The sequence below is a fragment of the Mesorhizobium sp. B2-1-3 genome (assembly GCF_006442495.1).
Classification (GTDB): Bacteria; Pseudomonadota; Alphaproteobacteria; order Rhizobiales; family Rhizobiaceae; genus Mesorhizobium.
On the sequence record NZ_VFWL01000005.1, the window covers coordinates 222,760 to 280,430 of the forward strand.

Consider the following 57,671-nt stretch of genomic DNA (forward strand, 5'->3'; position numbering starts at 1 on the left):
GATATCCCTTCGTCGACGCCAGCAAGCTGACTTATCAGGCCAATGACAGCACGGCGGACGGCAATCAGTTCGTGGTGTCGATCCAGTACGATGCCCGAAACCTGCCGATCTGGAATCTCTTTCCGGGCATAGCCATGCCGGGTACAACGATCAAACGCCAATCAACGATCAGGGTCGGGGGCATCTGAATGCTGCTCTGCGCGCACTTGAAGGTCGGCAGGCTTGCACGCCTGATGCTTGGTGACCGGCGAGCGAATTTCACGGTGATGACGGCGTTGAGCGCGCCGGTCGCGCTGGCGCTGGCAGCGGTGGCGATCGACGAGGCCTCCATTTACACCGAGCGCCGAGAAGCACAGGCGATGGTCGACCTGGCAGCGATCCCCGCGGCTTCGAACATCAACAACGCCCAGACCGCGGTCTTGACCACGCTCACCGACAACGGGATGCCAGGTGTCGTCGTTCAGGGCTCGGGTCAAACCATTCCCGCGGCGGTGGGCAAAACCGTCGTGACGGTCACGCGGGGCCGATATGCAGGGGCATCCTCGGTCAATGTGGATCAACGCTTCCAAGCAGGCGTAACCCCTTACAACGCGGTTCATGTGACCCTAAACAAGATCCCCAACCGCTATTTCGCAAGCTCGCTGATCCCAACGCCCATCATTGGCACAGAAGCCACCGCCAGCATGACGCCACAGGCCACTTTCTCGGTCGGATCGAGGTTGCTCAGCGTCAATACCAGCAACAGCCCCATCCTCAACGCGCTTCTCGGCGGCCTCCTAGGCGGCAACATCTCACTCAGCGTCATGGACTACAACGGATTGATCTCCGCCGATGTCAGCGTGCTTTCCTTCGTCGATGCCCTGGCGGTGCAATTGAACCTGACGGGCGTGACCTATTCGGACGTTCTGGCCTCAAAGGCTACAGTCGGCCAGATCGCCACCGCCATGGCCAATGTTCCCGGGCTCGGCAACACGGCCAAGGTCGCCTTGCAAACCATGGCAAGCAAATCGACCAACACGGTCAAGATTCCGCTCAGCCATCTCATCGACCTCGGCCCCCTCGGCAGACTTGGCCTCGGGCAGAGGCCAGCCGGCCTTGGCGTTGACGCCAGCGCGATGGGAATGCTGATGGCCGCCGCCGAACTGGCAAACGGTTCGAAGCAGATCGACCTCGGTCTCAGCACCGGCATACCGGGGTGCTGTCGAGCACGCTCGCCATCGCCGTCGGCGAACCGCCGCAATCCTCGCCATGGCTGCAGGTTGGCGAAGTCGGCACCATTGTGCGGACGGCCCAGACCCGCATCAAGCTGGTGGTGAAGATCGGAGCCGGCAACAGCAATGTCGGAGGCGGTATCACCCTGGTGTCGGTCAGTCTGCCTCTGCATGTCGAAGTCGCCTATGCCGAGGCCAAGCTCACCGACATAAGTTGTCCGACAGGCCCCAGCAGCATCAAGGTGACCATCGCCACTCGTCCCGGTATCGTCGAAGGGCATCTCGGCGACAGCAGCAGCGCCGGCTTTGCCGATGTCACCAACAAGGAGACGTTTTCCAACACGGAAATCGCGAGCGTGAAACTTCTGATCATCCCGGTGCTGTCGGTGGTGGGCTCAGCGGCGTTCGACATGGCCAACAACACGCCAACGACGTTGACTTTCAACAAGGCCGATATCGATGCCAAGACGATAAGGACCGCTTACACCCAAAATTTTACCCAGTCGTTGACTACGTCGCTGGTCAGCGATTTGTCGCTGACGGCGAATTTACTCGGTCTGCCGCTGCTGAATCTGAACACGCTGATCGCAACCGTAAGCCCGCCAGTGGTGGCACTTCTGAACAGCGTAACAGCTCCGGTCGACACGTTGCTTACCAATCTGCTCGGAGCTCTTGGCGTGCGTCTCGGTGAAGCCGACGTCCGGGTCACCGGCGCAACGTGCGGACGTGCCGTGCTTGTCCAGTAAGATGGCCGGCACGCGCTGATCTAGGCAAGGTGTCCAAGAAAGCATCCGAGTGTCGGCAGCAAAAGCACGGCTTCTCCGGCCAGCGAGGCATCGCCGCCAAGTTTCGCAACCGCTCCTAAGTCTTGCGGCAGCGGCCAATTGGCCGGTTCCCCGGCGAAATTGAAGGCACAAAGCAGCCTTTCATCGCCATGCTCGCGGACAAAGGCCAGCACGTCGCCTTCGGCGTCGAGAAAGCGGATCGAACCGCCGACCAGCGCCGGATGCCGCTTGCGCAAAGCGAGTGCCGAACGGTAGGCGGAAAGTACCGATTGCTCATCGCCGCTCTGTACATCGACCGCGCGAGCGCGATGGCTTTCCGGCACCGGCAGCCAGGGTTTACCGGTGGAGAAGCCCGCATTATCGGCGCCGGACTCCCAGACCATGGGCGTGCGGCAGCCATCCCTTCCTTTCACACCGGGCCAGAAGCGGATGCCTACCGGATCGCGCAGGTCCTCATAGGCAAGTTCCGCCTCCTGCAAACCGAGCTCCTCGCCCTGGTAGAGGCAGATCGAGCCACGCAGGCAAGAGAGCAACATGATCGAGAATTTGGCCACCACGTCAGGATCGCCGCCCGGCCGCGTCCAGCGGCTGACGTGGCGCACGACGTCATGGTTGGAAAACGCCCAGCAGACCCAGCCATCTACGACAGCGTTTTCGAAAGCCTCGACACAGCCGCGCACATGCGCCGCCGAAAATTGCGGGCCAAGCAGATCGAAGGTGTAGCACATCTGCAGCTTGTCGCCGCCGGAGGTGTAGGCGGCCAGCGTCTGTAGGGAGCGCCCCTCATCACCGATTTCGCCGACGGCGGCGCGATCCCCGTACTCGTCGAGCAGCGCCCGAAAGCGCCGCAGGAACGCTAGATTTTCCGGCTGCGTCTTGTCGAACAGGTGCTCCTGGTAGAGGTAGGTGTTGGTCTCGGTGTTGGTGCCTGCAACGCTCGACGCCAAGGGCGGGTTGCTGCGCAGCCAGCGGTCGTGGACGTAGTAGTTGACGGTGTCCAGCCGGAAGCCGTCGACGCCGCGCTCCAACCAGAACCGCACTGTATCCAGAAGCGCGTCCTGGACCTCCGGGTTGTGAAAGTTGAGATCCGGCTGCGAAGCGAGGAAATTGTGCAGATAGTACTGCCGGCGGGTCGCATCCCATTCCCACGAGGGGCCGCCGAAGACCGACAGCCAGTTGTTGGGCACACCACCATCCGGTCTGGCGTCGGCCCACACGTACCAATCGGCCTTTGGATTGTCGCGGCTGGCGCGGCTTTCGACGAACCATTCGTGCCTGTCGGAGGAGTGCGACAGCACCTGGTCGATGATGATTTTCAGGCCAAGCCGGTGCGCTTCGGCAACCAGTGTATCGAAATCCTCCAACGTGCCGAACATCGGATCGACGTCGCAATAATCCGACACGTCGTAGCCCATATCGGCCATCGGCGACTTGAAGAAAGGCGACAGCCAGACGGCATCGGCGCCGAGCGAGGCAATGTGGGCGAGCCTTGATGTGATGCCGGCGAGATCGCCGCTGCCGTCGCCGGTCGTGTCCTGGAAGGAACGCGGGTAGACCTGGTAAATGACGCAACCGCGCCACCAGTCGGCCGCTCGCTCGGCATTGTCGTCAGTCATCACGACCCTTTCCCTGTCTGGGCCCTTCCGTCCTGCGCTCGATCATGAAATTCACGCTGCGGCCCGGCAGCGCGCGAGAAAGATCAACTGCTTGCGCTTCGATGGCGGGATGCCATCGGAATCCGTCTCGCGCGGGCAATGTGAAGATGCATTGGCGGCGATCGCCATTGACCATGACGGCAAGCCGGCCATCCACGCCGCCGAGCAGCATGACGAGGCGATGCCGGGCGGGATCGTTCCACTCCGCCTCGCCGAGCAGCGCCCCCGTCTCGGTGAGCCAGGCGGCGTCGGCAGTGTCCGACCCGGCCAGCGGCTGGCCGGTGAGGAAATCTGTATTAGAGAGCGCCGGCACCGCGCGGCGCAAGGCGGCCAGTGCACGCGCGTAGCCTTCCAGCGCCTGGTCACGCCCCTTCCAGTCGAGCCAGGTGATGTTGTTGTCCTGCGCATAAGCGTTGTTATTGCCTTGCTGGCTGCGGCTGAATTCGTCGCCGGCCGTCAGCATGATCGTGCCGCGCGAGGCGAACAGCGTGGCGAGCAGCGCACACTGGTCGCTGAAGCGCGCCTTCGCGATTGCCGCGTCGTCCGTCGCGCCCTCGACGCCGTTGTTCCAGGACAGGTTCTCGTTGTGGCCATCGCGATTTTGCTCACCATTGGCCTCGTTATGCTTCTCCTCATAAGCAACGATGTCGGCCAGCGTCATGCCGTCATGGGCCGCGATGAAATTCACCGTGCGGCTGGCGGGCTGGCCGCCCCTGCCGAAAATATCGGACGAACCGGCAAGTCGTGTCGCCAGCGTACCAACCATGCCGGCATCGCCGCGCCAGAAGCGCCTGGCATCGTCGCGATAACGATCGTTCCATTCCAGGAAGCGGGAGGGGAAGTTGCCGAGCTGATAGCCATCGAGACCGATGTCCCAGGGCTCGGCGATCAACACACGGCCGGCCAACAGCGCATCCTCGCGCATCGCCTCCAGCAACGGCGCTTGCGCTTCGAATGTGCCGTTGACGCGCCCCAGCACCGGTGCCAGGTCGAAACGAAAACCGTCGACGCCGGTATGGCGGACAAAATGGCGAAGCGTGTCGAGCACCATTTCCCGCACCGCCGGGTGATCGCAGGCAATCGTGTTGCCGGTACCGGTGTCATTGACCAGCCTGCCATCCGGCTGATGCCGGTAATAAGCCTGATTGTCTAGGCCGCGCAGCGACAATGTCGGACCGAGCCTGTCACTTTCGCCCGTGTGGTTGAAGACGAGGTCGAGAATGGTGCCGATGCCGGCCGCACGCAGCGCGGCAACGGTAACGCGCAATTCGGCCAGGCCGCCAGGGGCCAGGCGCGGGTCTAGTGCCATGAAGGTGACAGGGTTATAACCCCAGGCGTTGCTCAACCCGAGCGGCGGCAGATGCCGCTCGTCGATCGATGCCGTCACCGGCATCAGCTCGACGGCGGAGACGCCGAGCCTTCGCAGGTGCTCGACGATAGCCGGATGAGCAAGCGCGGCGGTCGTGCCGCGCTGTTTTTCCGGCACATCCGGATGCAGCTTGGTGAAGGCGCGCACCGGCACTTCGTAGATCAGGCCGCCCGGACGGAACAGCGGCGGCGGCACAGGCACAGCCGTGAGCAAGGCTTTCGCCACGGCCTTCGGCATCAGCGGCGCGGTATCGGCACCTTCGTTGCGCCGCGCGGCGAGACGCCAGTGATAGGCATAGGGCCGATCGATCTCGACGGCGTAGGGATCGGTCAGCAGCTTGTCGGGGTCGAACCAAAATCCGCGCTCGGGCGCGTAGTCGCCATCGGCGCGGAAACCGTAGCGGGTGCCCTCGGCAAGGCCGGAGACGAAGAGTGCATGCACCCCCTCTCCTTCCGCTTTCAGCTCCAGCCGGTCGAGTTCGCGGTTTCCCTGTTCGTCGAAGATCGAGACCCAGAGGCGGCGCGCCGACGAGGACCAGGCGGCAAAGCGGATGCCGTCGGGGGTGATGGTGGCGCCTAGTGAGGTCATCGGCGCGTCCTCCACCCTCCCCCTTGTGGGAAGGGTCGCGAACGAAGTGAGCGGGGTGGGGGGTGACGCCGGCAAAGCCCTCTACGAGCACCCCCACCCCGACCCGCTACGCGGATCGACCCTCCCCACAAGGGGGAGGGTGAAGCCACCGCCACGCTCAAGTAATCACGCTCGGCTTGTCGCGGCCGGTGTGGCTCCTAATTCCCGCGATGTCATCCGCTGCCGCGATCAGATCGGCGAGCGCCTTCTGCGTATCGAGATCGTGCCTGGCCTTGTCCGGCTCGTAGCGCTCGATGTAGACGCGCAAGGTGGCGCCCGAGGTGCCCGTGCCGGAAAGCCGGAAGACCACGCGCGAGCCGCCTTCGAACAGCACCCTGATGCCTTGATGCTCGCTCACCGAACCGTCGACCGGATCGTGATAGGTGAAGTCGTCGGCATTGGCGATCTTCAGGCCGCGCACGCTGGTGCCCGGCAGCGAGCCAAGCTTGGCGCGCAGTTCGTCGACCAGCGCATTGGCGCGCCCGCTCTCGACTTCCTCGTAGTCATGGCGCGAATAATAGTTTCGGCCGTAGGTCGCCCAGTGCTCGGTGACGATCTGCTTACAGCTCTCGCCGCGCGCGGCGAGGATGTTGAGCCACAAAAGCACGGCCCACAGGCCGTCCTTCTCGCGCACATGGTTGGAGCCGGTGCCCGCACTTTCCTCGCCGCAGATCGTCGCCATGCCGGCGTCGAGCAAATTGCCGAAGAATTTCCAGCCGGTCGGCGTCTCATACATGCCAATGCCGAGTTTTTCGGCGACGCGGTCGGCGGCCCCACTGGTCGGCATCGAGCGCGCAATGCCCTTCAGGCCTTCCTTGTAGCCCGGCGCCAGGCGGGCGTTGGCGGCGAGCATGGCGACAGAATCCGACGGGGTGACGAAAATGCCCTTGCCGATGATCAAATTGCGGTCGCCGTCACCGTCGGAAGCGGCACCGAAATCCGGGGCGTCCGGTCCCATCATCTCGTCATAGAGATGTTTGGCATGGACCAGGTTCGGATCCGGATGGTGGCCGCCGAAATCCGGCAGCGGCTTGAAGTTGCGGCAGGTGCCGTCGGGCGCGCCAAGCCGGTGTTCGAGGATCTCCTTGGCGTAGGGGCCGGTCACCGCGTGCATGGCGTCGAAGCGCATGCGAAAGCCCGACTTGAACAGTTTGCGCAGCGCGTCGAAATCGAACAGGCTTTCCATCAGCTCGGCATAGTCGACGACCGGATCGATGATCTCGACCGTCATGCCGGCGGCCTTGACGGTACCGATCGCGTCGATGTCGATCGGATCGATGTCGACGGTCTTGAAGCTGGAGATCGCCTTGGTCCTGGCGAAGATCGCATCGGTCAGCTTTTCCGGCGCCGGGCCGCCATTGCCGGCATTGTACTTGATGCCGAAATCCTCGTGCGGGCCGCCCGGATTGTGGCTGGCTGACAGGATGATGCCGCCGAACGTCTTGTACTTGCGGATGACATGCGAAGCGGCCGGCGTCGACAAGATGCCGCCCTGCCCGACCATCACCTTGCCGAATCCGTTGGCGGCGGCCATGGCGATGGCCTTCTGGATGACCTCGCGATTGTAGAAGCGGCCGTCGCCGCCGATCACCAGAGTCTTGCCCTTGAACCCGTCCAGCGCGTCGAAGATCGACTGGATGAAGTTCTCGGCATAGTGCTCCTGCTGGAACACAGGCACCTTCTTGCGCAGCCCCGAAGTGCCGGGCTTCTGGTCGGAATAGGGTTTGGTGGGAACGGTGCGTATCATGCTTCAAGCAACCCTTTTCGAAAGCAGCAGGCGATAGAGTTCAACGTATTTGTCAGCGCTTCGGTCCCAGGACAGGTCGGTCTTCATGCCCTGGCGCTGGATGGCCTCGAAGATCGCGGGGCTGGCATGGGCCTCGGCCAGGCGGCGGATGGCATGAAGCAGCGCGCCGCCGTCGCTGGGCGCGAACTGGAACCCGGTCGCCACGCCGGCGGCAATCGCCGCCTCGTTGGCGTCGATGATGGTGTCGGCGAGCCCCCCGGTGCGGGCGACCACCGGCACGCAGCCATAGCGCAGGCCATAAAGCTGCGTCAGTCCACAAGGCTCGAAGCGCGACGGGATAACGATGGCGTCGCAGCCGCCCTGCATGACGTGAGACAGGCCTTCGTCATACCCCACGACGACGCCTATACGGCCGCGGTGGCGTGCGGCGGCGGCGAGCAGCGCGCCTTCGAGGCCGGCATCGCCCGAACCCAGAATAGCCAACCGCGCGCCCGTCGCAACGATGCCGTCGACCGCCGTCGCCAGTATGTCCATGCCCTTCTGCCAGGTCAGGCGGCTGACGACGCAGACGATCGGGCTACCGTCGCGATCGAGGCCGAAACGGCCCTCGACAGCGGCCCTGTTGGGCGCGCGCGCCTTGAGCGAGGCGGCTGTATAGTTCGACACCAGATGCTTGTCGGTCTCCGGGTTCCAGATGGCGGTGTCGATGCCGTTGACGATGCCATAGAGATCGCTGGAGCGCATGTTGATCAGGCCGTCGAGACCCATGCCGAATTCCGGCGAGCGGATTTCTTGCGCATAGGTCGGGCTGACGGTGGTGATTGCCCAGGCAGCCTGCAGGCCGGCCTTGAGGAAGCCGACGCCGCCATAATATTCCACGCCGTCAAGCGCCATCGCCGCCGTCGGCAGTCCGAGTTCGCCGAAGATGCCGGCGCCGAACTGCCCCTGGAAGGCGAGGTTGTGGACAGTCATCATCGACGGCGTGCCGACCGCTTTGCCATAGCGCATATAGGCCAGCGTCATCGCCGACTGCCAGTCATGGGCATGCACGATATCGGGCATGTAACCGGAGATGGCACCGCCGGCGATGTCGGCGCCGGCCTGGCTGAGCGCTGCGAAACGGCGCCAATTGTCCGGCCAATCGGCACCCGCGGCATTGCCATAAGGACCGCCGGGACGATCGAACAGATGCGGCGCATCGAGCACGAAAAGATCGAGCCCGGCAAGCTGGACAGAATGGACCGAAGCCTTGCCGCCCTGCAGCAGCGGATACTTGTAGACAGCCTTTTTTTTCTTGAAGGCGTCCATCACCATGGGAAAACCGGGAATAAGCGTGCGCATGGTCACGCCTTTGGCGGCCAGCGCGACGGGCAGCGCGCCGGTCACATCGGCAAGCCCGCCGGTCTTGATCAGCGGAAAGATCTCGGGCGTGACCGACAGAACCTGCATGCGCTTACCGAACCGCTCCTGGTGCATGTAGCCCAAACCGTGCAGCGGTTCTGGGGCAAGGACATGCACAAACCACCCTAAAGTGACAGCTTGTTGATCAACCCGATCGGATTGACAACTTGTTGATCAAACTGATCAGGTTGACAACTTGTTGATCATGTCCTGCGTGATCAGGCAGATGCCCTTTTCCGAAACGCGGAAGCGCTTGGCGTCGAGCACGGGATCCTCACCGACCACCAGCCCTTCCGGTATCCTTACACCGTGGTCGATGACGACGCGCTTCAACGTTGCGTTCCGGCCGACATGAACGTCGGGCAGCATGACGACCTCTTCCAGCGTCGAGTAGGAATTGATGCGCGCGCCGGTGAAGATCAGGCTTTTCCTGAGCGTCGCGCCCGAGACGATGCAGTCGCCCGACACAAGCGAGGACACGGCCGAACCGCGCCGTCCATCCTCGTCATGCACGAACTTCGCCGGCGGCTTCAACTCGGCATAGGTCCAGATCGGCCAGTCGCGATCGTAGAGGTCGAGTTCGGGCGTCACGTCGGTCAGGTCGATATTGGCTTCCCAATAGGCATCGACGGTGCCGACATCGCGCCAGTAGGCCTCATTTTCCGCGGTCGAGCGCACGCAGGACTTGGCGAAGCGGTGGGCGATCGCCTTACCGTGCTCGACGATATAGGGGATGATGTCCTTGCCGAAGTCGCGGCTCGAACCGGGCTCGGCCGCATCGCGGCGCAGCTGCTCCATCAGGAACTTGGTCTTGAACACGTAGATGCCCATCGAGGCCAGGGCAAACTCCGGTTTGTCTGGAATGCCGGGAGGGTCGGCCGGCTTTTCGACGAAGGCGATGATGTTGTCCTTGGCATCGACATGCATGACGCCGAAGCCCGTGGCCTCCATGCGCGGCACTTCGAGGCAGCCGACGGTGACATCGGCGCCGGCGTCGACATGCTGGCGCAGCATCAGCTCGTAGTCCATCTTGTAGATGTGATCGCCGGCGAGGATGACCATGTATTCGGGGCCATAGGCCTCGATGATGTCGATGTTCTGGTAGACCGCGTCGGCCGTGCCTTCATACCACTGGGTTTCCGACACGCGCTGGCTGGCCGGCAGGATGTCGAAGCTTTCGTTTCGTTCGGGCCGCAGGAAGTTCCAGCCGCGCTGCAAATGGCGGATCAGCGAATGCGCCTTGTATTGGGTGGCAACCCCAAGGCGGCGGATGCCGGAGTTGAGGGCGTTGGAGAGCGCGAAATCGATGATGCGCGTCTTGCCGCCGAAATAGACCGCCGGCTTGGCGCGCCGGTCGGTCAGTTCCTTGAGGCGGCTGCCGCGCCCGCCGGCCAGCACATAGGCCATGGCGTCGCGGGCCAGCGGCTGGGTTCGTTTCGAGTTTGCCATTTTCTACCCTCCCAAGTTACCCGGTCTCGACATGGCTTGTTCCGCGACCAGTTCAAGCATGATCGTCGACAGCGGCGGCAAGAGCATCGTTGCGGAGATGCCCCCTTCCTCCGCCCGCGCTTCGACGGCGCCGCCATTGCCCTTGCCGGATCCGCCATATTCGGAAGCGTCCGTGTTGATGATCTCGCGCCATGTGCCGGCTTTCGGCAGCGGCACGCGGTAGTTGTCGCGCGGCACCGGCGTGAAATTGGAGATGATCGCGACCGGATTGCCTCCCGGCGCGCTGCGCAGCCAGGCGAAGACGGAATTCTGGCTGTCGTCGACGATCAGCCAGGAAAAGCCTTCCGGCTCGCAGTCGCGGCCGTGCAGGGCCGGTCGCGAGCGGTAGAGATAGTTGAGGTCGCGCACCACCTGCCAGACACCGCGATGCGAGCGGAAATCGAGAAGATTCCAGTCGAGCGCGCGCGCCTCGCTCCATTCGCGGCGCTGCGCGAACTCCTGGCCCATGAACAGCAGCTTCTTGCCGGGGTAGCCCCACATGAAAGCGTAGTAGGCGCGCAATGTCGCGAATTTCTGCCAGTCGTCGCCGGCCATCTTGCCAAGCAGCGTGCCTTTGCCGTGCACGACCTCGTCATGCGAGAGCGGCAGCACGAAATTCTCCGAGAAGGCATAGACTAGGCCGAAGGTAAGGTCGTTGTGGTGGTGTTTGCGGAAGATCGGCTCCTTGGAGAAATACTCCAGCGTGTCGTGCATGAAGCCCATGTTCCACTTGAAGCCGAAGCCCAGCCCGCCTTCATGGACCGGAGCCGAGACCTTCGGCCACGAGGTCGATTCCTCGGCGATGGTCATGACGCCCGGATGGTGGCCGTAGAGCTCCTTGTTCATCTTCTGCAGGAAGCTGACCGCCTCGAGGTTCTCGCGGCCGCCCTTCTCGTTAGGAATCCATTCGCCTGCCTTGCGCGAATAATCGAGGTAGAGCATCGAGGCGACCGCGTCGACGCGCAGGCCGTCGACATGATATTTTTCGGCCCAGAACAACGCGTTGTTGACCAGGAACGACACCACCTCGCGGCGGCCGAAATTGTAGATCGCGGTGTTCCAGTCGGGATGAAAGCCCTGGCGCGGATCGGCATGCTCGTAGAGCGCAGTGCCGTCGAAATGGACAAGGCCGTGCTCGTCGACCGGAAAATGCGCCGGCACCCAGTCGAGGATGACGCCGACGCCGGCACGGTGGGCGCCGTCGACAAAGCGGGCAAAGCCGGCCGGGTCGCCAAAGCGCGCCGATGGCGCATAGAGGCCTGTCGTCTGGTAGCCCCAGGAGGGATCATAGGGATGTTCGGAGATCGGCATGAACTCGATGTGGGTGAAGCCGGTCTCGACGACATAGGGGATCAGCCGGTCGGCCAGTTCATCCCATGACAGAAACGTTCCATCGTCGCGAAGCTGCCAGGAGCCGGCATGGACCTCGTAGATGGAGATGGCCTCGCGCCGCGGATCGGCATTGCGCCAGAAACTGCGATGCGCCTCGTCGCCCCATTGATGGGCGGGCGACGCAGCGGTCACCGACGCGGTCGCCGGGCGCAGTTCGGACTTGAAGGCAAACGGATCGGCCTTCAGCGGCAATCTTACGCCATCGGGGCCGATGATCTCGTACTTGTAGGGCCTGCCGGCGCCGATATCGGGGATGAATACCTCCCAGATGCCGGTGTCGCGGCGGTCGCGCATCGAATGGCGGCGGCCGTCCCAGTCGTTGAAATCGCCGACCACCGAGACGCGCCTTGCATTGGGGGCCCAGACGGCGAAATGCACGCCGGTGGCGCCTTCGTGCTCGATGACATGCGCGCCGAGCTTGTCGAACAGCCTCAGATGCGAGCCCTCGGCAATGTAGTAATCGTCCATCGGACCGAGCACCGGGCCGAAAGAATAGGGATCCGTCAACCACCAGTCGCCCCCGGCATTCCTGGCGTGATAGCGCAATGGCTGGCGCTTCTTGATCGACAGCTTGCCTTCGAAAAAGCCGCCATCGTCACGCCTGGACAGTTCACCAGCAATCATGCCGGTCAGCGTATAGGCGGTGACGAACTCCGCATGCGGAACGAAACAGCGGGCAAACAGGTTCTTGCCCACCTCATGGACGCCGAGGACCGCAAACGGATTGCCGTGCGTGCCGGCGACAATCGCCGCGACATCGCTGGCCGGGGCCGATCCGTCCGGCCCGCTTGTCGCAGCGGTCGCGCGCGGTTTCCTCATCGGGCAGTGTCCCTCCCCGGGCACCAAATGTTTGTTTTAAGGTATAAATTCGGCGTTTGAACTCACACCCCGGACTACATCGTTCGTGGCCTCATGCAATCACATCAGGCAGGTACGTTCCAGATGTCTTTCGCGTATTGGCGGATCGTGCGATCGGAAGAGAACCAGCCGACGCGCGCGACGTTGCGGATTGCCCTGGCGTACCAGTCCGGACTGTTGCGCCAGACGGCATCGACGTCTCGCTGGCAAGCGGCATAGGCGTCGAAATCCGCCGCGACCATGAACCAGTCGCTGTCGTAGAGACCATTGATGAGATCGCGGTAGCGGTTGGGATCATCGGGCGAAAAGACGCCCGATGAAACGGCCGCGAGCGCCTGCGACAGTTCGGGCGATGCCTCGATGACGCCACGCGGATCGTAGCCATTGTTGCGGCGCTCGGCGACCTCCGCCGTGGTCAGGCCGAAGATGAAGATGTTGTCGTCGCCGACGCACTCCTTGATTTCGACATTGGCGCCGTCGAGCGTGCCAATGGTCAGCGCGCCGTTCAGCGCGAACTTCATGTTGCCGGTGCCCGAAGCCTCCATGCCGGCGGTCGAGATCTGCTCGGAAAGGTCGGCGGCCGGCATCATGATCTCGGCGAGGCTGACATTGTAGTTCGGCACGAACACCACCTTGAGCAAGCCGCGAACGGCCGGATCGCGGTTGATGACCCTGGCAACGTCGTTGGCCAATTTGATGATCAGCTTGGCATTGTGGTAGCTGGGCGCCGCCTTGCCGCCGAAGAATTTCACGCGCGGCATCCAGTCGCGCTCCGGGTGCGAGCGGATCTGGTCGTAGAGCGCGACCGCCTCGAGGATGTTCAGGAGTTGGCGCTTGTATTCGTGGATGCGCTTGACCTGGATGTCGAACAGCGCCGAGGGATCAAGCCGGATGCCGAGCCGGTCGGCGACGAGATTGGCCAACTTCACCTTGTTCTGCCGCTTCACGCCGGCGAATTTTTCGCGGAAAGCGGTATCGTCGGCAAAGGCATCGAGCCCCTTGATGGCGTCGATGTCATCCAGGAAGCGGTCGCCGATCGCCTCGCGGGCGAGTGCGGTCAGACCTGGGTTGCACTGGATCAGCCAGCGCCGCGGCGTGATGCCGTTGGTCTTGTTGTTGATGCGGTCGGGATAAAGCGTGTGCAGGTCGGCGAACACCGTTTCCTTCATGAGCTCGGTGTGCAGCGCCGAGACCCCATTGATCGAATGCGAGCCGACGAAGGCGAGATTGCCCATGCGCACGCGACGGTCGCCATTCTCCTGGATCAGCGAGATGCGGCTGATCTGCTCGCCGGAGAACTGATTGGTGGCGCGCGCCTCGAGCAGCACCTGCGCGTTGATGGCGTAGACGATCTGCATATGGCGCGGCAAAAGCCGCTCGAACAGCGGCACCGGCCAGCTTTCCAGCGCCTCCGGCAACAGCGTGTGGTTGGTATAGCCGAAGGTGCGTTTGGTGGTGTCCCAGGCCCGGTCGAAATCCATGCCGTGGACGTCCATCAGGAGGCGCATCAGCTCCGGCACGGCGATCGCCGGATGGGTGTCATTGAGGTGGATTGCCGCCTTGTCGGGCAGCGACTTCAGGTCGCCATATTGACTGAGATGCCGCTGCACGATGTCCTGCAAAGAGGCGGTGGAGAAAAAATATTCCTGCCGCAGCCTGAGTTCCTGCCCTGCCATGTGGGAATCGGCGGGATAGAGCACGCGCGACAACGCGTCGGCCTTGTTGCTTTCGGCGAGTGCGCCGATGTGGTCGCCAGCATTGAACTTGTCGAGCAGGATCGGATCGACCGGCATGCCCGACCAAAGCCGCAAGGTGTTGACGCGGTTCCCCCGCCAGCCGACGACGGGTGTGTCGTAGGCGACGGCCAGCACATGCTCGGTCGGCTTCCAGACATGGCGTTCCAGCCGGCCATCCCTGGTGGTGACCGATTCCACCGAGCCGCCGAACCCGACCTCGAACGACCGTTCGCGGCGTTCGAACTCCCAGGGATTGCCGTGATCGAGCCAGGTCTCGGGCAATTCCACCTGCCAGCCGTCATGGATCTCCTGGCGGAACATGCCGTTGGCGTAGCGGATACCGTAGCCATGCGCGGGAATATCGACGGTGGCCATGCTTTCCATGAAGCAGGCGGCGAGCCGGCCGAGGCCGCCATTGCCAAGTGCTGCATCCGGCTCAAGCGTGGCGATGAGGTCGAGTTCCACACCCAGCGACGACAACGCCTCGCGCATGTTCTCCATCAGGCCGAGATTGGAGAAGGCGTCACGCATCAGGCGGCCGATGAGGAACTCCAGCGAGAGGTAATAGACGCGCTTTTCCTGCTGGGCGTAGGCCTCTTTCGTCGCCTGCATCCAGCGATCGACGATGCGGTCGCGCACGACCTTGATCGAGGCGGTCAGCCAATCGTACTGGGTGGCGACGGTGGTGTCCTTGCCGACCCTGTATTTGAGGGCCATCAAGACTTCCCTTGCGAGCGTCTTGGGGTCGGGATTTTCAAGCAGTGGCGGGAGGGGGTCGGATGTCATCGTGCGCGTCATGCTGCCTCTCGTGCGGTTGCCACGATCATACCGGCTTTCATCATTCATCCCAGCCCATGCTACCGCATTGCAGCAAACGTTCAATCGATTTAAATAAGCCGGAGGCGACTTACCAGCGGCAATTTGGCAGTTCAGGCCGCCAGCGCCGCTTCCGGCGGCGTCTTTGCCCCGGTCATGAAGGCGACGGCATCGGACATTGTATGTTGTTTGGGATCGATGACGCACAGCCGACGACCCAGCCGATGGATGTGGATGCGGTCTGCCACTTCGAAGACATGCGGCATGTTGTGCGAGATCAGCACGATCGGCAGGCCGCGCTTCTTCACGTCGAGGATGAGTTCCAGCACGCGGCGGCTTTCCTTGACGCCAAGTGCTGCCGTCGGCTCGTCCATGATGACCATCTTGGAGCCGAAAGCGGCGGCGCGCGCCACTGCCACGCCCTGGCGCTGGCCGCCCGACAGCGTCTCCACCGCCTGGCTGATGTTCTGGATGGTCATCAGGCCGAGTTCAGTCAGCTTGTCGCGGGCGCGCTTTTCCATCGCCGGACGGTCGAGCATGCGAAGCCATTGGCCGACAAAGCCGGGCTTGCGGATCTCGCGGCCGAGAAACATGTTGTCGGCGATCGACAGCGCTGGGGACAGCGCCAGGTTCTGGTAGACGGTCTCGATGCCGGCTTCGCGAGCCTCCATGGGCGACTTGAAGGCGACCGGTTTGCCCTCAAGCCGGATTTCGCCTTCATCGGGCACCACAGCGCCTGAAATCGCCTTGATGAGCGACGACTTGCCGGCGCCGTTGTCACCGATAACAGCGAGGATTTCGCCGGGGTAGAGGTCGAAATCGGCATTGTCCAAGGCGGTGACGCGGCCGTAGCGCTTGACCAGTCCACGAGCGGTGAGGATAGGGTCCTGGGTCATGCCGAAACCTTTCTGATCCATTGATCGACCGCCACGGCGCCGATGATCAGCACGCCGGTGAGCAGCACCTTCCATTGCGGATCGGCGCCCAGCATGTTGAGGCCCATGGAGACGACACCGACGATCATCGCGCCGAACAGCGTGCCGAGGATCGAGCCGCGGCCGCCGAAAAGAGAAATACCGCCGATCACCGTGGCGGTGATCGCCTGCAGATTGTAGTCGGTCACGGCGGCCGACGGCGAGATCGACCCATTGCGACCGATGGAGACCCAGGCGGCGAAAGCGGCGATCAGCCCGGCCAGGGTATAGACCGTCATGAGCACCTTCTTGGTCTGGATACCCGACAGTTTCGCCGCCTCCTGGTCGTCGCCGACAGCGTAGACATGGCGGCCCCATGCCGTGTGATTGAGCACGTACCAAAGGAGCAGCACGAGCGCGACCATCGCAATCACGCCGGCCGTCAGCACAGCGGTGCCGACCTTGAAGCTGAGCGCGAACAGATGCAGCAGCGGTGCCTGAACGTCGACGTCGGTGTCGCGGATCGTCTCATTGGCCGAATAAATGAAGTTCGTCGCCATGACGATGTTCCAGGTGCCGAGTGTCACGATGAATGGCGGCAGTTTCATGTAGGCGACAAGCACCCCGTTGAGCAGCCCGCAGGCAGCACCCGCGGCAAGTCCGATCGCTACGGCAAGGACGCTCGGCAGGCCGTAGCTGACGGCGCAATTGCCCATGATCACGGCCGAAATCACCATGATGACGCCAATCGAAAGGTCGATGCCGGCGGTGAGGATGACCAGGGTCTGGGCGGCACCCAGAATGCCGACGATGGCGATCTGCTGCAGGATCAGCGTCAGCGTGTAGGACGAGAAGAAACGCCCGCCAATGGTGAGGCCGAACACGATGATCGCCAGGACCAGAACGATCAGCGGCACCGCGGCCGGCGTCGAATGCAGAAAATGCTGGATGCGTCTGACCGCCGATTTATGCTCGTCAAACGCGGCAACGCTCGTGTCGCTGCCTGAGAGAACCTTCTCGAATTCCTGAGCTTGAGACATGTTTCCTCCCCGTAGGGTATCAGCCACGCGGCGACACCCGTCCACGCCTTTCCGGTCTCCTGCCGGGATTGTTCGCGGTCACGCGACCATCGTCCACCCGAAGCGGCCGGGGATCAAGTCCGGCCGCTCCGTTTTTCGTTGCCAGTCAGACCGGCATCAGCCCCAGCACTTGGCGAGGCCTTCCTTGGTGTCGATGGACTTCACGCCATTGGCCGGCTTGTCGGTCACCAGATTGACGCCGGTGTCGAAGAAGTTCTTGCCTTCGGTCGGCTTCGGCTTGGTGCCGTCCTTGGCGAAGTTGGCGATGGCCTCGATGCCGAGCGCCGCCATCTGCAGCGGATATTGCTGCGATGTCGCGCCGATGACGCCTTCGGCCACCGACTTCACGCCGGGGCAGCCGCCATCAACGGAGACGATCAGCACCTGGCTTTCCAGGCCGACGGCCTTGAGCGCCTGATAGGCGCCGACCGCGGCCGGCTCGTTGATGGTGTGGATGACGTTGATGGTGTTGTCCTTCTGCAGAAGGTTCTCCATCGCCTTGCGGCCGCCCTCCTCATTGCCGTTGGTGACGTCATGGCCGACGATGCGCGCGTCATCCTCGTCGCCGATCTTGTTAGGATCCTTCACGTCGATGCCGTAGCCCATCATGAAGCCCTGGTCGCGCAGCACGTCCACGGTCGGTTGCGAGGGGGTCAGGTCGAGAAAGCCGATCTTGGCGTCCTTGGCCTTGTCGCCGAGCGTCGCGGCGGCCCAGGCGCCGATCAGCTTGCCGGCCTCCAAATTGTCGGTGGCAAAGGTCGCGTCGGCGGCGTCGATCGGATCGAGCGGCGTGTCGAGCGCGATCACCAGCAGGCCGGCGTCACGCGCCTTCTTCACGGTCGGCACGATGCCCTTGGTGTCGGACGCGGTGATGAGGATGCCCTTGGCGCCGTCGGCGATGCAGCTCTCGATCGCCGCGACCTGGCTTTCGCTGTCGCCGTCGATCTTGCCGGCATAAGTCTTGAGGTCGACACCAAGCTCCTTGGCCTTGGCGGTCGCACCCTCCTTCATCTTGACAAAGAAGGGATTGGTGTCGGTCTTGGTGATCAGGCAGGCGCCGACACCGGCCGCGGATGCGGACGAGGCGAATGCCATCAGGCCCAGAGCGGCCGCCGCAAAAACGGTGGACTTCAACAGTTTTGTATTGGTCACGATTTCCTCCCAGTGGAACATTTCAGATGCCGGCCAACCGGCACCCCTCCGGCATCCAAGCAACCTCTCCCGGTACGGATGCCTGCCTCAAATGACACCAGACCAATCTCTCTGTCAATAATTAAATCACTCTTATTTATTATTGACAGCCTTGCGCCGTTCGCACATTCTGTTCCAGAAGCCTCGAGGGGAAATGACGGGAGGAACAGGGGTGGAGACGGCCACTGCCAGGCATGGTTCGCCCGAGGCGAATGAGAGCCTTATTCACCGTGGTACCAACCAGAGCGGCATGCGGGACCACAATGAGCGGCTGGTGCTGTCGCTGGTGCGCCAGCATGGCAGCCTGGCGAAGTCCGACATCGCCCGCATGACCGGACTGTCGGCGCAAACCGTCTCCGTGATCATGCGCGAGCTCGAGGAGGAAAGCCTGTTGCTGCGGCAGGCGCCGCTGCGCGGCAAGATCGGCCAGCCCTCCATCCCCATGGCGCTCAATCCCGAAGGCGCGTTCTTCATCGGCCTGAAGATCGGCCGCCGCAGCGCCGAACTCGTGCTGATCGATTTCCTCGGCAATGTACGTTCGATGCTGCAGCATTCCTACCGCTACCCTGCCCCGCGCGAGACGGTGGAATTCGTCACATCAGGCATGAAGAAGATGCGTGGCGAGCTTTCGCCCGCGCAGGACAAACGCATAGCGGGACTCGGCATCGCCATGCCGTTCGAGCTCTGGAACTGGGCCGATACCGCCGGCGCGCCGCGCGACGTCATGGACGAATGGCGCCATCGCGATATCCGCGCCGACATCCAGGCGCAATGCGATTTTCCGGTCTATCTGCAGAACGACGCCACTTCGGCCTGCGGCGCGGAACTGGTCTTCGGCCAGGCAGGCGCCCCGCGTGATTTCGTCTATTTCTATATCGGCGCCTTTGCCGGCGGCGGCATCGTCCTCAACGGGCGGCTCTTTGGCGGCCCGACCGGCAACGCCGGCGCGCTGGGCTCCATGCCGGTGCCCGGACCGGAGGGAAAGCCGACCCAATTGATCGACGTGGCTTCGATCGCCATGCTCGAAAAAGCGCTCAATGCACGTGGCGTCGAGGCTTCGCATCTGTGGACGTCGCCCGAGGACTGGGGCGAGATCGGCGCCGAGCTCGACGACTGGATTACAAACGCCTCGCGGGCGCTCGCCTATGCCATCGTCGCGGCATCGTCCGTCATCGACTTCGAGGCGGCGGTGATCGACGGCTGGATGCCGACGCAGGTGCGCCGCAGGCTGGTCGACGCCGTCATCGCAACCATCGACACGGTCGATGCCGAGGGATTGAAACTGCCAAACGTCCGCGAAGGCACCGTCGGTATTCACGCGCGCGCTCTCGGGGGCGCCAGCCTGCCACTATCCGAGCGCTTCCTGATCGGTTCGACCACGATTTCCAGGAGCATCTGAATGCTGATCGGAATTCCGGCGCTGCTCGGTCCGGAGCTTCTGGCGATCCTGCGTGCGATGGGGCATGGCGACGAAATCGCCCTGGTCGATGGAAACTACCCGGCCGAAGAGCAGGCAAAGCGGCTGGTGCGGGCCGACGGCCACCATCTCATTCCGGTGCTGGACGCCATATTGAGCGTGCTGCCCGTCGATGACGTCGTGCCGGAGGCGCTGTTTCGCGCCTCGGCCAAGGGCGACCCCTCGCTCGCCGATCCCGTGCATCATGAAATCGAAGTGCTGTGTGCAAAACGCGCGCCCGGGCGCAAGGTGGTTGCGCTGGCCGGTGCCGACTTCTATGCACGCGTCAGGGCCGCGCACGCCATCGTCGCGACCAGCGAACCCAGGCTCTACGCCAACATCATCATCCGCAAGGGCGTGATCCATCCGCCGGAGACGACAAGACAATGATCCTTTGCTGCGGCGAGGCCCTGATCGATATGCTGCCGCGCACGACGACGGAGGGAGAACGGGCCTTCGCACCCTATGTCGGCGGCGCGGTGTTCAACACCGCCATTGCGCTCGGCCGGCTGGGCGCTCCTGCCAGCTTCTTCTCGGGCCTGTCGTCGGACCTGTTCGGCGGCCAGCTCCGCGAAGCGCTCGGGGCGAGCAAGGTCAGTTCCACCTATGCGCACACTTCGCCCCGGCCGACGACGCTCGCCTTCGTGCGGCTGAACGATGGCCAGGCAACCTACACTTTCTACGACGAGAACACCGCCGGGCGCATGCTGACCGGCGAGGATCTGCCGCAACTTGGTCCGGAGATCGAGGCCATGCTGTTCGGCGCCATCAGCCTTATTTCGGACCCGGCGGGGGCCGCCTACGAGGAATTGATGAAGCGCGAGCATGGTCGTCGCGTCATGATGCTCGACCCCAACATCCGGCCGAACTTCATCCCGGACAAGGCAAAGCATCTGAAGCGTATCCGCGAGATGATGGCGATGGCCGATATCGTGAAACTCTCGGATGAAGATCTTCACTGGTTCGACGAAGCCGGCTCGCACGAGGACGTCGTGCGCAACTGGCTCGACCGCGGACCCAAGCTGATCGTCGTCACCCATGGCAGCGAAGGCGCCGTCGGCTACACCAGGGACCACACGGTCAGCGTAACGCCGCGAAAAGTCGAGGTGGTCGATACGGTCGGCGCCGGTGATACGTTCAATGCCGGCATCCTCGCCTCGCTGCATGAGCAGGGCCGGCTAACGAAAGCGGCGATTTCAGGCCTTTCCGAGGACGCCATCCGTGCGGCCCTGACACTCGGCGCCAAAGCGGCGGCGGTGACGGTATCGCGGGCCGGCGCCAATCCGCCCTGGCGCCATGAGATCGCCTGAGTGGCGCGCCAGAGGAAACGAATCCAAATTAACAGGTTCCTTGGAACCTTCGCCGGCGCGCTGTTGATGAGACAGTAAAGAAAACCCGCCTGTGCGGCGGGTCCTTGGCGCAACTCAGCACCATAGGTAGATATGTAGCATAGTTGCCTTCACCCCGTCAAGAAAAAATTCCTATCTTCGGATAGTTGCCGCACTGCGGACTGGCCGTTCTCAGGCCTTGGCTGACCCAAGTTCGGGCCGTGGTAAGGCCCAACATGGATTGAGCCGGCCGATCACTTTATGTTTAGCAGGGTCGACTCTGGGGTTATAAGGCCGTAATTGCGCCGCACGAATCCCGGATTTCCGGCGTCCGGCTGACCGACACCGAAAAATGCGGTAACAGACTGCCACGACCGGGCAATTTGTCGCTCCGCGCGCCCGGCTTTCTCGGCAGGCGCAATTCTGATACCAGCGGGTCGAGGCCAGACCGCCCGGTTAAAATCGTTTGAGGACGACATGCAGTTCATCGATCTTGGCGCACAGCGCGAACGAATCCGCGACCGGCTGAAGGCCGCGATCGACCATGTCGTCGAGGACGGCCGCTATATCCTCGGTCCCCAGGTAGCCGAATTCGAGAAAAAGCTCGCCGCCTATGTCGGCGTCAAGCACGTCGTGGCCTGCGCCAACGGCACCGACGCACTGCTTTTGCCGCTGTTCGCCGCCGGGATCGGCCCGGGCGATGCCGTGTTCGTTCCGAGCTTCACCTTTGCCGCCACGGCGGAAGTGGTGGCGCTGGCCAAGGCCGAGCCGGTTTTCGTCGACGTCGATCCCAAGACCTACAACATCGACATCGCCAGCCTCGAGGCGGCGATCACGATGATCAAGAAAGAAGGCCGGCTGAAGCCCAGGGCGATCATTCCGGTCGACCTCTTCGGCCTTGCCGCCGACTACGATGCCATCATGGCGATCGCCCACCGAGAAGGCCTGATGGTGATCGAGGATGCCGCCCAATCGATGGGCGGTTCGGCGGACGGCAAGATGTGCGGGTCGTTAGGCACGGTCGGCTCGACCAGTTTCTATCCGGCGAAGCCGCTCGGCTGCTACGGCGACGGCGGAGCGATGTTCACCAACGACGACGCCTTGGCCGACAAGCTGCGCTCCTTCGCCTTCCACGGCAAGGGCGAGACGCAATATGACAACATCCGGGTCGGCATCAATTCACGGCTCGACACGCTGCAGGCCGCGATCCTGATCGAAAAGCTCGCCATTCTCGAGGACGAGATGGTTGCCCGGCAAATGGTGGCGAACCGTTATGCCGAAGGGCTTGCTGATGTCGTCACGGCAGCCCGCAACCTGGACGGCAGCCGCTCGGCCTGGGCGCAATACGCCATCGAGACGCCCAAGCGCGACGGGCTGAAGGCGCATCTCGGCGAAAAAGGCATTCCGTCGGTCATCTACTATGTGAAGCCGCTGCACGAGCAGACCGCCTATCGCGACTATCCGAGAACGCCGACCGGCCTTGCCGTATCCGAGCAATTGCCCAAGCGCATCCTGTGCCTGCCGATGCATCCCTATCTCAGCGAAGCCGATCAGGACCGGATCATCGAGACGATCCGCAACTATATCGGATCGAACTCGGCGCAGGCCGCGGCCGAGTAACCAGCCGGCTTCAGGCGGAGCTTGCCCCTGCCCTGCCGCTGGCGATGAAATGCGGATTGGCAAAATCCGCATCGCCGCCCTGGTCTCGCTTGCCATACATCAAGGGCTGTCCATCCAACGTGCGCGTGATGCCGCCCGCGGCGCGCAGCACGGCATCGCCGGCTGCGGTATCCCACTCCATGGTACGACCGAAGCGCGGATAAATGTCCGCCTCGCCATTGGCGACCAGACAGAATTTCAGCGACGAGCCGACAGAGACGATCTCGGCGATGCCTAGGTCACGAATATAGGCTTCGGTTTCGGGCGTGTTGTGGGAGCGGCTCGCAACCACCGCCAGCGGCGTCGCAGCCGCCCTCACCGAAATCGGCCGGCGAGAGACGATGCGGAAGTCGCCATCTATTTCGAGGAATTCCGCCTTGCCCGGCAGCCCGGAAAAGAACCGGCCCGTGCAGGGCGCGAAAACGACGCCGACTTCCGGCACGCCGTGGCGGACAAGCGCGATGTTGACGGTGAAATCGGTGCGGCGATTGACGAATTCCTTGGTGCCGTCCAGCGGATCGATCAGGAAGAAAGCCCCGTCCAGGTCCGGCGGCACGATGCCGGCGGATGCTTCCTCCTCGGCCACGCAGGGAATGTCGGGAAAGGCCGCACGCAATCCGGCCAGAATGATCTTCTCGCTCTCGCGGTCCGCCTCGGTCACCGGCGAGGAATCTGATTTCTGGTCGACCGCGCAGCCGGCGTGGAACACACGCATGACCTCGCGGCCGGCCGCCAAAGCGAGCCCCTCGAAAATTTCGAGCATCGACCTGTCGTCAGATGCCGCCGCCATTGTCGTATTGGTCTTCGGCAATGTCACGCTCGTTCAGCCAGTGTTCCAGGGCATCTACCATCTCCTCGGCCGATTTGCCGAGCGTCTTCAGATGGATTTCCGGTTTTTCCGGCGCTTCGTAAGGCGAGTCGACACCGGTGAAATTCTTGATCTCGCCATTGAGCGCGCGGGCGTAGAGGCCTTTCGGGTCACGCCTGGCGCATTCCTCGAACGGCGTGTCGACGAACACTTCGATGAACTCGCCTTCGGCCATCAATTCGCGGGCCATGCGCCGCTCGGCGCTGAAAGGCGAAATGAAGGAAACGATGACGATCAGCCCTGCATCGGCCATGAGGCGGGCCACTTCGGCGACGCGGCGGATGTTTTCGACGCGGTCGGCGTCGGTAAAGCCGAGATCGCGGTTGAGGCCGTGGCGGACATTGTCGCCGTCGAGAATGTAGGTATGGCGCCCGGAGGCGAACAGCTTCTTCTCGAACAGGTTGGCGATGGTCGATTTGCCCGAGCCCGACAGCCCCGTGAACCAGAACACGGCGGGCCGCTGGTTCTTGATGTCGGCACGTACCCGCTTGCCGACATCGAGCGATTGCCAATGGATGTTCTCGGCACGGCGCAGCGAATGCAGGATCATGCCGGCGCCGACCGTGGCGTTGCTGATGCGGTCGATCAGGATGAACGCGCCGGTTGTACGGTTCTCGGCGAAGGTGTCGAAAGCGATCGGCGTGCGCGTCGAGATGTTGCAGATGCCTACTTCGTTCATCTCGAGCGACTTGGCAGCTTCACGGGCGAAGTCATTGACATTGACCCGGTATTTCAGGTCGGTGACGGTAGCGCTGGTCTGGTCGGTCTCGGTGCGCAGGATATAGGAGCGGCCCGGCAGCAGCGCATGTTCGTCGAACCAGACGATGTTGGCGGCGAACTGGTCGGCGACCTGCGGGCGTGCCGCAGGCGCCACCAGCATGTTGCCCCGGGAAATCTCGACCTCGTCATCGAGGACAAGCGTGATGGCCTGGCCGGCAACCGCCTGGGCGAGGTCGCCACCCTGCGCGACGATGCGCCTGACGCGGGAGGATTTGCCCGACTTGGCGACGACGACCTCGTCGCCTTGCGAGATCGCGCCCGAGGCGATCGTTCCGGCGAAGCCGCGAAAATCGAGATTGGGGCGGTTGACGTACTGCACCGGAAAACGGAACGGCAGCTCGGCCGCGGCCTCGTCGACCGAAACGGTTTCGAGATGTTCGATCAGCGTCGGGCCGGAATACCATTCCATCCTGTCGGAGCGGCCGGTGACGTTGTCGCCGTAGCGCGCCGACATCGGGATCGGCACGATGGTCTCAAAGCCGAGATCGCGCGAAAATTGCAGATAGTCCTGCGTGATCCGGTCGAAGACCGCCTGGTCGAAATCGACGAGATCGATCTTGTTGACGGCCAGCACGATATGGCGGATGCCGAGCAGCGAGGCGATGATCGAGTGGCGCCTGGTCTGGCGCAGCACGCCTTGCCGCGCATCGATCAGCACGATCGCCAGGTCGGCGGTGGACGCGCCGGTGGCCATGTTACGCGTGTACTGCTCGTGGCCGGGCGTGTCGGCGACAATGAATTTGCGCTTTGGCGTGGCGAAGAAGCGATAGGCGACGTCGATGGTGATGCCTTGCTCGCGCTCGGCTTCGAGACCGTCGACCAGCAGTGCGAAATCGATGTCGTCGCCGGTCGTGCCGTGCTTGCGCGAATCGCGTTCGAGCGCGGCGAGCTGGTCCTCGAAAATCTGCTTGGTGTCGGACAGCAGGCGGCCGATCAGCGTCGACTTGCCATCGTCGACGGAGCCGCAGGTGAGGAAGCGCAGCAGCGATTTCTTCTCCTGCGCCGCCAGATAGTCGCGGACGCCGTCGGTAGGTGCGAGGCTCTTTGCCATGATGTGGCGCATGGTCAGAAATACCCCTCGCGCTTCTTCTTTTCCATCGAGCCGGCTTCATCCCGGTCGATCAGGCGGCCCTGCCGTTCGGAGGTGCGCGCGGTCAGCATCTCGCCGACGATAGCTTCCAGCGTGTCTGCTTCCGATTCGATGGCGCCGGTCAGCGGATAGCAGCCGAGCGTGCGGAAGCGCACCAGCCGATTCTCGATCGTCTCACCGGGGCGCAATTTCATGCGATCGTCGTCCTTGAGGATGAGCATGCCATCGCGTTCCACGACCGGCCGCTGCTTGGCGAAATAGAGCGGCACGATCGGGATGTTCTCCTGCAGGATGTACTGCCAGATGTCGAGCTCGGTCCAGTTGGACAGCGGAAAGACCCGGATCGATTCACCCGTGGCGATGCGGGTGTTGAAGATCTTCCACATTTCGGGACGCTGGTTCTTCGGATCCCAGACGTGCTGGGCGTTGCGAAAGGAAAAGATGCGCTCCTTGGCGCGTGACTTTTCCTCGTCGCGGCGGGCGCCGCCAAAGGCGGCATCGAAACCGTATTTGTCGAGCGCCTGGCGCAGCGCCACGGTCTTCATCACATGGGTGTGGGTGTTCGAGCCATGATCGAAGGGATTGATGTTGTCGCGCACGCCATCCTGGTTGACGTGAACCAGGAGATCGAAACCGAGTTTTTGCGCCATCTGATCGCGAAAGGCGATCATCTCGCGAAATTTCCAAGTTGTGTCGACATGAAGGAACGGAAAGGGCGGCTTGGCGGGATAGAATGCCTTCATCGCCAGGTGCATCAGCACGGACGAATCCTTGCCTACGGAATAGAGCATGACCGGCTTGGTGAAGGCGGCCGCGACTTCACGGAATATGTGGATTGACTCGGCCTCAAGCCGCTGCAGGTGCGTAAGCGCTGTTGTCATGGCCTGTCTAGCGTTCTCTCGTGCCTTCCGACAGAAGACCTGGCATCAAATCATCGGGCTTCCCGCCCGGTTCAAGCTTGCTTCTGGACAATGTTATTCTTGCGGGCGTTCTAGCAGATCGCCGCTGCCCAGAACAATGCAAGACGCGCCTGGCAAGGAGTGGTTCGGGAATGAATTTTCCATCCATGCGTCAAAATGCGGAAATTCCTGCTTGTCACGCCGGCGGCTGAGAAAATGCGGGGGAAAAAATTGCTTGATGAAAAGCACGCAGTCTTCGCCGCGCCCAAATCCGATCGTCTGCCAGCGACTACCGATTTTCGGTGGCAATCGGCCTTGATGCACTTTCAGAAAAAAGCCCAAGCCGCTATACCGGCCCCTGAAAGCGGGCAGATGCACGATGCGACACGGGCAATTTCGGCAGGGCTATGTTCGCCGCCGTCAGACAATCCGCCGTGTGAAGCGTCCGAGAATGGTGAGCCGCCCTTGAGCCAGCTTTCATCGATAAGACGGCAGTTCTCGCCCGCGCGGATCAATATCTATTTTTCCATCGCTTGCTTCTTTTTTCCACCGGTCCTGGGGTCTGTGGTGAGCTTCGTGTTCAACGGCGGCGGCCTGTGGTCGGTTCTTTTGATCGCCTCGAAAAAGAGGCGCTTCAACATCGACCGGGCGATGATGGCGCTCACGATCGCGATCTATGCCTATTGCGCGGCAAATCTCCTGGCTTCGCTCGCCAATAACGCAATTGTCAGGGATGCGCCGCATCTGATCCCGCTCGTCACCTTCCTGTTTTTCCCCCTCTCCTATTCAACCTGGAGCATTACGCAGAAAACAACCCTTGTCCGGATCATAATCCTCAGCAGCATGGCCGCCTGTTTCGTCGCGCTGCTGTTGGCGATCATCCAGCAATATTGGATCGGGATGAGGGCGGAGGGCGGAGCGGGAAATGCGATCGTGTTCGCCACGGTCGTCTGCCTTGCAGTGATGGCCTGCGTGGCCGGTGCCCTGTCGGGCATCGAAAGGCACAAGAGTGCGCTGATCTGCGCAGCGCTCGGCGGAACGATCGCCATCATCTATTCCGGCACGCGCATCATCTGGCTGGCGCTGCTGATTTCCGGCATTGCCGTGCTGTTGATCAACCAGCATTGGCTGAAAGGGAAGAATGCCGTCCGTCTGCTGCTTCTGCTGGCGGCGATCGGCGTCGCGGTCGCCGCTATCGGCTTCCATACAATATCCGACAGATTTGATTTTCTGCGCTCTGATTGGGACGCGCTTGGGGCGCACGGCAATTCCGACACCTCGCTTGGAATACGTGTTGCCCTCTGGGACATCGGCCTGAAGGCATTCCGCGACATGCCCTTGTTCGGACACGGAGTGGGCGCCAACCAGCTCTTGATCAGGCAGGGCTTCCAAGACCTGTTCGCGAAAACGGCAGGTTTCAATCATTTCCACAATGGCTTCCTGACGGCATTGGTACAGGCGGGCATCCTGGGCGCCGTGACTTTGGCGGCGATCTTTGTCGTCGCCGGCAGAAACGCCGCCCTGGTCCTGCGCAACAGCGCCGACCCGATCGAGCGCTTTGGCGCCACCATGGTCGTCGTCATGGTGATCACCTACCTGACGGCTGGGATGACAGGCATCCTGGTCGGCCAAGATATCCTGGATTCGGTGTTCATGGTCTTCCTGGTATCCGGGACCTATCTTGCGTCGGGACGTCAGGCCCCGTTGCCGGAAGAGATGCCGCTTCCGCCAGTCACGCAATAGCGGCTCCGGGCAAGGCAATGAAGGTCTTGGTCACAGGCGCATCGGGCTTCATCGGACGTCTCGTCGTGCAAAGGCTTTGCGAGGCAGGGGTGGAGGTTCGCCTCGCCTCGCGCTACCCAGAAAGGCTCGCTTCGGGCAGCGACATCGTTGGCTTGCCGCGTTTCGATGCGCCGGCCAAGGACTTCCTTGCCGTCACCCGTGACGTCACGGACGTCGTTCACTGCGCCGGCTTGAACAATGATCAAGGCGAGGCCACCGAAGCCGACTACCGAGCCGCCAACGCGGAACTGAGCGCGCGGCTGGCGCATGCGGCCGCCATGCAGGCAAGCGGACGTTTCATCCAACTGTCATCGGTCCGGGCCGTGATCGGCGCCCGCGTCAGCGCAACGATCGACGAGCATACGGTCCCCGATCCGCAATGCGCCTACGGGTGCTCGAAACGCGAGGGCGAGATCAGGGTCCTGGACGCCTATGCATCGCACGGCCGCGCCGACGCCGCCGTGCTGCGCCTGCCTGCCGCCTACGCAAGCGGCATGAAGGGCAATCTGGCAATGCTGATGCGCCTGGCCGATACAAGCCTGCCGCTGCCGACGGGTGTACTGACGGGAACCCGCTCGCTGGTGTCGGCCGACGCAGCCGCGCAAGCCGTGCGGCATTTGTTGGCTCATCCGGGGCCGCTTAGCCCTGCCTATATAGCCAGCGATGTGCCTCCGGTGTCGGTGGCAGCCGTCGTAAGCGCCTTCCGTAAGGGACTTGGGCGGCCGGTGCGCCTGGCTGCCGTACCGGCCAGCCTGATGCGGATGGCCGCGGTCGCGCTAGGCAAGCGGGCGTTTTGGGAAAGCATGACGGCGACACAGATATGCGACCCTTCCCTGCTCGTCTCGCAGGGCTGGCTGCCGGAAACAGCGACGCTTGATCGTCTAAGCGAAATCGCGGCGCGCAGCAGGCAAGCTCAACCTGGATAAATCGTCGCGAGCAGGATGCGAAGATCAAGGCCGATCGAGGCGACCTTGAGATAGTCGGCATCGGTTTCGGCCAATAGGGCCGGGTCCGACATGTCGATGCCCTTGACCTGAGCCAGGCCGGTGATGCCGGGAAGCGCCGATGAAACGCCCAGCCGTCGGCGGCACTCGATCAGCTCGGTTTGCGTCGGCAGACAGGGACGCGGTCCGACCAAGCTCATCTCGCCCTTCAGAACATTCCAGAACTGCGGCAGCTCATCGAGCTTGAACTTCCGCAGGGTCTTTCCGGCCGGCGTCACGGCATTCGCCGGCGCCTCGTGCGAAGGCAAGGATGGCGTGCCGACATACATCGTGCGCAATTTGTGACAGCGAAAGAGCACGCCATCGCGGCCAACCCGCGTTTGAGAAAAGATGGCCGGACCGGGCGACGATATACGAACAGCCAGGACAGCGAGCGCCAGGACGGGTGACGTGACCAGGAGCAGCAGCGCCGCGCCGGCAAGATCGAAGATTTGCTTGGCTGTCTTCATGAACCGCCGATAGTGCTCGTTGCCAAAACCAAAGACGAAATACGAATCCGCTCGACGTAGCATGAGGCTATCGCTCGACCAAGCTCGACCCCTCGCCAGCCAGCGCCCCAGAGTCCCGAAGGTCCGCCGATAAATGCCGCTCTTGCGCAGATTGCTCAAGCGCCGAAGAAGGCCAGGGTCTTTTGAAGCATCAGTTCGCCTGCCCGGCCGCTTTCGGGATCACGGCCTCAGGCACGTCCCCTCTTACCTTCTTGGTATGGTCAAGACCCGCAAGCACCGCGAGCGAGGATGCCTTGTCCTGGCTCTTCACGGATTGCTGCAGGGCCGCAAGCGCCGCCTGGACATCGGACCATTCCGCGACATCGGTGCTCAGGCCAAAAATCTTGGAAATGCCGAGTTCGACCAGCTCCTCATCCTCACCATGCAACGTTTCATGGAGTTTTTCACCGGGCCGGATTCCGGTGAAGCGAATGGGGATGTCCGTGTATGGGCTTTTTCCGGACATGCGGATCATCGTCTCGGCAACTTCGAGGATCGGCACCGGTTTGCCCATGTCGAGCATGTAGACGGCGTAGTCGTCGCCGGCTTTCCGCGAGGCGGCATCGGCAGCCGACATGATGACGAGGTCGACGGCTTCGGCCACGGTCATGAAATAGCGCGTCATGCGCCGGTCGGTTATGGTGACCGGACCTCCGGCCTCGATCTGCGCCTGGAATATGGTTGCGACCGAGCCATTGCTGCCAAAGACATTGCCGAACCGAACGGCTATGAACTTGGTGGCGGGGCGCCGCGCGCCGGGCTCGCCGGCGGGCGTTTCATGCAAGGCGCTGACGATCTGTTCGGCCGCCCGCTTCGTCAGGCCCAGCACGGATGTCGGGTCCACGGCCTTGTCGCTCGAAACAAGCACGAATTGCTTGACGCCGCATTTGGCGGCAACCTCGGCACAGACAAGCGTTCCGAAGACATTGGTCTGGATGGCCGAATCCCAGTTTTCCTCGAGCAAAGGCACATGCTTCAGTGCCGCGGCGTGGAAAACGATGTCCGGCTTGAACTCGGTGACGACACGCGTCATCTGGCGCCGGTCGGCGACATCGACAATGCGGACCTTGAGGCGGTCGTGGTCCTTCTCTTCGACATATTGGCTCAACTGGAAAATGCCGAACTCGGAATTATCGGCAACCAGCACCGCCTCCGCGCCCAGTTCCAGTGACCTCTTGACCAGGGTGCGGCCGATGGAACCGGCGCCGCCGGTGACCAGGACGCGCTTGCCGCCGACGAAGGCCCCGATGCGTTCGATGTCGGACGGAACCGTGGGGCGGCGCAGGATCGTTTCCATCTCGACCTCGTCGAGAACGAGCTTTCCTTCCTGGCCAAGCTGCGAAAGCCCCGAGAACTGCACCACCGCTATGTCGCCTTGCCGGGCAACACGGACGAGCTCCGAATACTCCTCGATCTCATGTTCGGCGCCGCTGCCGAAAATCAGCAGGTCCAGGCTTGTCGTACCCTTGGCGTATTCTTCCAGCACCTCGATCAGGCGGGGGCGGGTGGCCACGACGGGAACGCCCTGGATCCGAGTGCCCTGCGGAACACCGTGCTCAATCGCCATAATCCCCGCAATTGAATACTCTACAGGCTGCGTCGTGCGCGTGAAACGGATGATTACGTCGGCCTCGCTCAGCTTGCCGACAAACACCGCTCTCTTGGTCGAAGCCTTGCCGCGACTCAGAATGCGCCAGCTCGCGCCGTCGCGAAAGAACCGGTAGAAAATCCGGGGCGCCGAGATGATCGTGAAAGAAACCAGGAAGAAGACGATGAACTGGCGCTCATTGAGGCCCGCCACCGGCTGAAAAGAACGAACAAAAAGCGAAACACAGTAAAGGACGATGGTCAGTATTGCGCAGCCCTTCAGGATGTTGAAGAAATCCGGCGTCGAGGCGAAGCGCCACACAGTATTGTAGAGGCCGCAATATCTGAATAACAGATGACTAAGAATAATGATGCTCGCCCAGCAAGCGAAACCCGCTGGAGAGAACGCTTCGAACGACAGCCTCGACTGCGATAAAGTCAGGCTAAGCGCCACCGCCACCAGAACCATGGCGATGTCTTGAATCATGATGATGGCGCGACGCATTGTGGGCCGGAGTCCGGGTACAGCTTCTACATAGGATTTCATCGGACGGTACTGAACTCCAGGCGCGAAGACTTCAATACTAAAGTGGCTCTAGAGCGAATACCATCCGTCACCGGCGGCTTCTTTTTAGTACCAAATCTTCGGCCCCCGCCGCGTGTATCGCATAGCGTGGACTTGAAATCATCGCCAGAGATTTTTTCATAGGTTGGCGGGTGAAGAGAAAGTCCGTTTGATCAAGATCTTGCACATCAACTGCAAAGAGCCCTGGAGTCCGACAGCAACTCAGGATAGAGAGAGGGGTCGGCCGGAGAGGTCAATCCTTGACTACTCTTTGCCCTGGTGCGGTCTGCTCTCGACCTATGGCCTATGGTTCCGCAGATATCAAGCGGTTCGAGAATGCCGGCAGCGCGATCGTGAGGCCATCGCTCGGTCCTTGACGCCAGACGGCTCTCACCCTGTCGACGCGGCTGGGAATGCAGTGTGGATAGCTGGAAGGAAAGGTGAACCGCCCGAAGCGATTTTGCGGTTGACAGCCAAGTCTGCTGCAATATGACGGTCTTCCCTTTACCAGCCAAAGCGAAGTGATGAAGTTTGGATCAAGTGGCCTGCGAGGGTTGGCTTCAGAATTAGTCGGGAAACCCAGCGGCCTTTATACGGAGGCTTTCGCTTGGCGTCTCGTTGCCGATGGGGTCCGATCGAAGGCCAAGGTGTTCGTTGGTCGCGACTTGCGCGATAGCAGTCCGACGATCGCCGCCAACTGCATGGCTGCCTTGGCGGCAAGTGGGTTTCAACCGATCGATTGCGGTGCCATTCCAACGCCAGCCTTGGCGTTGTATGCCGGGCAGCATGACGCAGCGGCGCTCATGGTTACGGGTTCGCACATCCCTGCGGACCGCAATGGCATCAAGTTCTATAGCCCGCGGGGCGAGATCACCAAGGCCGATGAAGCCGCTATGGCACACTATGCTGCCGAACGGCTAGACGCCTATTGCCCCCCGCCGCCAATAGGTACGGCTTTGCCGGGGCATCACGACAATGCGATCGCCGCCTATCGCGCGCGCGCTGATGACATCTTGGAGCCAGGGTCCCTTTCGGGCCTGAGGCTCGGCGTCTATCAGCACAGTTCGGTCGCGGCGGATCTTCTGGTGGAGGTTCTCCGATCCTTTGGCGCAGATGTGACACCTGTCGGGAAATCGGAGATCTTCGTACCCGTCGATACCGAAGCCGTTGACGAAACCACAATTGCAAAGTTCAAGGGTTGGGCGCGGGAATTCCACCTCGACGCCATCGTGTCGACCGATGCCGATGCTGATCGGCCACTGATTGCCGACGAGAATGGTGACCTGTTTCGCGGCGACCTGATCGGCCTCGCCACGGCTCTGTTCCTGCGGGCTGACATCGTGGTGACGCCCGTGACTTCCAATTCAGGTATTTCGAAAGCCTTCGGTTTTACGGTTCTGAGAACGAAGGTCGGATCTCCCTTCGTCGTCGAAGCCATGGAAGCCTCACACCACCCCGAGAAAATCGTTGTGGGCTTTGAAGCCAATGGTGGCGTTCTCTTGGGGTCGGACTGTTCGCTACACGGCAAGACATTGACGGCATTGCCGACACGGGATTCACTGCTCCCCATCCTGGCTGTCCTCGGAATGGTTGCGTCGACAAGAAAATCGCTGTCAGGTCTGCGCGCGTTGTGGAATCTTCCGGCCTGTGCAAGCGAACGCCTTGAGAATTTCCCAGTGGAGAGTTCGCGCAGCTTGATGCGTCGGCTCGCGGATCGGCCTGCACTGCAGCGGTTTCTGGCCCCGTTCGGGATTGTTGCTGAAGTTGACGAGACCGACGGCCTAAGGACACAAATGCTGACTGGCGAGATCATCCATCTGCGGCCGTCCGGCAACGCGCCTGAACTTCGCTGTTATTCGGAGGCAGCAGACCCAGGCAGAGCGAGAGCGATTGTGGCGCTGACGCTCGAGAGGGCGCGGGCAATCGCATCCACAAACGAAGCAGAGGTCATTTCATGAAAGTGGTTCCCGTCATCATCAGCGGTGGAGCCGGATCGCGACTATGGCCTGCCTCAAGGCAATCGCACCCCAAGCCTTTTCTTAAAGTGGCGGACGGGCATTCGCTTATTCAGCACACGGTGCTGCGCGCCGCGTCGATTGAGGGCGTGGTGGAACTCGTGGCTGTAACGTCCGGGGACCACCTTTTCCTCACGAAGGACGACTTCGACGAACTGGATTCGGTTGTGTTGCCGCGTACGTTTCTGCTCGAGCCGGAAGGCCGGGATACGGCCGCTGCCGTGGCGGCAGCCACTGTCCATGCCAAGGCAACGCAGGGTCCTGATGCGATTCTATGCGTCTTCCCGGCCGATCACATGATTGGCAACTTGCCTGCGTTTCTAGACGTTATGGGCCGCGCCATCGAATATGCAAAACTGGGGCGGATTGCCACACTGGGCATCAGCCCAACCAGGCCGGACACGGCGTTCGGCTATATCGAAGCCGATGGTGAGAAAGTCGTCCGTTTCGTTGAAAAACCGGATCTCGACACAGCCAAGGCCTATGTCGAATCCAAACGCTTCTTCTGGAACGCGGGGATATTCTGCTTCAGCGCGCAACGCATGCTCGACGAGATGGCTTTGCATTGCCCCGAAGTGATCCAGGCGGTTTCCGACAGTTATGAGAACGGCCGATTCAGTCAAGGCGAAGGCTTTGCCAAAATCGAACTCGCGCCCGAGCATTTTGGCTCCGCTCCGCGTATCTCTCTCGATCATGCGGTTATGGAGAAGGCGAACAATCTTGCCGTGGTTCCTTGCGACATGGATTGGAACGACATCGGATCTTGGAACGCAATGGCCGATTTGATCACTCCTGACGAAAGCGGCAACAGGCTACGCGGCGATGTTCATATGGTGGACACCACCGGCAGCTATATAAGTTCCGACAAACGCGTCATCGGCACGGTCGGGGTCAGCGATCTGGTGATCGTCGATTCTCCCGACGCATTGCTTGTCGCCTCCCGCGATCGCGTTCAGGACGTCAAGAAGTTGTTCGAGGGCCTCAAGGCTTCCGGGCATGAGGCACATTTGGTCCACAGCACCGTACATAGGCCGTGGGGCACCTATACGGTTCTGGAGGAAGGCGAGCGCTTCAAAATCAAACGCATCGAGGTGAAACCCGGCAGACGTTTGAGCCTGCAGATGCACTACCATCGTTCCGAGCACTGGGTCGTGGTCAGCGGCTCCGCGAAAATAGTCAATGGCGACCAGGAGCTGTTCCTGGCGACCAACGAGTCAACCTACATCCCCTGCGGTCATAAACACAGGCTGGAAAACCCTGGCCGGATTGACCTGGTGATCATTGAAGTGCAAAGCGGCGATTATCTCGGCGAGGACGATATCGTGCGTTTTGACGACGTATACGGCCGCGCCTGACAATCCATTGGCTCACGGTGCTGGGGGCGGCAAAGCCTTAGGGGCTGGGCGGACACAAATCGGATACATCGAGAACATTGATGAAAAAAAAAGCACTGATAACCGGCATCACCGGGCAGGACGGCGCCTATCTGGCGGCATTCCTGCTGGAAAAGGGTTATTCCGTTCACGGCGTAAGGCGCCGCACATCCCTTTTTAATACGGATCGCATCGATCATTTGTATCATGATCCACATGAAAAGGGTGTAGATCTGACGTTGCATCATGGCGATCTGACTGACTCATCAAGTCTGATGCGGATCATTCAGCTCGTTCAGCCGGATGAGATTTACAATCTGGCGGCACAGAGTCACGTAGCCGTTTCATTTGAGGAACCTGAATACACCGCCAACTCCGACGCTCTAGGGGCGTTGAGAATTTTGGAAGCCATCCGAATTCTCGGCTTGGAGAAGAAGGTCCGTTTCTATCAGGCGTCTACGTCTGAGCTGTACGGGCTCGTGCAAGAGACGCCGCAAAAGGAAACCACGCCATTCTACCCACGGTCTCCTTATGCCGTGGCCAAATTGTATGCATACTGGATTACGATCAATTATCGCGAAGCATACGGCATCTATGCGTGTAACGGCATTCTGTTCAATCACGAGTCCCCAATGCGAGGTGAGACGTTTGTGACGCGTAAGATTACGCGAGCGCTGGCACGGATCAAGCTAGGCATGCAAGAGAAGCTTTACCTGGGTAATCTAGATTCACTGCGCGACTGGGGGCATGCCAAAGACTATGTTGAGATGCAATGGCTTATGTTGCAACAGGAGGCGCCTGAGGATTACGTTATCGCAACTGGCGAGCAGCATTCCGTGCGCGAATTTGTGACTCTGGCGGCTGCGGAACTGGATATTGACGTAAGATGGGAGGGAAAAGGCGTCGGCGAGAAAGGGTACGATAACAAAAGCGGTCAATGTATAGTGGCTGTCGATGCGGCTTACTTTCGGCCGACAGAAGTCGAAACGCTTCTTGGCGACGCCAGTAAAGCTCGAAAGAACCTTGGCTGGGAACCTAGGATTAAATTCACCGAGCTGGTCCAAGAAATGATTCGCGAGGACTTTAAGGGTGCCGAGCAGGAAAAGCTGCTTACAACGCATGGCTATCAACGCTTCACTCGCGCAGAATAACCATGGCACGAATTCCAGTATATGAGCCATACCTTAGCGGAAACGTATCGGCGTATGTCAACGAGTGCTTGACTACGGGTTGGATTTCCTCACGTGGAGCCTTCATATCCCGATTTGAAAAGGCTTTTGAGGAGTATGTAGGCGCGAAAGAGGCGACAAGCGTGGCAAACGGTACCGTAGCCATCCACCTTGTGTTGGATGCATTGGGCATCGGTGCCGGCGACGAGGTCATCGTTCCAAGCTTCACCTACATAGCGTCGGTCAACACCATTTTGCAGACCGGCGCGACGCCAGTCTACGTCGATTCGTTGGAAGACACGCTGCAGGTGGATCCGCAGGCAATACGTGACGCTATAACCCCGAGAACCCGCGCGGTCATGGCGGTGCATTTGTATGGCCATCCCTGTGATATGGATGCGATCTCGGCCCTTTGCCGCGATCATGCTCTTTTGCTCATCGAGGACTGCGCGGAAGGCTTCGGGACCCGGTGGAAAGGCCGGCATGTCGGCACGTTTGGTGATGTTGCCACCTTCAGTTTCTTCGGGAACAAGACAATCACAACTGGCGAAGGCGGAATGGTTCTGGCGCGATCGGCTGAGGTGATGGACAAGTGTCGGCGCCTGAAAAGCCAAGGTGTCTCGCCGACCCGCGAATACTGGCACGACATGCTCGCCTACAATTATCGGATGACCAATATCCAGGCGGCGATCGGGCTTGCCCAGATCGAGATGGCTGAAGAGATCATCCACCGCAAGCAGCAGATCGCAGAGATATACCGGACCCGACTGTCCGGGCTTCCCTTGAGGACCCATGATCCCGTGGGCGACGTTAATCATTCGCACTGGATGTGTTCGATTGTCGTTGACCACGTTGAGGATCGAGATCGGTTGCGTGCGCGTCTTGCCGACGACGAAATCGAGACACGCCCGTTTTTCCCCTTAGCCAGCCACATGCCGCACTGTTATTCTGACCGGGCCTTTCCGAATGGCGATAGCGTAAGCAAGCGTGGCATCAATCTGCCGAGCTACCCCGGACTGACCGAGGAACAGTTGAACCGCATATGTTCTTCGATCATCGGTTATTTCGAGGATCGACCGCGGTGACTTTGCGTTAAGGAAATGGCCTGTGAACGAGTATCTTAGGGGCATTTGGGCCGCGCGATATTTTTGGATGCATCTCGCGATGTCCGATCTGCGCGGTCGCTGGAGAAGGTCCTTCTTCGGTGTCCTGTGGTCGATTATCCAGCCTCTGGGCCTAACGATCCTTATCTCCATCGTATTCAGTCGCATCTTCGACGCCGCGATCTCGGAATATGCGCCCTACATTCTCTCCGGGGTCATCATCTGGGAGTACATCGTCTTCAATGTAAGTGGAGGCGCATTGGCTTTCGTCCAAGCCGACGCGTACATCAAGCAGACACGTCACCCGTTAGCGATATATACGCTTCGAAACGTTATTTCCGGGCTTATGGTGCTTGCCCTGGCCAGCATCAGCCTCATCGGTTGGGTGCTTGTCGTTATGCCGCAGAATTTCGGCTGGTCTTGGCTTGCCGCCCTCACGATATTCCCGATCATCGGTCTGATTGTCTGGCCGTGGGCGACGATAATGGCATATTTTTCTGCCCGTTTTCGCGATCTGCCGCATGCGCTTGGCCTGATATTGCAAGCCCTATGGTTTGTCTCACCAATCTATTTCGAGACTTCGGTGTTCCGCAAAGGCAATCTGCATGTCCTTCTGGACTACAATCCGCTTTATCACCTCCTCCAGATCGTACGCGCTCCACTCCTGCATGGTGAATGGCCCGTCGCTGCCAATTACCTGTGGTGCTTCGGGACTATCGCAGTGCTCGTGCTGATCGCAGCACTCGTGGGCAGGTCCGCCGAAAAGAGGGTGATCTTCTACCTATGACAAACCGGATTCACCTCGAGTCGGTAAACCTCCATTATGCATCCGTCGGCTTCAGCGAGCGGTCGTTGAAATCCATGCTGGCGTCGCTGGCGACGTTGAACGGAGGAGGCAAGAAGATCGTCGACATCCACGCATTGAAGGATGTTAGCCTGAACATTGGTCCTGGCGAACGCGTTGGCCTTCTAGGACACAATGGGGCCGGCAAGAGCACGTTCCTCAAGATGGTGGCAGGATTATACCCGACATCTTCCGGGAAGCGCGTGGTCGAGGGGACCGTCCGGTCTTTGTTTGACCTGAGTTTGGGTTTCGAGCCTGATGCCACCGGCCGGGAGAACATCCTGTACCGCGGACTTCTCCTTGGTCTCTCGCCCAAATTCATGCGCTCGATAGAGGACGAGGTTGTCGCCTTTGCCGATATCGGGGAGTTTATCGACTATCCGATCAAAACCTATTCCGCTGGCATGCAGGTGCGCCTCGCCTTCGCGATTTCGACAGCGGTCGGCGGTGACATTCTCCTCCTCGACGAGGTGATCGGTGCCGGTGATGCGAATTTTATGGGAAAAGCGCGCAAACGCATCCTGGATCTTGTCGAGCAGGCGGAGATTCTGTTGCTCGCTTCACACGACTTTGGCACGCTGAGTTCCATTTGTGAGCGAGGTGTTGTTTTTCATCATGGAGCGGTTGCGTTTGACGGCGCAATAGGGCCCGCGATCAAGGCATACAAAAAAGTGAATGGATTGGCGCAGTGATGTCGATGCCCACCCAATCTGTCTTGGTCGGCGTTCATCCCGGGGTCCGGTAGAGCTTGCCGCCTCTACAAGTGCGCTGACCTTGCGGTAAATCCATCGCTTTCCGAAGGTGGAATGCCATTCACGATTACAGAGGCGTTGTCCGTAGGAACTACCGTTGTCATGGGCGACATTGAGGTGACCAGGGAGATTGTTGTCGATCCGGCGCTGCGAGAATCCACCTTGTTCGCCCCATATGATTGGAAGGCAATGGCTGACAAGATCGAATGGGCACTTCAAAACCGGGATGCCCTCTACGCTCAGCAGCGCCAATTTTTTGATGTTCTCGCGAAACGTACGTGGAAGGATGTTGTTAAGGAACATATCCGCATCCTTGATGTCATAGCCGAGCAGAAAGGCATGACGCCGTCACTATGAGCAAAGGTCTTTTCATTCTGGGCTTTGGCGGCCATGCGCGTAGCGTAGGGGATATAGCGCTGTCGTCAGGGTTCGATGATTTGATTTTCATCGATGACCAGGCAAAGGCCGGTGAGGAATTTGCGGGCTTTCCTGCTGTCGCTGTTCTTCCCAGCAATGCCTCCGGCGCCGGTTGGTTCATGTTTCCGGGCTCGGGTGACAATGCGCGGCGACGCGCGCAATGCGGGAGCGCGCTTGTTCCTCTTGCGATGCTCGTCGCACCGACTGCCTCTGTCGGGAGGCGATGTGAGATCGGGCAAGGCTCACTGGTCGCTCATCAGGCCCATATAGGACCGCTTACAAAGGTTGGCCGGGGCGTCATCATCAATAGCGGCGCAGTCGTTGACCACGAATGCGTGATCGGTGATTTTTCTCATATATCCGTCAATGCGACCGTTGCAGGCCGTTGCCGAATAGGCACACAGGTTCTGGTTGGCGCAGGTGCGACCGTGATTGATCGGCTCAGCATATGCGACAATGTCATCATCGGCGCTGGCGCAACGGTCGTCCGAGACATTGAAGTGCCCGGCGTGTATACAGGCACGCCGGCCCGTCGAGCCCACGGCTAGACAGCGCCAGCCGCTTTCCTTTCAGGCTCGAACAGAAAAACGGCCCGATTCATGAAAATCGGCATTGATGCCCGCAACCTTGTCCACAATCTCACAGGCATCGGCCGCTATGTGCTGGAGATGTGCCGTGGGTTGGCGGAAGCCGGTCACGAAATCTTTCTGTATCTCCCGGAGCGACCGGTGTCGGATCTGTCTCGTCTATCGGGCGGTACGTTTCGGATATCTGATCATGCAGGCAATTTCAGGCGCATGGTTTGGGGTCAAACCATCTTACCCAAACTGGCCGCCCGCGACAAAATCGACATCTTTTGGGGGCCTGCACACAGATTGCCCTTTAGCTTGGATCCGGATATCCCCCGCGTTGTGACCATTCACGATCTCGTATGGCACCATGCGGCATCGACAATGCGTTTGCAGGGCTGGCTCGGCGATCGCTTCCTCATGCGACCTGCAGTATTTTCATCGGATAAGATCGTCGCAGTCTCGCGCGCTACGGCCGATGCCATTCGAATGCTGTATCCACAGGTCTCCAAGAAACTGCACGTGGTGTACCCTGGAGTGACGCGCCTGGAGGATGGCGGGACCAGCAGCGTGCTTGCGGACAAAGGCATCGACCGCGAATACGCCCTCTTTGTCGGCACACTTGAACCCCGCAAAAACTTGCCAAGTCTCCTGGAAGCATATGCGCTGCTTCCGGAGCCGGTCAGGAAAAATCTGCTGCTCGTCGTAGCGGGGGGTCAGGGGTGGCGTCTCGGCGACCTGCGCGAGCGCATGGTGCGCCTCGAAATCGAATCGGACGTGCGACTTACGGGTTATGTCACGGACAGCGATCTCGCTGTCCTCTATCGCCGAGCGAAGTTTCTTGTCATGCCGTCGCTATACGAAGGCTTTGGATTTCCAATTATCGAAGCAAATGGGGTTGGGGTGCCTGTTGTAACTTCAAATATGTCTTCCATGCCCGAGGTGGCTGGCGAAGCTGCCATTCTTGTTGACCCGACCAACGTCCAGGATATCTCCGCCGCGATGGGCCGGTTGGCACTCGACAATGCGTTGCGCTCGCGGCTGGCTGAGAAAGCGCCCCTGAACGCGCTCCGGTTCGACTGGAGAAAAAGCGCCTTGGACCTGGTCGCAGTGTTCGAATTGGCCATAACCGCAAGAAGGCGCTGACGTGGAAGGTATGCTTCAGATTTTTGAACTGGCCATCGAGCGAAGACGGAAGACCAATCTTTGAAAGTGCTGCACTTCTTCAAGACATACTGGCCCGACACCTTTGGCGGGGTGGAGCGGACGATACATGCCATCGCTCAAAGCACCGCCAGCCGCGGCATCGAAACCGAAGTGCTCTCCTTGAGCCGTGCTCCGAACGAGAACACGCAGCATCTCGACGGGCACATGGCCCGAAAAGCCAGGCTGGATTTCGAACTGGCGTCGACCGGGTTTTCGCTTGACGTCTTTCGGAAGTTCGGAGCGCTCGCCGGGAAAGCCGACCTCATACATTACCATTTCCCATGGCCACTCATGGACATGGTGCATTTTCAATCCCGTCATGGCAAACCGACCGTCGTCACCTACCATTCCGACATCGTCAAACAGAGGCTTTTGCTGCCTCTTTATCGGCCGCTGATGCTGCGCTTCCTCAGGGATGTGGACGCTATCGTCGCGACATCTCCGGACTATTTGAAATCGAGCCCCGTTCTCAGAGCCTTGGAGGGCAAATCGGCGATCATCCCAATCGGCATCAATGAAACCGATTATCCCACGCCGACCGAAGCCGACAACAGATGGTGCCAAGCGGCGGTGACGGAGCCTTTCGTGCTCTTCGTCGGCGTCCTGCGCTACTATAAGGGGCTGGACGTGCTGGTTCAGGCGGCCGACAGAGTCAGGTGCAAGATCGTTATTGCCGGATCAGGGCCTATCGAAGAGCGGCTCAAGCTTCAGGCCAAAACGTTGCGTCGCAACAATGTGATATTCCTCGGCGAGGTGGCCGAGCGGCACAAGATGGCGCTCCTCCACAACTGCCTGGGGTTCGTTTTTCCGTCAAACCAGAGGTCGGAAGCCTACGGGCTTTCTCTCGTCGAGGCTGCGATGTGCGGTAAACCGATGATCTCCTGCGAGATCGGAACGGGAACAAGTTATGTGAACAAAGCCGGCGAGACCGGGTTGGTCGTACCGCCTTCCGATCCAGCACGCCTTGCCGAAGCCATCAACCAGGTCGTCGATTCGCCGGTCGAGGCAGCGAACTGGGGGCGAGCTGCTCGCGATCGCTACGTTCGCCTCTTTACAGCTGACAGGATGGGAAAAACATACGCCGATCTCTATCACCAACTCGATAACCGCCGACGCTGAATACGGTTTCGCACTGTGGCAGCCGGTGAATCCCCGCCGGTTGCTGGTTGTTGATGCAGTCAAAGCCCGTCAGGTCACCTGCTCAGGAGACGACGGACCACCTCCCGCGCCGACTTCCGCAGTACCGGCGCACTCCATCCAAACACGGAGGCAAACTTCGCGCTCGACAGCCGGGAATTGACGGGGCGGCGCGCCTTGGTCGGATAGTCCGTCGCAGCAATATCGCGCACCCGCGCGGAGGGGCCACCGAGCCCACCGCTTATGTCCAGGATATGGCGGGCGAAGCCGCTCCAGTTGGTCTCGCCCGTGCCGGCCAGATGATAGATGCCCCACGCGGCGAAATCCTCGTTGCGGTGCAGCCGTGCTGCCGCATGCAGGATCGCGTCAGCGATATCAAGCGCGGAAGTGGGATTTCCCCATTGGTCGGCCACAACCGGTATCTCGTCGCGGTCGCTGGCCAGCCTCAGCATGGTTTTGGCGAAATTCTTGCCGAACGGGCTGTAGACCCACGCCGTGCGCAAGATCAGGTGGCGCGGATTGGCTGATGCCACCGCCTGTTCGCCGGCAAGCTTGGAGGCGCCGTAGACGCCAATCGGCGCGGTCGCGTCGGTTTCCAGATAGGGACCGTCCTTGGTGCCGTCGAAGACATAGTCGGTCGACAGATGGATGACGGGCACGCCGAGCCGAGCCGCCGCCTGCGCCACCTCGCCGGCGCCGGCGGCGTTCACCGCAAAGGCGAGCTCAGGTTCGTCCTCGGCCTGGTCCACCGCCGTGTAGGCGGCTGCCGACACGACGACATCGGGTTTGGCGGCCGCTATGGCGTCGATCACGGTCCCGGGCCGCGCGAGGTCAAGTTGCGGCCGGCCGATGGCGATGATCTCGACGCCTTCGCGCCCGCGCCCAGCCCCCAGAAGGCTTGCCGCGACCTGGCCCTCGCGTCCGGTGACAGCGAGCCTCACACGGCCGCCTTGCGGGCTTCGCCCAGCCTTTCGCCGGCATAGCGCTGTTCGCGGATCGGTCCCCACCACCATTTGTTGTCCAGGTACCAGTCGACCGTCCTTGCCAGGCCGCTGTCGAAATTCTCCCTCGGCGCCCAGCCGAGGTCGCGGCCGATCTTGGAGGCGTCGATGGCGTAGCGGCGATCATGGCCGGGACGGTCGGTGACGAAAGAGATCAGGTCGCGATGGCTTTTGCCGCCGGCCCGGGGGCGCCTGGCGTCGAGCAGATCGCAGATCGTCTCGACGACACCCAGATTGGTGCGTTCCGAATTGCCGCCGACATTGTAGCTCTCGCCCGGCTGCCCCTTGGTGGCGATCAGTTCCAGCGCGCGCGCATGGTCCTCGACGAACAGCCAGTCACGCACATTGGCGCCGGCGCCGTAGACCGGCAGCGGCTTCTCGTCGAGAGCGTTGAGGATGACCAGCGGGATCAGCTTTTCGGGAAAATGGTAGGGCCCGTAATTGTTCGAACAATTGGACAGCACCACCGGCAGGCCATAGGTCTCGTGCCAGGCGCGCACCAGATGGTCGGAGGCCGCCTTGGAGGCGGAATAGGGCGAAGACGGCGCGTAAGGCGTCTCTTCCACGAACATGCCACCATCGAAGGGCAGGTCGCCGAACACCTCGTCGGTCGAGACGTGATGGAAGCGGAAACGGCCCTTCCTGTCGTCGGAAAGGCCGCGCCAGTACTCCAGCGCTGCGTTGAGTATCCGGTAGGTGCCGACGATGTTGGTCTCGATGAAGGCGCCCGGCCCATCGATCGAGCGGTCGACATGGCTCTCGGCGGCGAGGTTCATGACGATGTCGATATCGCCGCGGCGCAATATGTCGAGCACCGCCCGCTCGTCGCAGATGTCGGCCTGGGCGAAGCTGTAATTTCGTGCATTTTCGATCGGCCGCAGCGAGGCCAGGTTGCCGGCATAGGTCAGCTTGTCGAGATTGGTCACCCGGTAGGCCGGGTTGGCGCACAGATGCCGGCACACCGCCGAACCGATGAAGCCGGCCCCGCCCGTCACCAGAAAGTTCATGCCGCTATCCCCGTGCATCTGGCAATGTTCATCAGGCAAACACCTCGGCGGCGGCGAGCAGCGGCGCCTTGAGGTCCTTGTCAGAAAGCTGGAAGCCGCCAGGCGGCGGCGGCCATTCGATGCCGATGGCGGGGTCGTCGAAACGGATCGAGCGGTCGTGTTCGGGCGAATAGGTGTCGGTCACCTTGTACAGCACCTCGGTATCGGGCACGAGCGTCATGAAGCCGTGGGCGAAGCCCTTGGGCACCAGGATCTGGTTGCCCTTCTCGGCCGAGACCTCGAGGACAACCCATTTTCCGAATGTCGGCGAGGAGCGGCGGATATCAACCGCGACATCCAGGACGCTGCCTCTGACAACGCGCAGCAGCTTGTCCTGGGCACGTGGCGGCAACTGATAGTGCAATCCCCTGACGACACCGGCCGCGGCGGAATAGGAGTGATTGTCCTGGACAAAGGCGAGTTCGAGGCCGGCCTCGGCGAAGCGTGCGGCGTTCCAGGTTTCGGTGAAGTAGCCACGGGCATCGCCGTGCCGCTTCGGAATGATTTCGAGCAGACCTTCGATGCCAAGGGGTCTCACCTCCAGCATCTAGTCCTCCGACAACTCGACCACGCGACGGCGCAGATAAGCGGCATATTCATTTTTTCCCAAGCGGGTTGCCCGCTGCAACACTTCATCGGCCCTCAGCCAGCCCTGTTCGAAGGCGATTTCCTCCGGACAGGCGACCTTGATGCCCTGGCGACGTTCGATTGTACGCACGAACGAAGAAGCATCGTCCAGGCTGTCGTGAGTGCCGGTATCGAGCCAGGCATAGCCGCGCCCCAACCGATGCACCTGCAACTGGCCACGCTCGAGATAGGCATTGTTGATCGCCGTGATTTCGAGCTCGCCTCGAGCCGAGGGCCGAATCCTTGAGGCGATATCGACAACCTGGTTGTCGTAGAAATAAAGGCCGGTGACGGCCCAGTTGGATTTCGGCTTCTGTGGTTTTTCCTCAATCGTGAGCGCGGTTCCAGTGGTCTTGTCGAAGGACACCACGCCATAGCGCTCCGGATCCTCGACATGGTAGGCGAACACCGAAGCGCCGCTTTCGCGCGATGCCGCGGTGCGGCAAAGCTTGGACAATCCGTCGCCAAAATAGATGTTGTCGCCCAGTATCATCGAAACGCTGTCCGCGCCGATGAAATCGCGGCCGATAATGAACGCTTCCGCAAGCCCGTTGGGCTGCGGCTGCTCGGCGTAGGACAACTCAAGCCCGAATTCCGATCCATCGCCCAACAGCTCGCGGAAAACCGGCAGGTCCCGCGGCGTGGATATGACCAGAATCTCTCGAATCCCCGCAAGCATCAAAACGCTCAGCGGGTAATAGATCATCGGTTTGTCGTATACCGGGAGGATTTGCTTGGAGACCGCCAACGTTAGCGGATAAAGGCGCGTTCCACTGCCTCCAGCAAGGATAATTCCTTTCAAGAAACTCTCCTTGACATGCCTAAGTCCCCTCCCCTGACACAAGCCGCCCGTGCTTAGGTTTCATGCCGTGGCTTGTCAATCTGGTGCCCGACGAAGGGGCCGAGCGAGTGTCCCCGGCCCCCGCCAACCGCCCTTGCCTTGCCGGGCCCGAGGTCCTGGCCGGGACAAGCAGATTGTCTTCATCGTGATGGCCTATCTCGCCCATCTCGCGCCTTTGGTTCAGCCGCTCGGCAAAACCCTTGTGAAAGACGATCGCATTCAAATAGGCAAACGTCATCGCGAGTGCTGCGGTTCGCAAGGGATAGTCGACAAGAGAGTGAACGAGCAAAAACGACACCGACAGAAATGCAGCCTTCTGTACGGCTCCCGGCGAATCCGGACCGACGAGGCGAAAAGCAATATGGCATACACAATCATTAACAAAACGACCGGTATGCCGCCCTCAAGTGTCAATTCGAGGTCATGAACGACTTCGAGGGTTGATTTCGTGCAAAGGGTCATGGAAAACCCGAGCAAGTCACCGAAATTCTCTGTCCGCGATTTCTTCGCCCGGTTTCCGGATGACGAAGCTTGCCTCCAGCACATCATGGACGTGCGCCACGGCATGAAGCACCCTTGCCGGAAGTGCCTCAACCTTTCGACGTTCCACCGTATGAGCGACCGACGCGCCTTCGCTTGCTCGCATTGCGGCGACCATGTTTACCCGACCGCTGGCACTGTGTTCGAAGATACCCGCACGCCGCTGCAATCGTGGTTCTATGCGATCTATCTGTTCGTCACGACACGCCACGGCGTCTCGGGCAAAGCGCTTCAGCGCCAGCTTGGCGTCACCTACAAAACCGCTTGGCGCATGGGCATGAAAATCCGCGAGCTGATCGGATCGACAACGGACTTCGACATGCTGCAAGGCCACGTCGAAATGGACGAACCTATGTCAGCGGCTATAGCCCCGGCAAGCGTGGTCGCGGCGCGGCTGGCAAGACCATCGTCATGGGCATGAAGGAACGCGGCGGCGACATTCGCACGGAAGTTATTCCGAACGTGAAGATGACTACGCTTTGCGGCGTGACCCTGCGCAATGTTGAGAAGGGTTCTGTCGTCTCGACCGACGACTCATGTCCTATGGCTTACTGGACGGCGGCGGCTACAAGCACGGCACCGTGACGCACTCGCAAAAGGACTGGTCGCACTGCGATTACCGGACTGGCGAAACTCACTCGACCAATCATGTTGAGAGTTTTTGGAACCTGTTCAAAGCGTCGGTTCGCTCGACGCATATCCATGTCTCTGAAAAGTACATGGACCGCTACCTTGCGGAATTCACTTTCCGCTCGAACCATCGCGTGATGCAGAACGCGATGTTTGATCTGATCGTGGCTCGTGTTTGATGACTTTGGAGGCCGCTTTTAGGAAGGCGGCCTCATTGACTGGACCGATGCCAGCGGCCTCTTGCTGGCGGATGAATTCTTCCAGCCGGTTTTCTTTCACCGCCTTAGACAAAGATAAACCGGTCATGCAGCCGCCTTCCTGAATAGTTCATCCGGCTGCGAATCCTCGATGATGCGACCGGGGGAGAGCAACCCTAGTTTCGAACCTAGCGCTCCCCTATCCCTGACAACCGCGATAAGCCGTGGCGGCTTATCTAGCGCTGCCAAATCATGGAATGCAGTCGAGGCCCGATACACCGAGTTCGCGTGGTTGCTCACCGCTTGAAAAACAGCGGTATGACCATTGACCGCAACGACCGCCGAGACTTCCCATGGGTTCGTTGACGCGCCAATGATCGTCTTACCTTCGTCAACCTTGTCTAGACCGAATACCCTGACCAATCGCTCGTTCAGTTCATTGGCGAGTTGTTCGTCATCCTCATCGAAAATACGTTGGCAGATATGATCCGCCACGCGCCAAGATGACTCTGCCACGTCCAGAATTGCCCGGTGAATATCGTCAATCGGCGCCTCTATGTAGAGCACGCGGTCTCCCACGGTTACGCCCGTGCTTTCGGCAACCTTATTGGCCGTCCGCTTGAACGATTTTGCGGCGTTCAGATCTTCAACTTCCCGATAAGCAAAGCCGGCATCGCTCACGCGCACCCCGTTCGCAATCTGATCAATCCGAACCGTGACAAACGATCCGTCGGGATAGAGCAGTGGGAGATTTACGTAGTACCCACCGTTGATGCGCTTCAGGCGCACGAGATCGCGGACCGTCTCTTCAACGGTCCTTTCTACCTCGGCGGAAATTACGCTACCTACCATCATTGGAACAAATCATACACCCAATCCGGCCTCGGGACAATGCCTATGTTATTGATTCTAAAGCGAGTTCCGACAAATGACCTAAGCTGTTCAAATGATTGAAGCTCTTGATCAATAGCTTCGGCGCAAGGCAGTTTGCCGCGCTTCATCCGTCTTTCGGCTTCGATCCAATTAAGTTCGAAACTGTGTAGATGCGTCTCCGGGACACGCTTACCGTCGCCTGCACACTTGCGGCGATTGTTTGAATGGCCGCCCTTGGTGTCGCGCCAGTCGACGCGGATCAGCTTCGTGTGTCGATGCCCAGCAAGGCCGGCGACCGACAATTCAAACGTAACGTGCCAATCGGGATGTTGTGAGTAGGTGCCGCCAGTAAGGACAAGGCCGGCTTCAACGATGCCGTCAATTTCCAGCGGAGCATAGAATCGAATGTACCCGTCTTCCGGGTCCGGCTTGGACCACTCGATGGGGTTGACTATCGACTTCCAGCTATTGACTAGCGATGGTAGCGGCATCCACTACGGTTAGCCGAAACACACGCGCTACGCGAGTCTTCGAAAATAAGGGGAGAGTGGGCGGGACTCGAACCCGCGTCCTCTCGCTTAGCAGGCAAGCGCTCTATCCATCTGAGACTACCACTGCGTATCCCTTGCAGGATGGTCGTGTTCGCACGCGCCTGCTGTCATCGGTTCATCCATCGGTTAGTCGCAGATAACAAGCGCTGGATTAGCATCAGAGAAGCTGCTGAGATGCGCCGGGACGTGGCAATCTACTCCGGCCAATCGCGCCAAGATTTACTGAAATCATTGAATCAGGCGCAACATGCTCCGCTGTCGAAAGTTTTCGACATCCATTCTTCGATGTGGCAATGTCATCGTACAATTGGGAGGGTGGAATGAAAATATTGCTCATGGCAATGGTCTTGGCCATTGCGCCTACTTCATTGCAGGCGGCTTGTTTTGGAAGCCATGCTTTCAAGACATGCACCGATGAAAACGGTAATTCTTATAACATTCAGCACTACGGCAATACCACCAACATGACCGGCTACAACGCGAACACCGGGTCGACTTGGTCTCAAAACAGCAACACGTTCGGCAACACCACTATCACAAATGGAACGGCCGCTGACGGGGGCGCCTGGCATATGCAGCAACAGCGGATTGGCAACTCGAGCTTCTATTCTGGCACCGACTCCGATGGGAACGCCTTCAGCGGTTCTTGTGGTGCTTTCGGCTGCAATTAGGCCCGTTGACATTGTTCTCGTTCCGCGGGTGATCCAGGCGACGTAAAAGTGGCTCGGCAACGTTTAGACGTTATGCCATCGCACTTCTCCTTAGCGTGTTGAGCGGTGTGGTGTCGTGAGCGTGTCAAGCCGATCCTGAAGGTGACCATTTAGAACGATCATTTCTTTAAGCGCCTTTACCGGGTCGCCTTTGTGTTGGGCAATGAATTTGTCGGCGATTGCCTGGAGGGCGGCTTCTTGGCGACTATCCAGCGATACCATATGGGCCATGGGACTGCTCCAAAAGTGTTGTGTCTCTATTGAACAAAAAGGGAACAAAGTTGTCAAGGCCCGAATTGACTCGGCGAGGAATATCTTCTTATTTTTTTGCATGCCAGAACAGAGCAGACGACCACGCCGCCTTGTGCAGACCTTGTGCCGAGCGCATGAGGCGGGACAACTAATCCGTGTCCGTTGCATTAACTGCAACACCACCCGCCATTATCTGCCGGGAGATCTCGCCAAGCTCGTCGGAGACATCCCGTTTTGGGAAATTGACCGGCATATGCGTTGCGAGCGGTGCAAACGTCGCGATCTTGACGTCGATATCTTGCTGCCTAGCGCGTCGGAGGGCATGGAGATACGTATTAGGCGGCTAGTTGAGGTCCGCATGGTACGTCGCGTGATCTGGAAAGATAACTAGGTCCGACCTAGAATAGCGAGCCCTGAGCTGGCGGGGCCTGCTGAGGGAACTTGGCCTGCGTAGCTGGCTTTTCCACAATCACCAATGCATCGTCCGGCGCGGTGCGCTGTAGCCGTTTCGCCTGCGACCAAGGCGCGGTAAGCCAGGTCTCCGTTTGCTCTTGTGTGGTCAAAATGACCGGCATGGCCTTTGCGTGTATTGGTTTGATGATGGCGTTGGGCGCAGTCGTCATGAAACCGTAAAGCTCAAAATCGGCGGGCCCATCCTTGACCTTGCGCACCCCATGCCAACGCGTCCAGAGCCCGGCAAAGAAGAACAGAGGGCGGTCCTCATTGAGCGCGAACCAATAGTTTCGCTGGATTCCCGTCTCGGGGTCCTTGTCGCCGGATGTGGGGCTAGGCTCCGCAAAGCTCGTCACGGGGACCACACAGCGGTTCTCGACGCCAACGTACTGCTGCCAATGGCCGTACTGTGGATTGCGTATATTGGTGGTGCCGTAATCGGCCTTGCCCTTCATTCGCTCAACGGGTGTCGGCATGCCCCATAAAAGATTAGCAAGCTCGCGCTCGCCGTCCGGCGCATTGCGGACGACAGGGCCCGGCCGGTTGGGATAGATGTCAATAGACGGCTCAAGGTTGCCCAAGATGTCTCGTAAGGTCCGAGTCCATTGGCGAATGGCCTCTTGCGACGTGGTGATGTTGTAGAGATTACACATCTCCACAATTTGCCGCGAGAGCGCTCCGCCGCCTAGTCAAAAATTGCACCCAGAGTGGCGCGCAAAGGCATGATGCCCTATCCCCGCCCAAAATACGCCAGGTACCATTCGACGAACCGGCCGACGCCCTCCGTCACCGACGTGCCGGGGCGATAGCCGACCGCCGCCTGCAGCGCCGAAGTATCGGCAAAAGTGTCAGGCACGTCGCCGGCCTGCAGCGGCAAGAGCTCCACGATGGCCTTACGGCCAAGCGCGTTTTCAAGCGCCTCGACATAGGCGGTCAGCTTCACCGGGTTGTTGTTGCCGATGTTGAAAATGCGCCAAGGCGCGCTGCTCGTCGCAGGATCCGGATTATCGGAATCCCAGGCGGGATCAGCCGCGGCGGGGCTGTCGCTGGCGCGGATCACGCCTTCGGCGATGTCTTCGACATAGGTGAAGTCGCGTGTGTGATTGCCGTTGTTGAACAGCTTGATCGGCTCGCCGGCCAGGATGTTCCTGGTGAACAGGAACAGCGCCATGTCGGGACGTCCCCAAGGGCCGTATACTGTGAAGAAACGCAAGCCCGTGGTCGGCAGCCCGAATAGGTGGCTGTAGCTGTGCGCCATCAGCTCGTTGGCGCGCTTGGTTGCGGCGTAGAACTGCAGCGGATGGTCGGCCGGGCGATGCTCGGAAAACGGCATGTCGGTATTGGCGCCATAGACGCTCGACGTGCTGGCATAGGTCAGGTGGCCGACACGGCTGTTGCGGCAGGCCTCCAGCATGTTGGCGTAGGCGATAATGTTGCTCTCGACATAGGCGTGCGGGTTTTCAAGGCTGTAGCGGACGCCGGCCTGGGCGGCGAGATGAATCACCCTGTCGAAGGCGTGATCGGCAAAGCAGCCGTCCACCACGTTTCGCTCTGCGAGATTACCGTGGATGAAATGGTAGCCCGCATTGGTGTTGCGGCTTGCTTCGGCCAGAAGCCGCAGCCGCGCCTGCTTGATCTGCGGATCATAGTAGTCGTTGATGCTGTCTATGCCGACGACCTCGTCGCCGCGTTCGAGCAGCCGCCTGGCGACGTGATAGCCTATGAAGCCGGCAGCGCCGGTGACCAGAACCTTCATCAGAACCGCCCGTCCCCAGAATAGACCTCTGACCTCCGCTCAGGCCGAGTTGCCTACAATCTCAGTTGCGCTTCAGCAGCGACCAGACGGCGGGCACCAGGCTTGCGGCCAGGGCAACCTTGATCAGATCACCGACGATGAACGGCACGACCCCGAACTGCCAGGATTTTTCCGGACCGATGAGCATCGCCAGCCAGGCAAAACCCATGGCCATCATGACGAACTCGGCAACCAGCATCGCGTTGAAAAGCTTGATCGGATGGCGATCCCAGCCGCGATCCGCGGCCCAGCCGGCGATCGCCGCCATGACCACGAAACCGGCGAGATAGCCGCCGGTCGAGCCGAGCATGTAGGCAATGCCGATTCCTTTTTCCGGCGTGCTCTGGAAGACCGGGAAGCCCATCGCGCCCTCGGCCATATAGAGCAGCAGGGTGGCGACGCCGAGCCGCAGGCCGAAAGCGGCCCCGATCAGCAGGACGGCGAGCGTCTGCATCGAAATATCGACGGGCCCCAGAACCACCTTGGTCTTGGCCGACAGGGTCAGGAGCAATGTCCCGGCTATCGCCAGGAAAAACTGCGTTGCCAGCCGCGCCGCGCCATCTTGCGGCAGAGCCAGAGAAACAAGCGGGCGCATCGTCGTTGCAGTTGCCATGGTCTTCCCCATCCGAGTGCCGCCATCCGATGATCGCGGTCTTGCGTTTTCCTATATTGGCTTGCGTGCTATGCGGCAATCGGTTTTGCCATTCCCGCAACAGGCATCGACACCGCCATGGCCCTCGAATTCGATACCAGCTTCGATCCCTGCTACGGCGGGGGCGTCAGCGTCGCGCCCGACGTGCAGCGCGTCACGGCCCGAAATCCAAGTCCCTTCACCTTTCACGGCACCAACAGCTACATCGTCGGACGCGATACGCTGGCAGTGATCGATCCGGGGCCGGATGACGAAGCTCACCTTCGCACCTTGCTCGACATCATCGCCGGCAGGCCGGTCAGCCACATCTTCGTCAGCCACACGCATCGCGACCATTCCCCGCTGGCGGCACGGCTGAAGCAGGAGACCGGAGCCCAGGTGATGGCGGAAGGGCCGCACCGGCCGGCAAGGCCATTGCATATTGGCGAGATCAACGCGCTCGATGCCAGCGCCGATACCGCTTTCGTTCCCGATCTCGCGCTGCCGGACGGCGCGCTGGTCGCCGGCGTCGGCTGGGCAATCCGCACGGTCCTGACCCCCGGCCATACCGCCAACCACGCGGCATTCGCGCTGGAGGGCACCGGCATCCTGTTTTCGGCCGACCACGTCATGGCGTGGGCGACCTCCATCGTCGCGCCGCCGGACGGGGCGATGGCGGACTACATGGCCTCGCTGGACCGGCTGATCGAACGCGGTGACCGCCTGCTGCTGCCCGGCCACGGCGGGCCGGTGACGGCACCGCGAGGCTTCATGCGCGGATTGAAGACCCATCGCAAAATGCGCGAACGGGCCATATTGGAGCGGATCCGCGCGGGCGACCGCACGATCGCAGACATGGTCAAGGCGATCTACAGGGATACCGACCCGCGGCTGCATGGCGCCGCCGGGTTGTCGGTGCTTGCCCATCTGGAGGATCTGGTGGCGCGCGGCCTGGTCGCGACAGACGCCGCGCCGGCCATAGACGGCATTTTTAGGCCAGCCCCTTAGGCCCGAGCATCTATTCGGCCGGAGCCGCGCCGACCTGGCCGGCGACTTCCTGGTCCAACTCCGCCAGAAAGTCGGTGATGCGCGCAGCGTTGTCGCCGAGGTCGTAGCGGCCGTAGCGCGAAGCCGACCGCATGTCGACGAGAACCGTATCCCCGTCGTCCGTGATGCGAATTGCCACGTCTGCGGGGAGGCCCAACACGAAGCTCCTGGCGAGAGCGGTAATCGTCACGTCGCTTTGCCCGGCGAGTTCGGGATAGGGTCCGGTAAGATCCCAATCGCGGCGGTCGAGCACGGTTTCAACGGCAGTGACGACGGTCTCGAACGGCAGGTCGTAGCTGCGCGCGGTGACAAGCGGATAGCTGTCGGTCTGCAACCGCTGCTCGCCGGGCGTCGGCGGCGAGAGCACGTTCATGTCCTTCGTGCGACCGGTGACGTCGAGTGCCGGCGGTTCGTCGAAATCGGTCGAAATATCCCTGAGCGGCGGAAAGATTGTCGCCCAATAGGCGGCGATGCCATAGGGGGTCAGCACCAGCACTGCCAGCAAGACGCCGACCGTGATGTCGCGGCCGCCATAGTCGCCAAAATTCCACACCCTCGAGAAGGCAAATCCGGCGAACAGCAGCGCCAGCGCCGCCAACAGCGCGACGATAGCCAACACCCACAGGAACACCGGCGTTTCAACGAGGTTGAAATAATGGCCGACGAACACGGTCAGCAAAAGCACCGCCGAAAAAGCAGCGGTGCGCCGCGACCATCCGGCAGCCTTCGACGTTTGCCGTTCCGAAATGCTGACCATGTTTCTCTGCGTCATCCCAAGCCGAAGAAGACTTAGCGCATGGCCACCAAAATCGGAATCGATTTTCGAGGAGGATCGTGCGCCAGTTGGAAATGCTATCGTGCCCTGCCGGAAAGGTGCACGTCGCTGCACTGTCCTTTTACGACCGCATCAGGCCGAGACACGCAATATCGCGTCAATCCGTCGGCAAGCGGTAGTCCCTGAATTGCTGGCGCAAGGTGATCTTCTGGATCTTGCCGGTGGCGGTGTGCGGAATTTCGCCGACGAAGGCGACGTCGTCGGGCATCCACCATTTGGCCACCTTACCGTCGAGAAAACCAAGGATATCGGTTTTGGTCGGTTCCTTCCCCGGCTTGCGGACAACCACCAGCAAAGGCCGCTCGCCCCATTTCGAATGAGGGACGCCAATGGCGGCTGCCTCGGCGACATCGGGATGGCCGACGGCCAGATTCTCCAGGTCGATGGTCGAAATCCATTCGCCGCCGGACTTGATGACGTCCTTGGCGCGATCGGTGATCTGCATATAGCCGCCAGCGTCGATGTGGGCGACATCCCCGGTATCGAACCAGCCATCCTCGTCGAACTGCTCCGAGCCGGCGCCGCCGTAGTAGGCGCTGGCCACCGCGGGGCCGCGCACCTTCAGCCGCCCGAATGTCTTGCCGTCCCAAGGCAGCGCGTTGCCTTCGTCGTCCGTCACCTTCATCTCGACGCCGAAGGGCGGGTAACCCTGCTTGCCCTGGACATCGAGCCGGGCGTCACCCTTAAGGCCTGCATAGTCCGGCTTCAGCGTACACAGTGTGCCGAGCGGCGACATTTCGGTCATGCCCCAGGCGTGGACGACCTGGACATCGTAATTGTCCTGGAATTTCTTGGTGATGATGCGTGGGCATGACGAGCCGCCGATGACAACCTTGTTGAGGTAGGGCAGCTTCCTGCCGGTCTCCTCCAGATATTGCAGCAGCATCATCCACACGGTCGGCACGGCGGCACTGAAGGTTACTTTCTCGGTGTCGAGCAATTCATAGATGGAGGCGCCGTCCATCTTGCAGCCCGGCATGACAAGCTTGGCGCCGATCATCGGTGCGCTCTGGCCAAGGCCCCAGGCATTGGCGTGGAACATCGGAACCACCGGCAGGATCGTGTCGCGCGAAGACAGGCCCATCGCGTCGGGCATGGCGGCGATCATGGCGTGCAGGACATTCGAGCGGTGACTGTAGACGACGCCCTTTGGATCGCCAGTGGTTCCAGACGTATAGCACATGCCGGCGGCGGTGCCTTCGTCGAAGCTCTTCCAGGCGAAATCGCCATCGGCCTCGTCGAGCCATTCCTCGTAGGCGACGACGTTGGGCAGCATGGTCTGCGGCAGATGCGCCCTGTCGGCCAGCACGATCACCTGTTTCAGGGACTTGACCGCGCCGGCGATCTTCTCGAGCAAAGGGAGGAAAGTCAGGTCGACAAAGACCGCCTTGTCTTCGGCATGGTTCATGATCCAGACGATCTGCTCGGGAAACAGCCGCGGGTTGAGCGTGTGATAGATCGCGCCGATGCCCATGATGCCATACCAGGCCTCGATGTGGCGCGCCGTGTTCCAGGCCAGCGTCGCAATGCGGTCGCCCAGCCGATAGCCGTCACGCTCCAGGCGCTGGGAGACCTTCAGGGCGCGACGATGGATGCTGGCGTAGGTTGTGCGCACGATCGGACCTTCGATCGAGCGCGATACGATCTCTCGCGCGCCATGCTGCCGCTCTGCGTTGTCGATAAGCTTATGGCAAAGAAGCGGCCATTCCTGCATCAGCCCCAGCATTCGTTCCTCCCTTACGCTCCTCGCTTTTGTTGCCATTGTGAAGCGAACCGGTGGATTGTCCAGCCACCGCCGGGTGGCGAAGCAAATCCGGATGCCGGTCGCGCAGGCAAGCGATCGAATCGCGTCTTTCTTGGAGGTCCGAATGCCTGGCGATCATGTCATAGGACCGGCGGCCTTGAAATCCATTATATCAGAGAAGTCTAAATTACTCGACCGGGAGGGGAATCCGCCACAATCCGGCCATCGTCGGCATTAAGTTTCGTTAATGGGCAAAGGGGTGCGATTGGCGACTGAAAGAGGTTCGCATGGACACGCAGCTCGACGATAAGGCGCTGGAAAGTACGCTTGCCGAAAGCCTGGGCGATCTGGTGCCGGATACAAAGACTGTTTCCGAAGACGAATTTGTTGAAGTTGTGGGCGGTGCGCTCGAAGCGGTCGGCGGCACGCTGCTGTTCAAGATGTGCGTTCAGAACGAAGGGGAAGGCGAGCACGTCGCCGCGGCATCTGTAGGCGACGGCGGCAATCGTCAATTCCTGCTGCTCACTCTGCCGACCGGCGGCGGCCACTTGAAAGTCGAGACCGCATCCAGGAGCAGCAATCCCGTGGCCGGTATCGCGGCCGCCTATGCCGGGTTGATGGACGCGTTCAGAACCGCCGCCTGAGCCTCGCCGGACAAGGTCTTCGCTAAAAATGCCGTCGGTAGCGCCTACGGCTGGAGACCGATTGCGGAATTGCCGGCGACAGTCGCCCTTGCGCAAACCACCTCGTCGACACACTTAAAGTTGAGACGAGGAGAAACAGCATGGACAAGATCGCCAACCCGGCACCCGGCTTCCAGCGCAATCCCGATAAGGTCATCACCGTCGAACCGTATAAGGGCACCGTCACCGTGCGTGCAGGCGACACTGTTATCGCCTCCTCGACGAACGCCAAGGTGCTGACGGAAGCGCCCTATCCGGCCGCCTTTTACATCCCGTTCGCAGACATCGATTTCAACAAGCTGAGCGGCACGCAATCCTCCACCCATTGTCCCTACAAGGGCGACGCAAGCTACTGGAGCGTGCTGCCTGCCGGCGAGGCAGGCAAGGATGCGATGTGGGCCTATGAGCAGCCTTTCGACGAAATGGCTGAAATCCGCAACCACGGCGCGTTCTACGCAAGCAAGGTCAGCATCGAAGCCAAGCCAGCCTGAACGGACGAACGAGGAGGCCGGACCTGCCGTCCTGCCGATCAGTCGGTGGTGCCGTTATTGCCGAAGCCTTCGGCATCGTCGAGCCGCACGAAGGTCAGACCCTTCTGCTTGAGCGCCAGCAGGCCCTGCACGACGCCCTCCCCGGCGGCATGGGTCGGCTGGTTGATATGGGCGATGATGACGTCGCCGTCCTTGGCAGCTCCTATGCGCCTTGTGGTTTCCCTGGCGCCGAGCAGTGATCCGCCATCGCCATTGATCGAGAAGCCGGCGATCTTGAAGCCCAGCTTGCGGATCATGGCGATCGCCGACGGACTATACTCCGCGGTCGCGCCACGAAACCATTTCGGCGCCGGCTCGCCAGTCC

General features: G+C 60.8%; 51 protein-coding genes and 1 pseudogene (2 of these 52 only partly in view). 24 read left to right on the plus strand and 28 right to left on the minus strand.

The genetic code is table 11. The features are described from left to right. The 3 genes in view from FJ973_RS11790 to FJ973_RS31360 are tightly spaced (each overlapping or abutting the next) and all read left to right on the plus strand, a layout consistent with a single transcriptional unit that may run on beyond the window. On the plus strand, positions 1-188 hold the 3' portion of the coding sequence (locus FJ973_RS11790) for a TadE/TadG family type IV pilus assembly protein (RefSeq protein WP_140555953.1). It extends 259 nt beyond the left edge of the window; only the last 188 of its 447 coding nucleotides appear in the window; its start codon lies off the left edge, out of view; the stop codon is at positions 186-188. Next, complete coding sequence (locus FJ973_RS31355; RefSeq protein ID WP_246675868.1) at positions 189-1,316, plus strand: TadG family pilus assembly protein; 1,128 nt, start codon at positions 189-191, stop codon at positions 1,314-1,316. Continuing rightward, entirely contained in the window at positions 1,280-1,957 is a 678-nt protein-coding gene (locus FJ973_RS31360) for a hypothetical protein (RefSeq protein WP_246675869.1), read from the plus strand. The genes FJ973_RS31355 and FJ973_RS31360 overlap by 37 nt, the downstream gene beginning before the upstream one ends. Before the next feature lie 20 nt (positions 1,958-1,977). On the opposite strand, the gene FJ973_RS11800 is transcribed toward FJ973_RS31360, so the two are convergent. The 10 genes from FJ973_RS11800 to FJ973_RS11845 all read right to left on the minus strand — a co-directional run bounded on the left by FJ973_RS11800 (position 1,978) and on the right by FJ973_RS11845 (position 18,212). Beyond that, positions 1,978-3,612, minus strand: coding sequence for an alpha-glucosidase family protein (locus tag FJ973_RS11800; protein WP_140555876.1), 1,635 nt, complete (start codon positions 3,610-3,612; stop codon positions 1,978-1,980). Next, entirely contained in the window at positions 3,605-5,608 is a 2,004-nt protein-coding gene (gene glgX, locus FJ973_RS11805) for a glycogen debranching protein GlgX (RefSeq protein ID WP_140555878.1), read from the minus strand. Before glgX ends, FJ973_RS11800 begins: the two co-directional genes overlap by 8 nt. A 157-nt stretch (positions 5,609-5,765) precedes the next feature. After that, entirely contained in the window at positions 5,766-7,394 is a 1,629-nt protein-coding gene (locus FJ973_RS11810) for an alpha-D-glucose phosphate-specific phosphoglucomutase (RefSeq protein WP_140494811.1), read from the minus strand. A gap of 3 nt (positions 7,395-7,397) precedes the next feature. Further along, positions 7,398-8,843, minus strand: coding sequence for a glycogen synthase GlgA (gene glgA / locus FJ973_RS11815; RefSeq protein ID WP_140555879.1), 1,446 nt, complete (start codon positions 8,841-8,843; stop codon positions 7,398-7,400). Between the two features lie 135 nt (positions 8,844-8,978). After that, on the minus strand, positions 8,979-10,244 hold the full coding sequence (gene glgC / locus FJ973_RS11820) for a glucose-1-phosphate adenylyltransferase (RefSeq protein WP_140494816.1): 1,266 nt from the start codon (positions 10,242-10,244) through the stop codon (positions 8,979-8,981). A gap of 3 nt (positions 10,245-10,247) precedes the next feature. Beyond that, positions 10,248-12,494: a 1,4-alpha-glucan branching protein GlgB gene (glgB, locus tag FJ973_RS11825; RefSeq protein ID WP_140494818.1), complete on the minus strand. Its 2,247-nt coding sequence runs from the start codon at positions 12,492-12,494 to the stop codon at positions 10,248-10,250. A gap of 104 nt (positions 12,495-12,598) precedes the next feature. Continuing rightward, the gene (locus FJ973_RS11830; RefSeq protein ID WP_140555881.1) at positions 12,599-15,067 is read right to left on the minus strand and encodes a glycogen/starch/alpha-glucan phosphorylase; all 2,469 of its coding nucleotides are present in this window, start codon (positions 15,065-15,067) and stop codon (positions 12,599-12,601) included. A 131-nt stretch (positions 15,068-15,198) separates the two neighbouring features. Continuing rightward, entirely contained in the window at positions 15,199-15,981 is a 783-nt protein-coding gene (locus FJ973_RS11835) for an ATP-binding cassette domain-containing protein (protein WP_140495053.1), read from the minus strand. Next, positions 15,978-17,039 (minus strand): ABC transporter permease, encoded by a 1,062-nt coding sequence (locus tag FJ973_RS11840; RefSeq protein ID WP_140494823.1) that lies wholly within the window; start codon positions 17,037-17,039, stop codon positions 15,978-15,980. The genes FJ973_RS11835 and FJ973_RS11840 overlap by 4 nt, the downstream gene beginning before the upstream one ends. Before the next feature lie 156 nt (positions 17,040-17,195). Beyond that, positions 17,196-18,212 (minus strand): sugar ABC transporter substrate-binding protein, encoded by a 1,017-nt coding sequence (locus tag FJ973_RS11845; protein WP_181165177.1) that lies wholly within the window; start codon positions 18,210-18,212, stop codon positions 17,196-17,198. A gap of 229 nt (positions 18,213-18,441) precedes the next feature. On the opposite strand from FJ973_RS11845, the gene FJ973_RS11850 reads away from it, so the two are divergent. The 4 genes from FJ973_RS11850 to FJ973_RS11865 all read left to right on the plus strand — a co-directional run bounded on the left by FJ973_RS11850 (position 18,442) and on the right by FJ973_RS11865 (position 22,673). Continuing rightward, positions 18,442-19,668: an ROK family protein gene (locus FJ973_RS11850; RefSeq protein WP_140520761.1), complete on the plus strand. Its 1,227-nt coding sequence runs from the start codon at positions 18,442-18,444 to the stop codon at positions 19,666-19,668. Then, the gene (locus tag FJ973_RS11855) at positions 19,669-20,115 is read left to right on the plus strand and encodes an RbsD/FucU domain-containing protein (protein ID WP_140514913.1); all 447 of its coding nucleotides are present in this window, start codon (positions 19,669-19,671) and stop codon (positions 20,113-20,115) included. After that, entirely contained in the window at positions 20,112-21,035 is a 924-nt protein-coding gene (locus FJ973_RS11860; protein WP_140494831.1) for a carbohydrate kinase, read from the plus strand. Before FJ973_RS11855 ends, FJ973_RS11860 begins: the two co-directional genes overlap by 4 nt. Before the next feature lie 495 nt (positions 21,036-21,530). After that, a complete protein-coding gene (locus FJ973_RS11865) occupies positions 21,531-22,673 on the plus strand; it encodes a DegT/DnrJ/EryC1/StrS aminotransferase family protein (protein ID WP_140555882.1) in 1,143 nt (380 codons plus the stop codon). A 10-nt stretch (positions 22,674-22,683) separates the two neighbouring features. On the opposite strand, the gene cysQ is transcribed toward FJ973_RS11865, so the two are convergent. From cysQ to cysD, 3 genes are read right to left on the minus strand one after another with little or no spacing between them, the layout of a single operon-like run. Next, on the minus strand, positions 22,684-23,475 hold the full coding sequence (cysQ, locus tag FJ973_RS11870) for a 3'(2'),5'-bisphosphate nucleotidase CysQ (RefSeq protein ID WP_181165144.1): 792 nt from the start codon (positions 23,473-23,475) through the stop codon (positions 22,684-22,686). Positions 23,476-23,485: 10 nt separating this feature from the next. Beyond that, positions 23,486-25,423, minus strand: a complete 1,938-nt coding sequence (cysN, locus tag FJ973_RS11875; protein ID WP_181170895.1) for a sulfate adenylyltransferase subunit CysN — start codon at positions 25,421-25,423, stop codon at positions 23,486-23,488. A gap of 2 nt (positions 25,424-25,425) precedes the next feature. After that, positions 25,426-26,331: a sulfate adenylyltransferase subunit CysD gene (gene cysD, locus FJ973_RS11880; protein ID WP_140555886.1), complete on the minus strand. Its 906-nt coding sequence runs from the start codon at positions 26,329-26,331 to the stop codon at positions 25,426-25,428. 483 nt (positions 26,332-26,814) lie between these two features. Here cysD and FJ973_RS11885 point away from each other — a divergent pair, with 483 nt between their 5' ends. Together FJ973_RS11885 and FJ973_RS11890 are read left to right on the plus strand one after the other, a co-directional pair. Further along, positions 26,815-28,092 (plus strand): O-antigen ligase, encoded by a 1,278-nt coding sequence (locus tag FJ973_RS11885; protein WP_140555955.1) that lies wholly within the window; start codon positions 26,815-26,817, stop codon positions 28,090-28,092. Positions 28,093-28,109: 17 nt separating this feature from the next. Further along, complete coding sequence (locus FJ973_RS11890) at positions 28,110-29,057, plus strand: NAD-dependent epimerase/dehydratase family protein (protein WP_140520765.1); 948 nt, start codon at positions 28,110-28,112, stop codon at positions 29,055-29,057. Here FJ973_RS11890 and FJ973_RS11895 read toward each other — a convergent pair. After that, the gene (locus FJ973_RS11895; RefSeq protein WP_140494844.1) at positions 29,045-29,584 is read right to left on the minus strand and encodes a sugar transferase; all 540 of its coding nucleotides are present in this window, start codon (positions 29,582-29,584) and stop codon (positions 29,045-29,047) included. The genes FJ973_RS11890 and FJ973_RS11895 overlap by 13 nt on opposite strands. Before the next feature lie 190 nt (positions 29,585-29,774). After that, on the minus strand, positions 29,775-31,757 hold the full coding sequence (locus FJ973_RS11900) for a nucleoside-diphosphate sugar epimerase/dehydratase (protein ID WP_181165146.1): 1,983 nt from the start codon (positions 31,755-31,757) through the stop codon (positions 29,775-29,777). Positions 31,758-32,299: 542 nt separating this feature from the next. On the opposite strand from FJ973_RS11900, the gene FJ973_RS11905 reads away from it, so the two are divergent. The 10 genes from FJ973_RS11905 to FJ973_RS11950 all read left to right on the plus strand — a co-directional run bounded on the left by FJ973_RS11905 (position 32,300) and on the right by FJ973_RS11950 (position 42,342). Next, positions 32,300-33,733 (plus strand): phosphomannomutase, encoded by a 1,434-nt coding sequence (locus FJ973_RS11905; RefSeq protein WP_140555887.1) that lies wholly within the window; start codon positions 32,300-32,302, stop codon positions 33,731-33,733. Next, positions 33,730-35,145, plus strand: a complete 1,416-nt coding sequence (locus FJ973_RS11910; protein WP_140555889.1) for a mannose-1-phosphate guanylyltransferase/mannose-6-phosphate isomerase — start codon at positions 33,730-33,732, stop codon at positions 35,143-35,145. The genes FJ973_RS11905 and FJ973_RS11910 overlap by 4 nt, the downstream gene beginning before the upstream one ends. Before the next feature lie 80 nt (positions 35,146-35,225). Continuing rightward, a complete protein-coding gene (gene gmd, locus FJ973_RS11915) occupies positions 35,226-36,314 on the plus strand; it encodes a GDP-mannose 4,6-dehydratase (protein ID WP_140555890.1) in 1,089 nt (362 codons plus the stop codon). Between the two features lie 2 nt (positions 36,315-36,316). Further along, positions 36,317-37,417 (plus strand): DegT/DnrJ/EryC1/StrS family aminotransferase, encoded by a 1,101-nt coding sequence (locus FJ973_RS11920; protein WP_140555892.1) that lies wholly within the window; start codon positions 36,317-36,319, stop codon positions 37,415-37,417. A gap of 22 nt (positions 37,418-37,439) precedes the next feature. Continuing rightward, positions 37,440-38,222 carry an ABC transporter permease gene (locus FJ973_RS11925; protein WP_140555893.1) on the plus strand — a complete coding sequence of 261 codons (783 nt, stop codon included), beginning with the start codon at positions 37,440-37,442 and terminating at the stop codon, positions 38,220-38,222. Beyond that, positions 38,219-38,971 carry an ABC transporter ATP-binding protein gene (locus tag FJ973_RS11930; protein ID WP_140555895.1) on the plus strand — a complete coding sequence of 251 codons (753 nt, stop codon included), beginning with the start codon at positions 38,219-38,221 and terminating at the stop codon, positions 38,969-38,971. Before FJ973_RS11925 ends, FJ973_RS11930 begins: the two co-directional genes overlap by 4 nt. 36 nt (positions 38,972-39,007) lie before the next feature. Beyond that, positions 39,008-39,388: a glycosyltransferase gene (locus tag FJ973_RS11935; protein WP_224655922.1), complete on the plus strand. Its 381-nt coding sequence runs from the start codon at positions 39,008-39,010 to the stop codon at positions 39,386-39,388. Continuing rightward, positions 39,385-39,996 carry a NeuD/PglB/VioB family sugar acetyltransferase gene (locus FJ973_RS11940; protein ID WP_140555898.1) on the plus strand — a complete coding sequence of 204 codons (612 nt, stop codon included), beginning with the start codon at positions 39,385-39,387 and terminating at the stop codon, positions 39,994-39,996. Before FJ973_RS11935 ends, FJ973_RS11940 begins: the two co-directional genes overlap by 4 nt. A 51-nt stretch (positions 39,997-40,047) precedes the next feature. Next, on the plus strand, positions 40,048-41,163 hold the full coding sequence (locus tag FJ973_RS11945; RefSeq protein ID WP_140555899.1) for a glycosyltransferase family 1 protein: 1,116 nt from the start codon (positions 40,048-40,050) through the stop codon (positions 41,161-41,163). A 60-nt stretch (positions 41,164-41,223) separates the two neighbouring features. After that, positions 41,224-42,342, plus strand: a complete 1,119-nt coding sequence (locus FJ973_RS11950; RefSeq protein WP_140555901.1) for a glycosyltransferase — start codon at positions 41,224-41,226, stop codon at positions 42,340-42,342. Between the two features lie 74 nt (positions 42,343-42,416). Here the strand turns inward: FJ973_RS11950 and rfbD are convergent, their stop codons facing one another. Genes rfbD through rfbA form a run of 4 tightly spaced genes read right to left on the minus strand, consistent with a single transcriptional unit; the run spans position 42,417 to position 45,836 of the window. Beyond that, on the minus strand, positions 42,417-43,301 hold the full coding sequence (rfbD, locus tag FJ973_RS11955) for a dTDP-4-dehydrorhamnose reductase (protein ID WP_140555903.1): 885 nt from the start codon (positions 43,299-43,301) through the stop codon (positions 42,417-42,419). Next, the gene (gene rfbB, locus FJ973_RS11960; RefSeq protein WP_140555904.1) at positions 43,298-44,368 is read right to left on the minus strand and encodes a dTDP-glucose 4,6-dehydratase; all 1,071 of its coding nucleotides are present in this window, start codon (positions 44,366-44,368) and stop codon (positions 43,298-43,300) included. Before rfbB ends, rfbD begins: the two co-directional genes overlap by 4 nt. 31 nt (positions 44,369-44,399) lie before the next feature. Further along, positions 44,400-44,954: a dTDP-4-dehydrorhamnose 3,5-epimerase gene (rfbC, locus tag FJ973_RS11965; RefSeq protein WP_140555906.1), complete on the minus strand. Its 555-nt coding sequence runs from the start codon at positions 44,952-44,954 to the stop codon at positions 44,400-44,402. Beyond that, positions 44,955-45,836, minus strand: a complete 882-nt coding sequence (rfbA, locus tag FJ973_RS11970) for a glucose-1-phosphate thymidylyltransferase RfbA (RefSeq protein WP_140555907.1) — start codon at positions 45,834-45,836, stop codon at positions 44,955-44,957. A 499-nt stretch (positions 45,837-46,335) separates the two neighbouring features. Between rfbA and FJ973_RS11980 the strand changes: the two are divergent. Continuing rightward, positions 46,336-47,224 (plus strand): annotated as a pseudogene (locus tag FJ973_RS11980) (IS1595 family transposase). Positions 47,225-47,347: 123 nt separating this feature from the next. Here FJ973_RS11980 and FJ973_RS11985 read toward each other — a convergent pair. Continuing rightward, the gene (locus FJ973_RS11985; protein ID WP_140555909.1) at positions 47,348-48,097 is read right to left on the minus strand and encodes a hypothetical protein; all 750 of its coding nucleotides are present in this window, start codon (positions 48,095-48,097) and stop codon (positions 47,348-47,350) included. Further along, positions 48,094-48,606 carry a hypothetical protein gene (locus FJ973_RS11990; RefSeq protein WP_140555911.1) on the minus strand — a complete coding sequence of 171 codons (513 nt, stop codon included), beginning with the start codon at positions 48,604-48,606 and terminating at the stop codon, positions 48,094-48,096. Before FJ973_RS11990 ends, FJ973_RS11985 begins: the two co-directional genes overlap by 4 nt. Positions 48,607-48,986: 380 nt before the next feature. Here FJ973_RS11990 and FJ973_RS12000 point away from each other — a divergent pair, with 380 nt between their 5' ends. Continuing rightward, entirely contained in the window at positions 48,987-49,337 is a 351-nt protein-coding gene (locus tag FJ973_RS12000; RefSeq protein WP_140555912.1) for a hypothetical protein, read from the plus strand. Between the two features lie 90 nt (positions 49,338-49,427). Here FJ973_RS12000 and FJ973_RS12005 read toward each other — a convergent pair whose 3' ends face one another. From FJ973_RS12005 to FJ973_RS12025, 4 genes are all read right to left on the minus strand, one after another. After that, on the minus strand, positions 49,428-49,607 hold the full coding sequence (locus FJ973_RS12005) for a hypothetical protein (RefSeq protein WP_140555914.1): 180 nt from the start codon (positions 49,605-49,607) through the stop codon (positions 49,428-49,430). Between the two features lie 419 nt (positions 49,608-50,026). Next, on the minus strand, positions 50,027-50,734 hold the full coding sequence (locus FJ973_RS12015; protein WP_140555915.1) for an SOS response-associated peptidase: 708 nt from the start codon (positions 50,732-50,734) through the stop codon (positions 50,027-50,029). Positions 50,735-50,811: 77 nt separating this feature from the next. Then, on the minus strand, positions 50,812-51,837 hold the full coding sequence (locus tag FJ973_RS12020) for an NAD-dependent epimerase (protein WP_140555917.1): 1,026 nt from the start codon (positions 51,835-51,837) through the stop codon (positions 50,812-50,814). A gap of 61 nt (positions 51,838-51,898) precedes the next feature. Continuing rightward, a complete protein-coding gene (locus FJ973_RS12025; protein WP_140494902.1) occupies positions 51,899-52,489 on the minus strand; it encodes a biotin transporter BioY in 591 nt (196 codons plus the stop codon). Positions 52,490-52,606: 117 nt separating this feature from the next. On the opposite strand from FJ973_RS12025, the gene FJ973_RS12030 reads away from it, so the two are divergent. After that, positions 52,607-53,515 (plus strand): MBL fold metallo-hydrolase, encoded by a 909-nt coding sequence (locus FJ973_RS12030; RefSeq protein WP_140555919.1) that lies wholly within the window; start codon positions 52,607-52,609, stop codon positions 53,513-53,515. A 10-nt stretch (positions 53,516-53,525) separates the two neighbouring features. Here the strand turns inward: FJ973_RS12030 and FJ973_RS12035 are convergent, their stop codons facing one another. Together FJ973_RS12035 and FJ973_RS12040 are read right to left on the minus strand one after the other, a co-directional pair. Continuing rightward, positions 53,526-54,311: a DUF1499 domain-containing protein gene (locus tag FJ973_RS12035; RefSeq protein WP_140555920.1), complete on the minus strand. Its 786-nt coding sequence runs from the start codon at positions 54,309-54,311 to the stop codon at positions 53,526-53,528. 175 nt (positions 54,312-54,486) lie between these two features. Further along, positions 54,487-56,115, minus strand: coding sequence for a fatty-acid--CoA ligase (locus tag FJ973_RS12040; RefSeq protein ID WP_140494909.1), 1,629 nt, complete (start codon positions 56,113-56,115; stop codon positions 54,487-54,489). 305 nt (positions 56,116-56,420) lie between these two features. Here FJ973_RS12040 and FJ973_RS12045 point away from each other — a divergent pair, with 305 nt between their 5' ends. Together FJ973_RS12045 and FJ973_RS12050 are read left to right on the plus strand one after the other, a co-directional pair. Then, positions 56,421-56,777: a hypothetical protein gene (locus tag FJ973_RS12045; protein WP_140494911.1), complete on the plus strand. Its 357-nt coding sequence runs from the start codon at positions 56,421-56,423 to the stop codon at positions 56,775-56,777. Positions 56,778-56,917: 140 nt separating this feature from the next. Beyond that, positions 56,918-57,307, plus strand: a complete 390-nt coding sequence (locus FJ973_RS12050) for a DUF427 domain-containing protein (RefSeq protein WP_140555922.1) — start codon at positions 56,918-56,920, stop codon at positions 57,305-57,307. A gap of 38 nt (positions 57,308-57,345) precedes the next feature. On the opposite strand, the gene FJ973_RS12055 is transcribed toward FJ973_RS12050, so the two are convergent. After that, positions 57,346-57,671, minus strand: partial view of a polysaccharide deacetylase family protein gene (locus tag FJ973_RS12055; protein WP_140555958.1) — the final stretch only. The gene runs 415 nt beyond the window's last position; the window shows 326 of its 741 coding nt (coding positions 416-741); its start codon lies beyond the right edge, outside the window; the stop codon is at positions 57,346-57,348.

What these genes read in the sequence shown, in the direction of transcription:
- FJ973_RS11835 (WP_140495053.1), bottom strand. Translation starts at nt 15,981, where the DNA reads ATGACCCAGGACCCTATCCTCACCGCTCGTGGACTGGTCAAGCGCTAC.
- FJ973_RS12045 (WP_140494911.1), top strand. Translation starts at nt 56,421, where the DNA reads ATGGACACGCAGCTCGACGATAAGGCGCTGGAAAGTACGCTTGCCGAA.
- FJ973_RS11895 (WP_140494844.1), bottom strand. Translation starts at nt 29,584, where the DNA reads ATGAAGACAGCCAAGCAAATCTTCGATCTTGCCGGCGCGGCGCTGCTG.
- FJ973_RS12050 (WP_140555922.1), top strand. Translation starts at nt 56,918, where the DNA reads ATGGACAAGATCGCCAACCCGGCACCCGGCTTCCAGCGCAATCCCGAT.
- FJ973_RS11920 (WP_140555892.1), top strand. Translation starts at nt 36,317, where the DNA reads ATGGCACGAATTCCAGTATATGAGCCATACCTTAGCGGAAACGTATCG.
- FJ973_RS11910 (WP_140555889.1), top strand. Translation starts at nt 33,730, where the DNA reads ATGAAAGTGGTTCCCGTCATCATCAGCGGTGGAGCCGGATCGCGACTA.
- FJ973_RS11945 (WP_140555899.1), top strand. Translation starts at nt 40,048, where the DNA reads ATGAAAATCGGCATTGATGCCCGCAACCTTGTCCACAATCTCACAGGC.
- FJ973_RS11800 (WP_140555876.1), bottom strand. Translation starts at nt 3,612, where the DNA reads ATGACTGACGACAATGCCGAGCGAGCGGCCGACTGGTGGCGCGGTTGC.
- FJ973_RS11900 (WP_181165146.1), bottom strand. Translation starts at nt 31,757, where the DNA reads ATGAAATCCTATGTAGAAGCTGTACCCGGACTCCGGCCCACAATGCGT.
- FJ973_RS11860 (WP_140494831.1), top strand. Translation starts at nt 20,112, where the DNA reads ATGATCCTTTGCTGCGGCGAGGCCCTGATCGATATGCTGCCGCGCACG.
- FJ973_RS11930 (WP_140555895.1), top strand. Translation starts at nt 38,219, where the DNA reads ATGACAAACCGGATTCACCTCGAGTCGGTAAACCTCCATTATGCATCC.
- FJ973_RS12030 (WP_140555919.1), top strand. Translation starts at nt 52,607, where the DNA reads ATGGCCCTCGAATTCGATACCAGCTTCGATCCCTGCTACGGCGGGGGC.
- FJ973_RS12020 (WP_140555917.1), bottom strand. Translation starts at nt 51,837, where the DNA reads ATGAAGGTTCTGGTCACCGGCGCTGCCGGCTTCATAGGCTATCACGTC.
- glgA (WP_140555879.1), bottom strand. Translation starts at nt 8,843, where the DNA reads ATGCAGGTTCTGTCGGTCACGCCCGAGATCTTTCCGCTGATCAAGACC.
- FJ973_RS11830 (WP_140555881.1), bottom strand. Translation starts at nt 15,067, where the DNA reads ATGACGCGCACGATGACATCCGACCCCCTCCCGCCACTGCTTGAAAAT.
- FJ973_RS12000 (WP_140555912.1), top strand. Translation starts at nt 48,987, where the DNA reads ATGAAAATATTGCTCATGGCAATGGTCTTGGCCATTGCGCCTACTTCA.
- cysD (WP_140555886.1), bottom strand. Translation starts at nt 26,331, where the DNA reads ATGACAACAGCGCTTACGCACCTGCAGCGGCTTGAGGCCGAGTCAATC.
- FJ973_RS12025 (WP_140494902.1), bottom strand. Translation starts at nt 52,489, where the DNA reads ATGGCAACTGCAACGACGATGCGCCCGCTTGTTTCTCTGGCTCTGCCG.
- gmd (WP_140555890.1), top strand. Translation starts at nt 35,226, where the DNA reads ATGAAAAAAAAAGCACTGATAACCGGCATCACCGGGCAGGACGGCGCC.
- glgX (WP_140555878.1), bottom strand. Translation starts at nt 5,608, where the DNA reads ATGACCTCACTAGGCGCCACCATCACCCCCGACGGCATCCGCTTTGCC.
- FJ973_RS12005 (WP_140555914.1), bottom strand. Translation starts at nt 49,607, where the DNA reads ATGGCCCATATGGTATCGCTGGATAGTCGCCAAGAAGCCGCCCTCCAG.
- FJ973_RS12015 (WP_140555915.1), bottom strand. Translation starts at nt 50,734, where the DNA reads ATGTGTAATCTCTACAACATCACCACGTCGCAAGAGGCCATTCGCCAA.
- cysN (WP_181170895.1), bottom strand. Translation starts at nt 25,423, where the DNA reads ATGCGCCACATCATGGCAAAGAGCCTCGCACCTACCGACGGCGTCCGC.
- rfbC (WP_140555906.1), bottom strand. Translation starts at nt 44,954, where the DNA reads ATGCTGGAGGTGAGACCCCTTGGCATCGAAGGTCTGCTCGAAATCATT.
- FJ973_RS12040 (WP_140494909.1), bottom strand. Translation starts at nt 56,115, where the DNA reads ATGCTGGGGCTGATGCAGGAATGGCCGCTTCTTTGCCATAAGCTTATC.
- rfbB (WP_140555904.1), bottom strand. Translation starts at nt 44,368, where the DNA reads ATGAACTTTCTGGTGACGGGCGGGGCCGGCTTCATCGGTTCGGCGGTG.
- cysQ (WP_181165144.1), bottom strand. Translation starts at nt 23,475, where the DNA reads ATGCTCGAAATTTTCGAGGGGCTCGCTTTGGCGGCCGGCCGCGAGGTC.
- FJ973_RS11890 (WP_140520765.1), top strand. Translation starts at nt 28,110, where the DNA reads ATGAAGGTCTTGGTCACAGGCGCATCGGGCTTCATCGGACGTCTCGTC.
- FJ973_RS12035 (WP_140555920.1), bottom strand. Translation starts at nt 54,311, where the DNA reads ATGGTCAGCATTTCGGAACGGCAAACGTCGAAGGCTGCCGGATGGTCG.
- glgB (WP_140494818.1), bottom strand. Translation starts at nt 12,494, where the DNA reads ATGAGGAAACCGCGCGCGACCGCTGCGACAAGCGGGCCGGACGGATCG.
- glgC (WP_140494816.1), bottom strand. Translation starts at nt 10,244, where the DNA reads ATGGCAAACTCGAAACGAACCCAGCCGCTGGCCCGCGACGCCATGGCC.
- FJ973_RS11985 (WP_140555909.1), bottom strand. Translation starts at nt 48,097, where the DNA reads ATGATGGTAGGTAGCGTAATTTCCGCCGAGGTAGAAAGGACCGTTGAA.
- FJ973_RS11905 (WP_140555887.1), top strand. Translation starts at nt 32,300, where the DNA reads ATGAAGTTTGGATCAAGTGGCCTGCGAGGGTTGGCTTCAGAATTAGTC.
- FJ973_RS11865 (WP_140555882.1), top strand. Translation starts at nt 21,531, where the DNA reads ATGCAGTTCATCGATCTTGGCGCACAGCGCGAACGAATCCGCGACCGG.
- FJ973_RS11840 (WP_140494823.1), bottom strand. Translation starts at nt 17,039, where the DNA reads ATGTCTCAAGCTCAGGAATTCGAGAAGGTTCTCTCAGGCAGCGACACG.
- FJ973_RS11855 (WP_140514913.1), top strand. Translation starts at nt 19,669, where the DNA reads ATGCTGATCGGAATTCCGGCGCTGCTCGGTCCGGAGCTTCTGGCGATC.
- FJ973_RS11810 (WP_140494811.1), bottom strand. Translation starts at nt 7,394, where the DNA reads ATGATACGCACCGTTCCCACCAAACCCTATTCCGACCAGAAGCCCGGC.
- FJ973_RS11990 (WP_140555911.1), bottom strand. Translation starts at nt 48,606, where the DNA reads ATGCCGCTACCATCGCTAGTCAATAGCTGGAAGTCGATAGTCAACCCC.
- FJ973_RS31355 (WP_246675868.1), top strand. Translation starts at nt 189, where the DNA reads ATGCTGCTCTGCGCGCACTTGAAGGTCGGCAGGCTTGCACGCCTGATG.
- FJ973_RS11940 (WP_140555898.1), top strand. Translation starts at nt 39,385, where the DNA reads ATGAGCAAAGGTCTTTTCATTCTGGGCTTTGGCGGCCATGCGCGTAGC.